General features: G+C 75.3%; 59 protein-coding genes (1 of these 59 running past the window's edge). 36 read left to right on the forward strand and 23 right to left on the reverse strand.

Annotated features, from left to right (window positions below):
* Positions 1 to 168 precede the first annotated feature (168 nt).
* Genes QSK00_RS19345 through QSK00_RS19355 form a run of 3 tightly spaced genes read right to left on the reverse strand, consistent with a single transcriptional unit; the run spans position 169 to position 2777 of the window.
* A complete protein-coding gene (locus tag QSK00_RS19345) occupies positions 169 to 936 on the reverse strand; it encodes an isocitrate lyase/PEP mutase family protein (RefSeq protein WP_285593056.1) in 768 nt (255 codons plus the stop codon).
* A 48-nt stretch (positions 937 to 984) separates the two neighbouring features.
* Positions 985 to 1881 (reverse strand): serine hydrolase, encoded by an 897-nt coding sequence (locus QSK00_RS19350; RefSeq protein ID WP_285593058.1) that lies wholly within the window; start codon positions 1879 to 1881, stop codon positions 985 to 987.
* A complete protein-coding gene (locus QSK00_RS19355; RefSeq protein WP_285593060.1) occupies positions 1878 to 2777 on the reverse strand; it encodes a LysR family transcriptional regulator in 900 nt (299 codons plus the stop codon). The genes QSK00_RS19350 and QSK00_RS19355 overlap by 4 nt, the downstream gene beginning before the upstream one ends.
* Positions 2778 to 2832: 55 nt before the next feature.
* On the opposite strand from QSK00_RS19355, the gene bla reads away from it, so the two are divergent.
* The 3 genes from bla (at position 2833) to QSK00_RS19370 (ending at position 5353) form a co-directional block, all read left to right on the forward strand.
* Positions 2833 to 3759 carry a class A beta-lactamase gene (gene bla, locus QSK00_RS19360; protein WP_285593062.1) on the forward strand — a complete coding sequence of 309 codons (927 nt, stop codon included), beginning with the start codon at positions 2833 to 2835 and terminating at the stop codon, positions 3757 to 3759.
* A gap of 155 nt (positions 3760 to 3914) precedes the next feature.
* On the forward strand, positions 3915 to 4622 hold the full coding sequence (locus tag QSK00_RS19365) for a GPP34 family phosphoprotein (protein WP_285593064.1): 708 nt from the start codon (positions 3915 to 3917) through the stop codon (positions 4620 to 4622).
* 116 nt (positions 4623 to 4738) lie between these two features.
* Positions 4739 to 5353: a hypothetical protein gene (locus QSK00_RS19370; RefSeq protein WP_285593066.1), complete on the forward strand. Its 615-nt coding sequence runs from the start codon at positions 4739 to 4741 to the stop codon at positions 5351 to 5353.
* A 38-nt stretch (positions 5354 to 5391) separates the two neighbouring features.
* On the opposite strand, the gene QSK00_RS19375 is transcribed toward QSK00_RS19370, so the two are convergent.
* Positions 5392 to 6585: an MFS transporter gene (locus tag QSK00_RS19375; protein ID WP_285593515.1), complete on the reverse strand. Its 1194-nt coding sequence runs from the start codon at positions 6583 to 6585 to the stop codon at positions 5392 to 5394.
* 1 nt (position 6586) lies between these two features.
* Positions 6587 to 6880, reverse strand: coding sequence for a 4a-hydroxytetrahydrobiopterin dehydratase (locus tag QSK00_RS19380; RefSeq protein WP_285593068.1), 294 nt, complete (start codon positions 6878 to 6880; stop codon positions 6587 to 6589).
* Between the two features lie 44 nt (positions 6881 to 6924).
* Between QSK00_RS19380 and QSK00_RS19385 the strand changes: the two genes are divergently transcribed.
* On the forward strand, positions 6925 to 7323 hold the full coding sequence (locus tag QSK00_RS19385) for a (deoxy)nucleoside triphosphate pyrophosphohydrolase (protein WP_285593070.1): 399 nt from the start codon (positions 6925 to 6927) through the stop codon (positions 7321 to 7323).
* A gap of 3 nt (positions 7324 to 7326) precedes the next feature.
* On the opposite strand, the gene QSK00_RS19390 is transcribed toward QSK00_RS19385, so the two are convergent.
* The gene (locus QSK00_RS19390) at positions 7327 to 7602 is read right to left on the reverse strand and encodes a hypothetical protein (RefSeq protein WP_285593072.1); all 276 of its coding nucleotides are present in this window, start codon (positions 7600 to 7602) and stop codon (positions 7327 to 7329) included.
* A gap of 155 nt (positions 7603 to 7757) precedes the next feature.
* Between QSK00_RS19390 and QSK00_RS19395 the strand changes: the two genes are divergently transcribed.
* From QSK00_RS19395 to QSK00_RS19420, 6 genes are all read left to right on the forward strand, one after another.
* Positions 7758 to 9836, forward strand: a complete 2079-nt coding sequence (locus tag QSK00_RS19395; protein WP_285593073.1) for an ABC transporter substrate-binding protein — start codon at positions 7758 to 7760, stop codon at positions 9834 to 9836.
* Positions 9837 to 9989: 153 nt separating this feature from the next.
* Entirely contained in the window at positions 9990 to 11771 is a 1782-nt protein-coding gene (locus QSK00_RS19400) for an ABC transporter family substrate-binding protein (RefSeq protein WP_285593075.1), read from the forward strand.
* 80 nt (positions 11772 to 11851) lie between these two features.
* Positions 11852 to 12850, forward strand: a complete 999-nt coding sequence (locus tag QSK00_RS19405) for an ABC transporter permease (RefSeq protein ID WP_285593077.1) — start codon at positions 11852 to 11854, stop codon at positions 12848 to 12850.
* Positions 12843 to 13784: an ABC transporter permease gene (locus QSK00_RS19410; protein WP_285593079.1), complete on the forward strand. Its 942-nt coding sequence runs from the start codon at positions 12843 to 12845 to the stop codon at positions 13782 to 13784. The genes QSK00_RS19405 and QSK00_RS19410 overlap by 8 nt, the downstream gene beginning before the upstream one ends.
* Positions 13785 to 13789: 5 nt before the next feature.
* Positions 13790 to 14851, forward strand: coding sequence for an ABC transporter ATP-binding protein (locus QSK00_RS19415; protein WP_285593081.1), 1062 nt, complete (start codon positions 13790 to 13792; stop codon positions 14849 to 14851).
* Positions 14848 to 15912: an ABC transporter ATP-binding protein gene (locus QSK00_RS19420; protein WP_285593083.1), complete on the forward strand. Its 1065-nt coding sequence runs from the start codon at positions 14848 to 14850 to the stop codon at positions 15910 to 15912. Before QSK00_RS19415 ends, QSK00_RS19420 begins: the two co-directional genes overlap by 4 nt.
* Positions 15913 to 15977: 65 nt before the next feature.
* Here QSK00_RS19420 and QSK00_RS19425 read toward each other — a convergent pair whose 3' ends face one another.
* Positions 15978 to 16835 carry an aminoglycoside phosphotransferase family protein gene (locus QSK00_RS19425; RefSeq protein WP_285593085.1) on the reverse strand — a complete coding sequence of 286 codons (858 nt, stop codon included), beginning with the start codon at positions 16833 to 16835 and terminating at the stop codon, positions 15978 to 15980.
* Positions 16836 to 16852: 17 nt separating this feature from the next.
* On the opposite strand from QSK00_RS19425, the gene QSK00_RS19430 reads away from it, so the two are divergent.
* The 4 genes from QSK00_RS19430 to QSK00_RS19445 are packed head-to-tail and all read left to right on the forward strand — an operon-like array spanning position 16853 to position 19976.
* Positions 16853 to 18058 (forward strand): MFS transporter, encoded by a 1206-nt coding sequence (locus QSK00_RS19430; RefSeq protein ID WP_285593087.1) that lies wholly within the window; start codon positions 16853 to 16855, stop codon positions 18056 to 18058.
* 6 nt (positions 18059 to 18064) lie between these two features.
* The gene (locus QSK00_RS19435; protein WP_285593088.1) at positions 18065 to 18742 is read left to right on the forward strand and encodes a maleylpyruvate isomerase family mycothiol-dependent enzyme; all 678 of its coding nucleotides are present in this window, start codon (positions 18065 to 18067) and stop codon (positions 18740 to 18742) included.
* A gap of 5 nt (positions 18743 to 18747) precedes the next feature.
* On the forward strand, positions 18748 to 19614 hold the full coding sequence (mshB, locus tag QSK00_RS19440) for an N-acetyl-1-D-myo-inositol-2-amino-2-deoxy-alpha-D-glucopyranoside deacetylase (RefSeq protein ID WP_285593517.1): 867 nt from the start codon (positions 18748 to 18750) through the stop codon (positions 19612 to 19614).
* Positions 19611 to 19976, forward strand: a complete 366-nt coding sequence (locus QSK00_RS19445) for a hypothetical protein (protein WP_285593092.1) — start codon at positions 19611 to 19613, stop codon at positions 19974 to 19976. The genes mshB and QSK00_RS19445 overlap by 4 nt, the downstream gene beginning before the upstream one ends.
* 376 nt (positions 19977 to 20352) lie before the next feature.
* Here QSK00_RS19445 and QSK00_RS19450 read toward each other — a convergent pair whose 3' ends face one another.
* Complete coding sequence (locus QSK00_RS19450; protein ID WP_285593093.1) at positions 20353 to 20964, reverse strand: hypothetical protein; 612 nt, start codon at positions 20962 to 20964, stop codon at positions 20353 to 20355.
* A 10-nt stretch (positions 20965 to 20974) separates the two neighbouring features.
* On the opposite strand from QSK00_RS19450, the gene QSK00_RS19455 reads away from it, so the two are divergent.
* The 3 genes from QSK00_RS19455 (at position 20975) to dapC (ending at position 23410) form a co-directional block, all read left to right on the forward strand.
* Positions 20975 to 21820 carry a hypothetical protein gene (locus QSK00_RS19455; RefSeq protein WP_285593094.1) on the forward strand — a complete coding sequence of 282 codons (846 nt, stop codon included), beginning with the start codon at positions 20975 to 20977 and terminating at the stop codon, positions 21818 to 21820.
* Positions 21821 to 21998: 178 nt separating this feature from the next.
* Positions 21999 to 22319 carry a ferredoxin gene (gene fdxA / locus QSK00_RS19460; protein ID WP_179796706.1) on the forward strand — a complete coding sequence of 107 codons (321 nt, stop codon included), beginning with the start codon at positions 21999 to 22001 and terminating at the stop codon, positions 22317 to 22319.
* Entirely contained in the window at positions 22316 to 23410 is a 1095-nt protein-coding gene (gene dapC, locus QSK00_RS19465) for a succinyldiaminopimelate transaminase (protein WP_285593095.1), read from the forward strand. Before fdxA ends, dapC begins: the two co-directional genes overlap by 4 nt.
* 4 nt (positions 23411 to 23414) lie before the next feature.
* Here dapC and QSK00_RS19470 read toward each other — a convergent pair whose 3' ends face one another.
* From QSK00_RS19470 to QSK00_RS19480, 3 genes are read right to left on the reverse strand one after another with little or no spacing between them, the layout of a single operon-like run.
* A complete protein-coding gene (locus QSK00_RS19470; RefSeq protein ID WP_285593097.1) occupies positions 23415 to 24110 on the reverse strand; it encodes an SDR family NAD(P)-dependent oxidoreductase in 696 nt (231 codons plus the stop codon).
* Positions 24107 to 25033 (reverse strand): DMT family transporter, encoded by a 927-nt coding sequence (locus QSK00_RS19475; protein ID WP_285593100.1) that lies wholly within the window; start codon positions 25031 to 25033, stop codon positions 24107 to 24109. The genes QSK00_RS19470 and QSK00_RS19475 overlap by 4 nt, the downstream gene beginning before the upstream one ends.
* Positions 25030 to 27288: a WS/DGAT domain-containing protein gene (locus QSK00_RS19480; protein WP_285593104.1), complete on the reverse strand. Its 2259-nt coding sequence runs from the start codon at positions 27286 to 27288 to the stop codon at positions 25030 to 25032. The genes QSK00_RS19475 and QSK00_RS19480 overlap by 4 nt, the downstream gene beginning before the upstream one ends.
* Positions 27289 to 27314: 26 nt before the next feature.
* On the opposite strand from QSK00_RS19480, the gene QSK00_RS19485 reads away from it, so the two are divergent.
* Entirely contained in the window at positions 27315 to 28469 is a 1155-nt protein-coding gene (locus QSK00_RS19485; protein ID WP_285593106.1) for an MGDG synthase family glycosyltransferase, read from the forward strand.
* On the opposite strand, the gene QSK00_RS19490 is transcribed toward QSK00_RS19485, so the two are convergent.
* The 8 genes from QSK00_RS19490 to QSK00_RS19525 all read right to left on the reverse strand — a co-directional run bounded on the left by QSK00_RS19490 (position 28466) and on the right by QSK00_RS19525 (position 37831).
* Positions 28466 to 29125, reverse strand: coding sequence for a VC0807 family protein (locus QSK00_RS19490; protein ID WP_285593108.1), 660 nt, complete (start codon positions 29123 to 29125; stop codon positions 28466 to 28468). The genes QSK00_RS19485 and QSK00_RS19490 overlap by 4 nt on opposite strands.
* Positions 29126 to 29230: 105 nt before the next feature.
* Positions 29231 to 30244 (reverse strand): adenosyl-hopene transferase HpnH, encoded by a 1014-nt coding sequence (gene hpnH, locus QSK00_RS19495; protein WP_285593111.1) that lies wholly within the window; start codon positions 30242 to 30244, stop codon positions 29231 to 29233.
* A 3-nt stretch (positions 30245 to 30247) separates the two neighbouring features.
* Complete coding sequence (gene ispH / locus QSK00_RS19500) at positions 30248 to 31807, reverse strand: 4-hydroxy-3-methylbut-2-enyl diphosphate reductase (RefSeq protein WP_285593113.1); 1560 nt, start codon at positions 31805 to 31807, stop codon at positions 30248 to 30250.
* Positions 31804 to 33693 (reverse strand): squalene--hopene cyclase, encoded by a 1890-nt coding sequence (gene shc, locus QSK00_RS19505; protein ID WP_285593115.1) that lies wholly within the window; start codon positions 33691 to 33693, stop codon positions 31804 to 31806. Before shc ends, ispH begins: the two co-directional genes overlap by 4 nt.
* A 1-nt stretch (position 33694) precedes the next feature.
* Entirely contained in the window at positions 33695 to 34726 is a 1032-nt protein-coding gene (locus QSK00_RS19510) for a polyprenyl synthetase family protein (RefSeq protein ID WP_285593117.1), read from the reverse strand.
* Positions 34723 to 36060: a hydroxysqualene dehydroxylase HpnE gene (gene hpnE, locus QSK00_RS19515; RefSeq protein ID WP_285593119.1), complete on the reverse strand. Its 1338-nt coding sequence runs from the start codon at positions 36058 to 36060 to the stop codon at positions 34723 to 34725. Before hpnE ends, QSK00_RS19510 begins: the two co-directional genes overlap by 4 nt.
* The gene (locus QSK00_RS19520; protein ID WP_285593121.1) at positions 36057 to 36962 is read right to left on the reverse strand and encodes a squalene/phytoene synthase family protein; all 906 of its coding nucleotides are present in this window, start codon (positions 36960 to 36962) and stop codon (positions 36057 to 36059) included. The genes hpnE and QSK00_RS19520 overlap by 4 nt, the downstream gene beginning before the upstream one ends.
* A complete protein-coding gene (locus QSK00_RS19525; protein ID WP_285593123.1) occupies positions 36959 to 37831 on the reverse strand; it encodes a squalene/phytoene synthase family protein in 873 nt (290 codons plus the stop codon). The genes QSK00_RS19520 and QSK00_RS19525 overlap by 4 nt, the downstream gene beginning before the upstream one ends.
* A 160-nt stretch (positions 37832 to 37991) precedes the next feature.
* On the opposite strand from QSK00_RS19525, the gene QSK00_RS19530 reads away from it, so the two are divergent.
* Positions 37992 to 39137 (forward strand): PucR family transcriptional regulator, encoded by a 1146-nt coding sequence (locus QSK00_RS19530; protein ID WP_285593126.1) that lies wholly within the window; start codon positions 37992 to 37994, stop codon positions 39135 to 39137.
* Between the two features lie 6 nt (positions 39138 to 39143).
* On the opposite strand, the gene dapD is transcribed toward QSK00_RS19530, so the two are convergent.
* Positions 39144 to 40124 carry a 2,3,4,5-tetrahydropyridine-2,6-dicarboxylate N-succinyltransferase gene (gene dapD, locus QSK00_RS19535; RefSeq protein ID WP_285593128.1) on the reverse strand — a complete coding sequence of 327 codons (981 nt, stop codon included), beginning with the start codon at positions 40122 to 40124 and terminating at the stop codon, positions 39144 to 39146.
* A gap of 40 nt (positions 40125 to 40164) precedes the next feature.
* Between dapD and dapE the strand changes: the two genes are divergently transcribed.
* Positions 40165 to 41220 carry a succinyl-diaminopimelate desuccinylase gene (gene dapE, locus QSK00_RS19540; protein ID WP_285593131.1) on the forward strand — a complete coding sequence of 352 codons (1056 nt, stop codon included), beginning with the start codon at positions 40165 to 40167 and terminating at the stop codon, positions 41218 to 41220.
* Between the two features lie 74 nt (positions 41221 to 41294).
* On the opposite strand, the gene wrbA is transcribed toward dapE, so the two are convergent.
* Complete coding sequence (wrbA, locus tag QSK00_RS19545) at positions 41295 to 41921, reverse strand: NAD(P)H:quinone oxidoreductase (RefSeq protein WP_285593133.1); 627 nt, start codon at positions 41919 to 41921, stop codon at positions 41295 to 41297.
* 189 nt (positions 41922 to 42110) lie between these two features.
* Between wrbA and QSK00_RS19550 the strand changes: the two genes are divergently transcribed.
* From QSK00_RS19550 to QSK00_RS19585, 8 genes are all read left to right on the forward strand, one after another.
* The gene (locus QSK00_RS19550) at positions 42111 to 42836 is read left to right on the forward strand and encodes an LOG family protein (protein ID WP_285593518.1); all 726 of its coding nucleotides are present in this window, start codon (positions 42111 to 42113) and stop codon (positions 42834 to 42836) included.
* Positions 42833 to 43429: an LOG family protein gene (locus QSK00_RS19555; protein ID WP_285593135.1), complete on the forward strand. Its 597-nt coding sequence runs from the start codon at positions 42833 to 42835 to the stop codon at positions 43427 to 43429. The genes QSK00_RS19550 and QSK00_RS19555 overlap by 4 nt, the downstream gene beginning before the upstream one ends.
* The gene (locus QSK00_RS19560; protein ID WP_285593137.1) at positions 43422 to 44339 is read left to right on the forward strand and encodes a glucosyl-3-phosphoglycerate synthase; all 918 of its coding nucleotides are present in this window, start codon (positions 43422 to 43424) and stop codon (positions 44337 to 44339) included. Before QSK00_RS19555 ends, QSK00_RS19560 begins: the two co-directional genes overlap by 8 nt.
* Before the next feature lie 36 nt (positions 44340 to 44375).
* Positions 44376 to 44807: a DivIVA domain-containing protein gene (locus QSK00_RS30425; RefSeq protein ID WP_352231155.1), complete on the forward strand. Its 432-nt coding sequence runs from the start codon at positions 44376 to 44378 to the stop codon at positions 44805 to 44807.
* The gene (locus tag QSK00_RS19570) at positions 44794 to 45243 is read left to right on the forward strand and encodes an SRPBCC family protein (RefSeq protein WP_285593139.1); all 450 of its coding nucleotides are present in this window, start codon (positions 44794 to 44796) and stop codon (positions 45241 to 45243) included. The genes QSK00_RS30425 and QSK00_RS19570 overlap by 14 nt, the downstream gene beginning before the upstream one ends.
* Positions 45240 to 45842, forward strand: a complete 603-nt coding sequence (locus tag QSK00_RS19575) for a DNA-3-methyladenine glycosylase I (RefSeq protein ID WP_285593141.1) — start codon at positions 45240 to 45242, stop codon at positions 45840 to 45842. The genes QSK00_RS19570 and QSK00_RS19575 overlap by 4 nt, the downstream gene beginning before the upstream one ends.
* A gap of 130 nt (positions 45843 to 45972) precedes the next feature.
* A complete protein-coding gene (locus QSK00_RS19580) occupies positions 45973 to 46140 on the forward strand; it encodes a DUF3117 domain-containing protein (RefSeq protein WP_018335229.1) in 168 nt (55 codons plus the stop codon).
* Positions 46141 to 46142: 2 nt separating this feature from the next.
* A complete protein-coding gene (locus QSK00_RS19585) occupies positions 46143 to 47630 on the forward strand; it encodes a leucyl aminopeptidase family protein (RefSeq protein WP_285593145.1) in 1488 nt (495 codons plus the stop codon).
* Between the two features lie 66 nt (positions 47631 to 47696).
* On the opposite strand, the gene QSK00_RS19590 is transcribed toward QSK00_RS19585, so the two are convergent.
* Entirely contained in the window at positions 47697 to 48530 is an 834-nt protein-coding gene (locus QSK00_RS19590) for an O-methyltransferase (protein WP_352231156.1), read from the reverse strand.
* 375 nt (positions 48531 to 48905) lie between these two features.
* On the opposite strand from QSK00_RS19590, the gene sigE reads away from it, so the two are divergent.
* The 5 genes from sigE to QSK00_RS19615 all read left to right on the forward strand — a co-directional run bounded on the left by sigE (position 48906) and on the right by QSK00_RS19615 (position 53120).
* Complete coding sequence (gene sigE, locus QSK00_RS19595) at positions 48906 to 49508, forward strand: RNA polymerase sigma factor SigE (protein WP_285593147.1); 603 nt, start codon at positions 48906 to 48908, stop codon at positions 49506 to 49508.
* Positions 49505 to 50167: a hypothetical protein gene (locus QSK00_RS19600; protein WP_285593148.1), complete on the forward strand. Its 663-nt coding sequence runs from the start codon at positions 49505 to 49507 to the stop codon at positions 50165 to 50167. Before sigE ends, QSK00_RS19600 begins: the two co-directional genes overlap by 4 nt.
* Positions 50168 to 50324: 157 nt before the next feature.
* Positions 50325 to 51905, forward strand: coding sequence for a S1C family serine protease (locus tag QSK00_RS19605; RefSeq protein ID WP_285593150.1), 1581 nt, complete (start codon positions 50325 to 50327; stop codon positions 51903 to 51905).
* A gap of 16 nt (positions 51906 to 51921) precedes the next feature.
* A complete protein-coding gene (gene tatB, locus QSK00_RS19610; RefSeq protein WP_285593152.1) occupies positions 51922 to 52383 on the forward strand; it encodes a Sec-independent protein translocase protein TatB in 462 nt (153 codons plus the stop codon).
* Positions 52384 to 52466: 83 nt separating this feature from the next.
* Complete coding sequence (locus QSK00_RS19615; RefSeq protein ID WP_285593153.1) at positions 52467 to 53120, forward strand: SAM-dependent methyltransferase; 654 nt, start codon at positions 52467 to 52469, stop codon at positions 53118 to 53120.
* Between the two features lie 51 nt (positions 53121 to 53171).
* Here QSK00_RS19615 and QSK00_RS19620 read toward each other — a convergent pair whose 3' ends face one another.
* The gene (locus QSK00_RS19620; RefSeq protein WP_285593155.1) at positions 53172 to 53816 is read right to left on the reverse strand and encodes a GntR family transcriptional regulator; all 645 of its coding nucleotides are present in this window, start codon (positions 53814 to 53816) and stop codon (positions 53172 to 53174) included.
* Between the two features lie 230 nt (positions 53817 to 54046).
* Here QSK00_RS19620 and QSK00_RS19625 point away from each other — a divergent pair, with 230 nt between their 5' ends.
* The 3 genes in view from QSK00_RS19625 to QSK00_RS19635 are tightly spaced (at most 1 nt apart) and all read left to right on the forward strand, a layout consistent with a single transcriptional unit that may run on beyond the window.
* A complete protein-coding gene (locus QSK00_RS19625; RefSeq protein ID WP_285593157.1) occupies positions 54047 to 54484 on the forward strand; it encodes a VOC family protein in 438 nt (145 codons plus the stop codon).
* A gap of 1 nt (position 54485) precedes the next feature.
* Positions 54486 to 55904 carry a gamma-glutamyltransferase gene (locus tag QSK00_RS19630; RefSeq protein WP_285593159.1) on the forward strand — a complete coding sequence of 473 codons (1419 nt, stop codon included), beginning with the start codon at positions 54486 to 54488 and terminating at the stop codon, positions 55902 to 55904.
* A protein-coding gene (locus QSK00_RS19635; RefSeq protein ID WP_285593161.1) for an aspartate dehydrogenase domain-containing protein crosses the window boundary here: on the forward strand, positions 55901 to 55919 show its beginning. It continues 746 nt past the right edge of the window; only the first 19 of its 765 coding nucleotides appear in the window; the start codon lies at positions 55901 to 55903; its stop codon lies beyond the right edge, outside the window. The genes QSK00_RS19630 and QSK00_RS19635 overlap by 4 nt, the downstream gene beginning before the upstream one ends.

Genomic DNA, 55919 nt, shown 5'->3' on the forward strand with positions numbered 1-55919 from the left:
AACCCTGTCCTGCCCACAGCCGAGCAGGCTGGTCACCACCGTGACCAACCCACCCAGCGGGCCTGCTCAGTGTCCGCGATGTGCTGAGACATCAACTGTCCTCGATGTCCTGAGCACAGACACCGTGCCAGGGCACGGATGAGTACTCACGGGCGCGGAGCGCACCTCTCAGTTCAGCTTGCGCACGTTCTCGGCGAGCCCGCCGCCGTCGTAGGCGCGCTCGGCCAGCTCCGCGAGGGCGGTCAGGGCGGTGTTCTGCGACCAGGGGCCGAACGAGACGCGGGCGAGCCCGATGCGCTGGGCCGCCTCCTGCGAGATCGCGCCGGGGATGCCGATCATGTTGACCTTGCGCTCACCGAGCGCCGAGACCAGCTCGGTCCACTGGGACTCGTCGAGCTTGCCGGGCACGAAGAAGTTCGAGGCGCCGGCGTCGAGGTAGGCCCGGCCGCGCTCGATGGCCTCCTTGAGCGCCTCGGCCGGGTCGCTCACCTTGAGGAACGCGTCGGTCCGCGCGTTGAGGACGAAGTCCACGCCCTCCTTCTGCGCCGCGACGACGGCGGCCTCGACGGCCTTCACGGCGTCGGCGAGCGGTTTCATCTGGTCCTCGAGGTTCGCCCCGACGATCCCGACGCCGATCGCGCGGGCGATCGTGCCGCCCGGGTCGCCGTAGCCGGCCTCGAGGTCGGCGGAGACCGGCAGCGAGGTCTGGCGGGCGATCAGGCCGACCTCGGCGATCATCTCGTCGCGCGGGATGTTCTCGCCGTCCTCGTAGCCGCGCGAGGCCGCGATGCCGTGGCTGGCGGTCGCGAGTGCCTTCGTGCCTGGGACGTCGGAGACGACCTTCGCGGTGATGGCATCCCACACGTTCACGACCCGCAGCAGTTCGGGGGCGGCGTGCAGGGCCTGGAGGTCCTTCGCCTTGTCAGCAGTGCTCATGTCGGCAGAGAACCCCAATTGCGGCACAACCGATTCCCGGCGGTGCGGTCAGTCACCCAGTCGCAGGGCGGTGACCGCCAGCCGGGCCACCTCGCCGATCGCCGCGTCCACCCGGGGGAGCACCCGCTCGGGACGGGCGGCGAGCGTGAAGACCGCGACCGCCACGGGCGCCTCGCCCGGGAACTCGACCACGCCGACCTCGTTGCGCAGGGCGCCGAGCGTCCCGGTCTTCCCGCTGACCCGCACCTCGTCGAACGGGAATCCCGAGGCGAGGCGGGCGCGGGAGATCTGCAGACCCAGGAGCCGCCGGGCGAACGCGCACGACGACGGCGACGCGGCCTCGTCGCGCCACAGCGCCGACAGCAGCGCGGTCATGTCGCGCGGCGTCGTCGCGCTGCCGAGGACGGGGTCGTAGGCCGACGGCGGAGCCGGGTCGTCCGGGTCGGCGAGGCGGGCGGCGGTCGCGGCGGCGTCGCGCACCCCGAGCTCCGCCGCGAGGGCGGCGAACGTCGCGTCGGCGCGTTCGACGCGGGTGCGGGTGATCCCGAGGTCGGCGAGTGCGGCGTGGACCCGCGGCAGACCGAGCACGTCGAGCAGGACGTCCGCGGCGGCGTTGTCCGACACCGTGGTCATCGACGTCGCGAGGTCGCGCAGCGACATGGTCACCGGGTCGGCGAGCAGCGACAGCCCGGTCGGCCCGTCGGTCCGCGACGACGGGTCGACCGTCACCGTCGCGCGCGGGTCCAGCTCGCCCGCGTCGAAGGCCCGCACCAGCGCCACCAGCACCGGGAGCTTGAACACCGACGCCATCGTCACCGGCTCGTCCGCCCGGAGCACGACCTCCGGGCCCTCGCGCCCGACCACCCGCGCGTGCACCGCGCCCCGGACCCCGGCGTCGTCGAGGACCGCCCGGATCCCGGCCGCCGCCTCCGCCGCGAGACTCACCGCCGGTCCTCCGTGCGCAGCACGTCCACGACCGCCTCGCGGACGGCCTCGTCGGGCGGCGCCCCCGGGCGCCACACGGGCCGGATCCGGATCGGGATCGGGTCCGCGGGGTCGAGCGAGGCGACTCCGGTGGCCCCCGGCGCGGGGTCCGACCCGATGCTGAACGCCCGGTCGGCGGCCACCGCGGCGAGCAGGGCCCGGTCGTCCTCGACGGCGATCACGCGTGGGTGCACTCCACGACGGGCCACGGCGTCCACGAGCTGGTCGTGCGCCGCCGGGTGATGACCGCGGGGCGGCAACGCGAGGGGCAGGTCGCGCAGGGCCGCCCAACGCAACCGCCCGCCCGGCGCCCGGCCGTCGGGTACGAGCAGGCGGGTCGGGAGCCGGACCACCGGCCCGGCCGCCAGGTCGGAGAGCACCCCGGGATGGCGGACGACGGCGAGGTCGCAGCGGCCCGCGGCGAGCCGTTCGGCCAGGTCGACGGTCGAGGACACCACCGTCTCGACCCCGCACCCCGACGCGCCCCGCACGGCCGCGGCGAGGGTGGCGACGACGTCGGGTCGCAGCGCGCCGACCACCCCGAGTCGCATCGTCGACCCCGCCTCCCCGTGCTCGAGGGCGCTCCGCTGCAGGGCGCCGGCCGCGGCGACGAAGGCCTCCGCGGGACCGAGCAGCGCCCGCCCCGCCGGGGTGAGCGTGACCTCGCGGGCGTTGCGCTCGAACAACCGTGCCCCGAGGTGCGACTCGAGGCGGCGCAGTCCCTGCGACAGCGGCGGCTGGGTCATCCCCAGGCGGTCCGCGGCGCGCCCGAAGTGCCGTTCCTCGGCGATCGTCACGAAGAACGTCACGTGCCGGAGCAGGTCCACGAGCAGCCACGATAGTCGCGGCAGCATCATCGATCGCACCATACGGACTTCGACAGATCCGATTCGTCCTGCTTCGCTGCCGCTCATGACGACCTCCCGACGACGGGTCCTCGCGCTCGCAGCGGCCGCTCTCGCCGGCGGCTGTGCCGCTCCTGCGCCGGGCCCGACCGCACCGCCGACCGCACCGCCGACCACACCGCCGGTCACGCCCGCCGTCGGCGACCCGTTCCCGGCGATCGAGGCCGGGTTCGGCGGGCGGCTCGGCGTGTTCGCCCTCGACACCGCGACCGGGCGGACGGCGGGCCACCGGGCCGACGAACGGTTCCTGCTGTGCTCGACGTCGAAGATGCCGACGGCGGCCGCGATCCTGGCGGCGCGGGTGCCGCTCGACGAGGTGGTCCGGTACACGCCGGCCGACCTGGTGCGGAACTCGCCGACCACCTCCCGGTCGACGGCGCTGACCGTCGGGGACCTCTGCGCCGCCGCGATCACCGTCTCGGACAACACCGCGGAGAACCTGCTCCTGCGCCGGCTCGGCGGGCCGAAGGCGGTCGAGGCCTACCTGCGCTCGATCGGCGACGGGATCACCAGCCTCGACCGCGAGGAGCCGGAGCTCAACGCCCGACGGGGCACGCTGGACACCTCCACCCCGCGGCAGATGGCGGCCACGCTCCGGGCGTGCACGCTCGGCGCCGGGCTCGACGAGGCCGGGCGGCGGCAGCTCACCGCGTGGCTCGTCGCGAACACCACCGGCGGGCAGCGCATCCGGGCGGGCCTGCCGCCCGGGTGGCGCACCGGCGACAAGACCGGCAGCGGTGACGCCGGCGAGGTCAACGACGTGGCGATCACCTGGCCGCCGGAGGGAGACGGGGCGCAGCGGAGCCCGACCACGTCGGACCGTCCACCGGTGCTCGTCGCCGTGTACACCGAGCCGGCCGACCCGACCTCGGAGCGCGCCGTCCCCGCCGTCCCGGCGGCGGCCGCGGCGGCCGTGCGGGCTCTCGGACTCTGACGTCGGCGTGTCGCCAGCGCGGCGCGGACGGGTGGTCACTCCGGTGCGACGACCGGTAGATCGGGTCGGAGATCGACGATCGGTGAGGTCGAGCGGTCGATTCCGGCGCCCGACCGGGTGAGAGCCGCCCGGGTCGTGTGCCTACGCTGTCGGCCGTGCGCTCCGAACGATGGTCGGCCCCCACCCGGGAACTGACCCTGCCCGAGCGCATCGCGTGGGTGCTCGGCGACGAGGACGGACGCCCGGTCTCGAGCCTCACGGAGCCGGCGGGTCTGCTCGTCGCGGCCGCGATGGTCGAGCTGCTGCTGGACGCCTCCCTGCTCGACGGCGGGTCGTCCTACCGCCGCGGGCCGGTCGAGCCGACCGACCCGCTGCTGTGCTGGGTCGCCGACGGCCTGCTCCGCCCGGGCGGCCACAAGAGCGACCTCGGGCACGCCGTCACGGGCCCGCGGGGTGCCCAGATGATCCGCCGGACCATGGACCGGCTCGTCGAGCGCGGGCTCGCCCACCGCGAACCGCGCCGGGTCTTCGGCTACCTCGCGATGCCGGTCTTCGGGTCGGCCCTGCGCGTCCACGAGACCGGGGCGCTGCACCACGACCGCAGCGTGGTGCGCCAGGTCCTCGACGGTGCCGAGCCCGACGAGGACACCGCGATGGTGGTCGTGCTGCTCCACCACGGCCGCCGGGTCCGCGCCCTGCACCCGCTCGACGCCCACGCGGCCGCCGGACGGGCCCGCGCGATCGCGGGCGGGCGCCACGTCCGGCCCGGGATCGACCAGGACATCGTCCGGTTGGTGAGCCCGACCGTGCAGACCGTGCTCGCCGCGCTGACGGCCACCGAGGTCCTCAGCTCCGGGGGCTGAACCTCCCCGGATACCACGCCCTCCTCCGGACGGATCGTCGAGGGGTCCCGAACGGGGCCGCGGCGGTCTAGTCTCGTGCTCTGTTCCATGCGCAGCGATCCTCGGAGGGTCAGCCCATGCCGACCACGCAGCTGTCGTCCGCCACGCCCGAGGGGCTCCCCGTACTGGAGGCCGGCGCCCATCGCGACGCCCGCTCCGGGAGCTGCGTCATGGAGTACGTCTCCGTGCTGGCCGGCGAACGCTTCACCGACCGTCCGCAGTGCACGCACCCGGCCGTGGCGGCCCTCGCCTGGCAGGTCAACGACGCGGTGTCCCACGAGGTACGTCAGCGGCTCGGGCTGCGGGCGGTCGACCTCGTCGGGGCCGGGCGCGGCGTCGACGGCCCGGTGCGCCCGCTGGTCCTCGCCGCGGTGGCCAGGGCCGGGCTCGCGCTCGACCCGGAGAACCGCTTCTTCACCCGCCTGGTCCGTCGGGTGGACGCCGCGCAGGCGCGCGCCGCCGCCCGTCGCGCGGCCGGGCAGGACGCCGGGGACGGCTCCGGCGGCCGGGTCGCGACGCTGCTGCACGTGGGCCCGGTGAACCACGCCTGCGCCCACCTGCTGGTGGCGGCACGCGCCGCCGGTCTCGACGGCGCCGGGCGCGACGCGATGATGCTGGCGCTGCTCGACGACTGCCTGGCCTCGCTGCGCGGCGCCCGCACCCCGGAGGCCACGCCGGCCACGACCGGCTGAGGTCCGCCCGAACCGAACGAGCGGCACTTCCGCAGCCTCTATGTGCGCGAGAGTGCCGTTCGTTCGTCCGGGGGTGGCGGCGGACGGCGCCGCCACGTGGCGCCGAGGGTGACCACGCACGCGAGCGCCGCCACGGCGAACGACGACGGGGCGCCCAGCCCGCCGAGCACGGCGGCGAGCGCCGTCGCCCCGATGCCCGTACCCGCGTCGTAGGCCGTGTTCCACACGCTGCTCGCGGTGCCCGAGCGGCCCGGACCGGCGCGGTCGAACAACGTCACCAGGGTGTCGTTCTGCACCGCGCCGAAGCCCAGACCCACGAGCCCCGCCCCGATCACGACGACGGGCGCGCCCGCCACCAGCAGTCCCCACGCGGCCGTGGCCGCCCCGAGCGCGGTGAGCGCGAGCGCGGGCCGGGTGATCCGGCCGGCGAGCCGCAGCCGGTCGCCGAGCTCCCCGGAGACGATGCGGCCGACGAGCTGGGCGAGCGTCAGGGCGAACAGCGACAGCGCCGCCGTCGCGGTGCCACCCGCCCCGACCAGCGGGAGCACCGTGATCACGCCGCCGGCACTGGCCGCGCACACGAGCATCACGGCCCAGGGCCCGGCGACGGTGCGGACGCGCAGCGCCCGCCCGGCCGGGACCGGCCCCGACCCCCTGTCGGCGTGCTCGGTTGCTCCGTCGGGAAGCACCCGGCGGGGGAGCAGCGCCATCGCGGGCAGGGCGAGCAGCGGCAGCGCCGCGCCGAGCAGCAGGACCGGGGTCGGACCGAGCCGGGACCATGCCCAGACCCCGCCGGTGAGCAGCACCAGCTGCGGCAGGCCGATCGCGAGCCCGTAGACGGCCGTGGCCCGGCCGCGGATCGCCGGGGGGACCAGGTCGGAGACGAGGGCCGCGCCGGTGACCGTGAGGACGCCGAACCCGATGCCACGGACGACGGCGACCGGCACGAGCAGCGCCGGCGACGGGCTCAGCGGCAGGAGCGCGGCCGGTGCCCCGAGGGTGAGGGCGCCGAGCGCCAGCGACGCGCGGTGCCCGACCGCGCGCAGCAGCGCGGGCACCCCGAGCTGGGAGACCACGGTCGCTGCCATGAACACCCCGGTGACCGAGCCGGCGAGGCCCGGCCCCGCCCCGCCCGCCGTCGCCCAGAGCGGGAGGACCGGCAGCAGCAGGGCGTACCCGCCGAACGCCGCGACGGTCGCGACGAGGACGGCGACGAAAGAGGCGCTGCGCAGGTCAGGAGCGCGCGTCGATCGCGGCCGAGATCTCCGCCGCGAGGTCGGTGTCCTTGGCCGTGAGCCCGCCCTCGGAGTGCGTCGAGAGCCGGAAGGTCAGGGTCGAGTACCGGATGTCGATGTCCGGGTGGTGGTCCGCGGCCTCGGCCTCCTGCGCCACCGCGTCGACCACCGCGATCGCGTCGAGGAAGCCCGGGAGCGCGACGGTGCGCACGAGGGAGTCGCCGTCGCGCTCCCAGCCCGGGAGGTCGGCGAGGGCGGAGGAGACGGCGTCGTCCGGGAGCAGGTCGGCCATACCGGTCATGATGCACGTCGTCGGGGCGGGCGAGGGGACGGACAGTGAAGATCGTGGTGGGCGCGGCGGTGGTGCACGGCGGGCGGCTGCTCGTCGCGCAACGGGCGGAGCCGCCGGACATGCGCGGCCGGTGGGAGCTGCCGGGCGGGTCGGTCGAGGAGGGCGAGTCCGAGGCCGACGCGGTGGTGCGCGAGCTGCACGAGGAGCTCGACTACGCCGTCGTCGTCGAGGGCCGGCTCGGGCCGGACGTCCCGGTGACCGGCCGTTCGGGGGAGTCGCTGCTGCTCCGCTTCTACCGGTGCCGGCCGGCGAACGGCGCGGAACCGGTCGCGCTGGAGCACCTGGCGCTGCGCTGGGTGGGTGCCGACGAGCTCGACGGCATCGCGTGGCTCCCGGCCGACGAGGTGCTCCTGCCCGCCCTGCGGGCCGCGCTGGGGGCCTGAGGGTCAGGCGGCGCGGGCGCGCTTGACGGCCCGGGCGAGGTCCTTCCCGGTCAACCCCGACTCGGCGGCCCTCGCGGCGCGCATGAGCACCACCGGGCAGCCCTTGCAGCGCGGGGTGGAGCGGCAGCACTTCTTCTTCGCCCGCTTCGCGCCCGTGAGCGCGCAGGCCTGGACCGGGTCGACCACCACCCGGGCCGGCGCGGGAGCGGCGACGACGCGCTCGCGGGGCCGCAGACGCGCGAGGGCGTCCACCCACGTCGATGCAGCAGCCTTGCCCATGAGGTGAGGCTAACCTGAGCGACCCGCGCCACGAAAGGGCCGAACGCGGTGCTGACGGGGTCGCGTGTCACGATGTCTCGCCCCTCGGGACCCGCGGTCCCCGAGGCCCGTCGCCGCGCCTGCCGAGTTCGAGAGGGTCCGCTCACCGTCCCGTCATGAGAGCTCTCCTGGTCGCCGTGCTCGCCGGTCTGCTGGTGCTGGCCGGGTGCTCGACCTCGCCGCCGCCGGTGGTGGGTCAGGCCCCGACCACGGCGGTCCGCCCCCAGCCGCAGCTCGAGCCCGACCCGACCCAGCTGCGCATCGGCGTCGACGACCTCGGCATCGGCTTCAACCCGCACCGGATCGCCGACCTCACGCCGACCAGCCGGACGACGGCCTCGCTCGTGCTGCCCAGTGCCTTCCGTCTCGGGCCCGACGGGGTGCGGCGACCGGACACCACGGTGGTCACCTCGGCCCGGGTGTCGGCCACCCGCCCGTACACCGTCTCCTACGAGATCGCCCCCGCCGCCGCGTGGTCCGACAACGCCCCGATCGCCGCCGAGGACTTCGTCTACCTGTGGCAGCAGATGCGCTCACAGCCCGGCGTGGTCGACGCGGCGGGCTACCGGGCCATCGCCGACGTGCGGTCGCGGGCCGGGGGGAAGGCGGTCGACGTGGTGTTCGACCGGCCCTACCCGGCCTGGCCGACGCTCTTCGACCACCTGCTGCCCGCGCACCTGCTCAAGGACGCCCCCGGGTCGTGGGGCGGGGCGCTGCAGGACAGCATCCCGGTCTCCGGCGGGCCGTACGCGATCCGGCTCGTCGACCGCATCCGGGGCCAGGTCACCCTGGTCCGCAACAGCGTCTACTGGAGCACCCCCGCGGTGCCCGACCAGATCGTGCTGCAGGCCGCGGACCACGCCTCCCTGATCGACCGGGTCCGCACCGGGGACGTGCAGGCCACGCAATTCCGGGCCGACGGGGACGATCTGGCGGCCCTGAACGCCCTCGCGTCGGCCGCGCCCGGCCCCGCCGGCCCGCTCGCCGTGCGCACCGTGCCCGAGGCGCAGCTGGTGGAGCTCGCCCTGCGCTCGGACGACGGCCCGCTCGCCGACCCGCGGGTGCGCCGGGCCGTGGTCTCGCTGCTCGACCGCGACGCGCTGGTCACCGCGGGCGCCGACGGCGGGCCGGGTGCCGCGCTGCGCGCCGACGCCTTCGCGACCGCGCCGAGCCAGCCCGGCTACCGCCCCACGATCACCGCCGACGCGCCGGCCCGCGCGCCCGACCGCGCCGCCGCGACGCGGCTGCTCGCCCAGGCGGGCTACCTGCTCGGGGCCGACGGCCGGTGGACCCGGGACGGGACGCCGCTGCGGCTCCGGCTCGCCGCACCCCCGCAGGTCTCGCCGTACGGACGGCTCCTCGGCTCGCTCGCCGACCAGCTCAACGCGGCGGGCATCGGCACCACGGTGGTCGCCGACTCGGGCGCCAACCCCTTCCCGCCCGGGCGCGGGCCGATCCCGTCGGACACGCCGTCGGTGGTGGCCACCCCCTCGTCCCCCGGGCCGCTGACGTCGTCGGCGGTCCCCGGCACGACGACGACCTCCCCGGCCCCCACGTCGACCGCGCCCACGACGACCACGACCCCGCCGACGGAGACCACCACCTCGGTGCCGCCGATCCCGAAGTCGCCGTCGGACATGGCCGTCGCCGACGTCACCGTCCTGGCGCTGCCGGTGGGGCAGGACCCGATCGCGGGGCTGGACTCGATCGTCGGCTGCCCGGGCCGCCAGGCGCCCACGACGTCGGGCGTCTCGCCCGCGGTCCCTCGCACGACGACGGCGACCGCGCCGCCCACCACGTCGGTGGCGTCCCCGCCGAGCACCACCCGGGCCGCCCCGACCTCGACGACCCCCGCGCCCACCACGACGACCGCCGCCCCGCTCGCGGCGCAGGGCACGCCGGAGGCGTCCGAGGCGCTGTCGGTCACCGGGTTCTGCGACCCGACGCTGCAGTCGGTCCTCGACGGCGCCTCCTCCGGGTCGATCGACCCGGACACCGCCCTCGCGCTCGCCGAGCCGCTGCTCTGGCGGGCCACCCCGGTGGTCCCGCTCTTCCAGGCGACGGCCACGCTCGTCGCCCCGGCGAGCCGGACGGACGTCGTGGTGCCACCCTTCGGGGTCAGCCCGTTCGCCTCGGCGGACCGGTGGGCGCCACCCGCCCGGCAGGGCCAGGCCAACGGCGACGCGAACAACTAGCAGGATCGCGTCCCCCGATCGGGTGTGCCCGATCGGACATCGCGCGACGACTTCGTGACGCGGTGGCAACACGCCGGGGTGGCGGAAGAGGTCTGGACCACTTAGGTTGCCTCCGGCGGCGATCCCGCTTGTCAAACGTCTTCTGGAGGTGTGGTGACCAGGTTCACCAGGCGCGGTCGTTCGCGCTGGATTGCCGTCGGAGCGCTGGCCGCGGCCGGCGCACTCGTGCTGGCCGGGTGTGGCGGGGGAGGCGGGGACAACAACTTCGGCTCCACCACCGCGCCCCAGGCGAAGGGGCGGCAGGGCAACGTCTACGTGTCGCCCCAGGTGCCCTCGGGTCCCGGCGTCACCGTCGCGGCCGACACCGCGTACACGGCGTACAACAACGACACCGCGGCGAACAACACGGTCTACAACCTGTACGCCTCGCTGCCGGTCCTCGCGTCGGCGACCGTGCTCGACAACGACGGCACACCGCTGATCAACGGCGACATGATGGCCGGGATCGACGAGGTGTCGACGAACCCGCAGGTCATCCGCTGGCGGATGAAGCCGGGCGTCACGTGGTCGGACGGCGCGCCGTGGAACTGCAAGGACTTCTACCTCGCCTACCTCGCCGGCAGCGGCAAGATCCCCGGCTTCACGGCGGCGAGCTCGAACGGCTACGGCAACATCGGCCAGGCGCAGTGCCTGGACGACACCACCTTCCAGGCGACGTTCGCCCAGCCCTTCGCCGACTACATCGGTCTGTTCAGCCAGAACAACGGTGACCTGCTCCCGGCGCACATCCTCGAGCAGAAGACCGGCATCCCGGACATCCGCCAGATCACGCCCGCCTCGCCGCCGGCGCAGCTCCAGGCGATGACGCAGTTCTGGAACACCGGGTGGAACGGCTTCGACAAGTCGGTCATGCCGGCGTCGGCCCAGTACCAGCTCGACAGCTGGGTGCAGGACCAGTCGGTGACGATGACCCGCAACCCGGCGTGGAAGGGCAACCCGGGCGGGCCCGAGCGGCTCACCTACCGCAACATCGCCGACGCCACCGCCGCCGCGCAGGCGCTGCAGAACAACGAGATCCAGGTGACGGCGAACCAGCCGGACGTCAACGCCTCGAACCTCCTGCGCAGCCTCTCCGCGCAGGGCGTGAAGTTCCAGGCCACCTCGGGTGCCTCCTACGAGCACCTGGACATGAACTTCAAGAACCCGCTGTTCGCCGACAAGGCCGTCCGCACCGCGTTCGCGCAGTGCGTGCCGCGCCAGGACATCACCGACAAGCTCGTCAAGGGTGTCCAGCCGGACGCGGCACCGCTGCAGAGCCTGATGTTCCTGCCGTCCCAGCGGGGCTACGAGGACGCCTACTCGCAGTTGATCGGCACCGGCAACCCCCAGCAGGCGTCCCAGACGCTCACCCAGGACGGCTGGGTCAAGGGGCCGGACGGCGTCTTCGCGAAGAACGGCCAGCCGCTGCAGTTCCGGATCAGCCACACCAACGTGCCGCGCCGCGTGCAGACGGTGCAGCTGATCCAGGCGGCCTGCCAGCAGGCGGGCATCAAGATCGTCGACGACAACGACCCGAACTTCCTCGACACCCGTCTCGGGGCCGGGGACTACGACGTCGCGCTCTACGCCTGGCAGAACGACCCGTTCACCTCGTCGCACGAGTCGATCTACAAGACCGGTGGCTCGCAGAACTACCAGGGCTACTCGAACCCGCAGCTCGACGCGCTCATGGCGCAGGCGTCCGGCAACCTGGACCCGGCCGGCTACCTCGCCCAGTGGCAGCAGGCCGACAAGCTGATGGCCCAGGACCTCCCGTCGATCCCGCTCTACGTCCAGCCCAACACCGTCGGGTACACGGACAAGATCGACAACGTCTGGTACCAGCCCAACCTCGGTGCGATGCTGCACGCGAACGAGTGGGCCGTCACGCAGTAGCTCGGCCAACAGGTCAGCGACGCCCGACGGGGCCGGCGACCCCGGCCCCGTCGGGTCCGCTCGACGGAAAGAGGTGACACGTGGCCGCGTACATCCTGCGGCGCGTCCTGATCTCGATCGGCGTGCTCCTCGTGGCGTCGTTCCTGCTCTACGTGATGGTCGCCAGCTCCGGTGACCCGCTCGCGGGCCTGCGGGCCCGCCCCGGCATCACCCCCGAGGCCATCGACGCCACGGCCCGCCAGCTGGGGCTCGACCAGCCGATCCTGGTGCGCTACTGGGAGTGGTTCACCGGGGTCCTCTCCGGGAACTGGGGCACCAGCGTCGCCCTCGGGCAGGCCCAGGCCGAGGTCCTCCCGGCCGTCGGCAGCGCCCTCTGGGTGACCATCCGACTCGTGGTGATCGCCGAGGTCATCGCGCTGCTGATCGGCGGCGCGGTCGGCGCGATCGCGGCCCTGCGGCAGTACTCGATCACCGACTACACCGCGACGACGCTCGCCTTCGTGCTCTTCGCGATGCCGGTGTTCTGCATCGGCATCATCCTCAAGGTCTACGGCATCGAGTTCAACGTGCTGCTGATCAACCTCGGGCTCGACCGGTGGCTCACGACGGCGGGTCCGCCGGCCGGAGGGTTCACCGGCTCACCCGGCGAGGTGTTCTTCAAGTTCACCGGGGCCTACATCCTCCCGACGATCGCCCTCGCCGCGATCAGCTTCGCCGCCTACAGCCGCTTCCAGCGGGCCTCGATGCTCGAGACGATGCGTTCGGACTACGTGCGCACCGCGCGGGCGAAGGGCCTCACCGAGCGGCAGGTGGTGCTCCGGCACGCCCTGCGCAACGCGCTGCTGCCGGTCACGACCTACTTCGCCTACAACTTCGGTGCCGTGTTCGGCGGGGCGATCGTCACCGAGCAGGTGTTCGGCTGGAACGGCATGGGGTCGTTGCTCGTCCGCTCCATCCAGCAGTACGACCCCAACATGCTGATGGGCTGGCTGATCGTCACCGCGACCATCGTCGTGCTGTTCAACCTGCTCGCGGACATCGCCTACAGCTACCTCGACCCGAGGATCCGTCTTGGCTGAGACCACGGAGACCACCCCGGCTCCCACCCACCCGGGAAAGGTGCCCGGCCCGCCGTCGGGCAGCGGCGACGGCGGCGACGTCGGCGGGGTGTTCCTCACCCAGGGGCAGCTCGTGCGGCGCCGCTTCCTGCGCCACCGCGCGGCGATGACCGCGCTGACGATCCTGGTGCTGTTCATCCTGTTCGTCTACATCGCCCCGTTCTTCCTCGGCTACTCGCTGACGAACCTGTCGGCGGGGTCCTACGAGGACCCGAGCCCGGCCCACGTCTTCGGCACCGACCAGGTCGGCGCCGACGTCTTCTCGCTGGTGATGAAGGGCTCGCAGTTCTCGCTGCAGATCGGGTTCATCGCAGCGGTCATCTCGACCGTGGTCGGCGTGCTCCTCGGCACCGTCGCCGGGTACCTGCGCCGCGGGACCGACACCGCCGTCTCCCGCGTCACCGACCTGTTCCTGGTCGTCCCGCTCCAGGCGGTCGCCGCGATCCTCATCGCGGGCCTCGGCGGCTCGTGGTGGCTCGTCGGGCTCATCCTCGGCTTCTTCCTCTGGATGCCGATCGCCCGCGTGACGCGGGCCGAGGCGCTGGCGCTCTCGCAGCGCGAGTTCGTCGAGGCGGCCCGGGCCTCAGGGGCGACGACGTGGCGGATCGTCACGAAGCACCTGGTGCCCAACATGATCGGCACCATCGTCGTGAACGCGACGCTGACCCTCGCGCTCGCCGTCCTCACCGAGGCGGCGCTGTCGTTCATCGGGCTCGGCGTGCAGATCCCCGACACCTCGCTGGGGCTGGTGCTCAACCAGAACTACACCCAGCTGGGGACGCGGCCCTGGCTGTTCTGGGCGCCCTTCGTGGCGATCGTGCTGATCTCGCTGACCATCAACTTCATCGGCGACGGGTTGCGCGACGCGTTCGACCCGCGCCAGACCAGGCGGTGACAGCCATGACTGGAACGAGCGGGGCACTGCTCGAGGTGGACGGCCTGTCGGTCACGTTCCCCTCCGAGGACGGCGAGGTCCACGCCGTCCGTGACGTCAGCTTCGCGGTCGAGCCGGGCGAGGTGCTCGGTGTCGTCGGCGAGTCCGGGTCCGGCAAGTCGGTGTCGCTCATGGCGGTCCCGCGGCTGCTGCCGGGGTCGGCCCGGGTCACCGGGTCGATCCGGTTCGACGGGACCGAGCTGGTGGGCGCGAAGCCGGAGACGCTGCGCGGCCTGCGCGGGTCGGAGATGGCGATGATCTTCCAGGACCCGATGAGCTCCATGAACCCCGTCCACACCGTGGGTCGGCAGATCGCCGAGGCCCGGCGGGCCCACGCGTCGGTGTCGAAGGACGAGGCGTGGCGCGACGCGGTCGCCGCGCTCGCCCTGGTCGACATCCCGCAGCCGGAGACGCGCGCGAAGCAGTACCCGCACGAGTTCTCCGGCGGCATGCGCCAGCGCGCGATGATCGCCATGGCGATGGTGAACAAGCCGCGGCTGATCATCGCCGACGAGCCGACGACCGCGCTGGACGTCACGGTGCAGGCCCAGGTGCTCGAGGTCCTCGACCAGGCCCGCGTGGAGTCCGGGGCCTCGCTGGTCCTGGTCAGCCACGACCTCGGCGTGGTCGCCGGCACGGCCGACCGTGTGCAGGTCATGTACGGCGGGACGATCGTCGAGACCGGCCCCACCGAGGAGGTCTTCGAGCGGCCGCGCATGCCGTACACCGTCGGGCTGCTGTCCTCCCTGCCCGCCGTCGACCAGATCGGCGGCCGGCTGCACCCGATCCCCGGGGCGCCGCCGTCGCTGGTGTCCCTCCCACCGGGGTGCTCGTTCGCGCCCCGCTGCCCGATCGTCGAGGACGCCTGCCGCGAGGCGGAGCCGGAGCTGGTGGAGGTGGGCACCGGAGACGCAGCGCAGCGCAGCTCGACCATCGGCACCGACCACCTCTCGCGGTGCCGCCGCTGGGACGTGCTCGCCGAGGGCTCGACCGAGAACCTCTTCTCCCGCACGGAGGTGCCCGCATGAGCGCACCCAGCACCGAGGCCGGGGCCGCACCCGGGGCCGGTGGCGAGCGCGACGGCGCGCTGCTGCAGGTCCGTGACCTCACCACCACGTTCCCCGTCCGCGGCCAGGGCGTCCTGCGCCGCGTCGTCGGCCGGGTCCAGGCCGTCACCGAGGTCTCGCTCGACGTCGACGCCGGGGAGACCCTCGGCGTGGTCGGGGAGTCCGGCTGCGGCAAGTCGACGACGGGCCGCTCGATCCTGCAGCTCATCCGGCCCGACTCCGGGTCGGTGCGCTACGACGGGCGCGAGCTCGTCGGGCTCTCCGCGAAGGAGATGCGCCCGCTGCGGCGCGAGCTGTCGATGGTGTTCCAGGACCCGTTCGGCTCGCTCGACCCGCGCCTGCCGGTCAGCGAGCTGATCGCCGAGCCGCTGCGCATCCACCAGGTGTACTCGTCGGAGTCCGACCTGCGTGACCGTGTCGACGAGCTCCTCGGGCTGGTCGGGCTCAAGTCCGAGCACCGCAACCGGTACTCCCACGAGTTCTCCGGCGGGCAGCGCCAGCGCATCGGCATCGCCCGGGCCCTGGCCGCGAACCCGCGGGTGGTCGTGCTCGACGAGCCGGTGTCGGCGCTCGACGTCTCGGTCCAGGCGGGGGTGGTCAACCTCCTCGAGGACCTGCAGGAGCGGCTCGGCCTCTCCTACCTGTTCATCGCCCACGACCTGTCGGTGGTCCGCCACATCTCCGACCGCGTCGCCGTGATGTACCTGGGCAAGGTCGTCGAGCTGGGCGACGCGGTGTCGGTCTACGAGAACCCGCGCCACCCCTACACCCAGGCGCTGCTCTCGGCGGTGCCGCTGCCCGACCCGGCCGCCGAGCGTCGACGCCGCAAGTCCCGCGTCGTGCTCACCGGTGACATCCCCAGCCCGGCGAACCCGCCGTCGGGATGTCGCTTCCGCACGCGGTGCCCGAAGGCCCAGCAGCGCTGCGCCGACGAGGTGCCGGTGCTGCGGGCGAGCGACGTGGCGGGCACGCACACGTTCGCCTGCCACTTCCCGATGGGCGACGCCGACTCGGCCGCCTGACCCCCGACCCCGTGCTGAGCGAACGGCACTCTCGCAGCATCTCCGTGCGCGAGGGTGCCGTTCGTTCATCCGGAGCGCTGCGCCAGTCGGACCAGCGCCGCCGTGTGAGGGGCATCAGGGGCGGTCCGGAGCGCCGCCACGGCGTTCGCCGGGGCCAGGGCGTGGCACCAGGCGTGCAGCCGGTCCGGGTCCACGCCGTCGAGCTCCCGGGCGAGGCCCTCGACGGTCCCGTCGAGGGCGTCGGGGTCGAGCAGGACGAGGTCGACGAGGTCGAAGGTGCGGTCGCCGAGGTGCGGACGCGGGTCGATGACGACGGCGCCGTCCGGTCCCGCGAGCAGGTTCGCCGGGTGCAGGTCGCCGTGGACCACGCCGTGGTGACCGCGCTCCGCCCCGAGCGCGGCCGCCCGGTGCGCGGCGTCGTCGAGGCGTCCGAGCGGGATGCGGTCGTCGAGGGCCTCGTCGACGACCTGCTCCCGCACCCGGCCCAGCCAGAACGCGATCCGCGCCCCGAGCGGGGGCAGGTCCGGGAGCGGGCCCTCCGCCGTCATCAGGTCGCGCAGCGCCGGCACGACGTCGAGGGCGCCGGTCTCGGACGGCAGGGCGGTGCCCGGCCGCACGCGGCCGAGCAGCAGCGCCCCGTCGTCGTGGTCGAGCAGGTTCACGACGTGCCGGCAGGGCGCCCAGTACTGCAGCGCCGCCGCCTCGGTGGCCGCGATCATGACGTCGGGTGTCAGCTTCAGGACGCCCCGGTCGGCCGGGACCACGAGGCCGGAGTTGCCGGAGAGCACCGCGCCGTCGGGCGTCACCCGCCAGCGCCGGGCCAGCCGCGCGACCAGCGCCGGGACGCCGTCGAGCCACGCTTCGACGTCGTCGCCGTGCCGGCGGGCCATCCGGCGCCGGGCCTCGGCGGGAACCTCGATCATCGGCCGAGGGTGCCGCGGTGAGCGTGTGGGGGCGACCGGGTTTCACCCCGCTGGTCACCTCGGCGACCGTCAGCGAGGTCGGCAGCCAGGTCAGCGTGCTCGTGCTGCCGGTGCTCGCCGCGACCGTGCTGGCGGCGACCCCGTGGGAGATGGGCGTGCTCGCCGCCGCGGGCACGGTCCCGTTCCTGGTGGTGGGGCTGCCCGCGGGGGCGTTGGTCGACCGCTGGCGACCGCGGCGGGTGATGGTCGTCTGCGACCTCCTCCGAGCGGGCCTGCTGGTCACGTTGCCGCTCGTCGCCTGGTTCGGCGGGCTCGGTCTCGCCCAGGCCGTCGCGGTCGCCTTCGCCGTGGGCGTCGCCACGGTGTTCGCCGACGTCGCGGCGCAGAGCATCCTGCCCGCCCTCGTCGACCGTGACGACCTGGTCCGCGCCAACTCCGTGCTCATGACGGGCGCGTCCGCCGCGGAGGTCGCCGGGCCGGGTCTCGGCGGTCTGCTCCTCCGGGTGGTGTCGGCGCCGGCGGCGCTGCTCGCCGACGTGGCGAGCTTCCTGCTCTCGGCGGTGTTCCTCCGGCGCGTGCCGGCGCCGGCCCGCCCACCCGGTAGCGGGCGACGGGCGCTGCTGCGCGAGATCGCGGAGGGCCTCCGCTACGTCGTCGGACACCCGGTGATCCGACGGATCACCCTGTGCACCGCGGGGATCAACCTCGCCTCCGGGCTGCGGGAGGCCGTCGTCGTGCTGTTCGCGCTGCGCACCCTCGGACTGTCGCCGTCGACGCTCGGGATCGTGCTGTCGGTCGGGGCGGTCGGCGGGGTGCTCGGCGCCCTCACCGCGGGTCGGCTCGCCGACCTCGTCGGGCAGGGCCGGGTCGTGCCGCTGGCCGCGCTGCTCGAGGTGCCGTCCGTCGCCCTGACCCCCGTGGCGCACGGGGCCGTCCTGCTCGCCGTGTCGGCGGCCGGGGCGGCGTTCGCGGCCGTCGCCTACAACGTCGCCCAGGTGAGCATGCGACAGCGCACCTGCCCGCCCGAACTGCTCGGCCGGATGAACGCCTCCATCCGCACGCTCGTGTTCGGGACGCCGCCGGTCGGCGCCCTGCTCGGCGGAGCCCTCGCGGGTGCTCTCGGGCTGGTCCCCGTGCTGTGGGTGGCCGTGGCGGTGACGGTCGTGGCGGCCGTCCCCGTCGTGTTCTCCCCGCTGCTGCGCGACGAGCTCCCGGAGGAGTGAGGCACGATGACCGGTGTGGACCCGATCGAGGAGTGGAGCAAGGCCCAGGAGCGCGTCATCGCGCTGCTGGAGGACGCCACCGAGGAGCAGGTGGAGCGGCACGTGCCGGCCTGCCCGGACTGGACGGTGCGCGACCTGTTCAGCCACATGGTCGGGCTCGGCACCGACGTGGTCGCGGGCGACGAGCCCGACGACCACAACGAGACCTGGACCGCGAAGCAGGTCGAGGCCCGCCGTGGCCACTCGGTGACGCAGCTGATCGAGGAGTGGCGCGCGACCGCCGAGCCGCTGCGGGCGTGGATGCGGGAGCACGGCCCCCGTCCGCTCGGGGACGTGATCATCCACGAGCAGGACCTCCGCGGCGCCCTCGGCGTGCCCGGCGGCAAGGACTCCGGCGGGGTGGCGCTGATCCGCGACCGCTTCGCGCCCCGCGTCGGCGCCGGGCTGCCCGAGGGGACGACCCTGGGCCTCGTCGGGAAGCAGTGGTCCTGGGCGTCCGACGACGGCGACCCGCAGCAGGCCGACGTCGTGCTGCACGCCGACGAGTTCGAGCTGCACCGCGCCTCGCTCGCCCGGCGCTCCGCGGACCAGATCCGGTCGTGGACCACCAAGGGCGACGTCGAGCCGATCCTCGGAGCCTTCGCGACGCTGGGGGACCTCCCGGAGGAGGACCGGACCGAGTGAGCCGCATGGTGCTGGTCCACGCCCACCCGGACGACGAGACGATCACGTGCGGTGGGCTCATGGCCCGCGCGGTCGACGCCGGGTGGGACGTCACGCTCGTCACCTGCACGCTCGGCGAGCTCGGCGAGGTGATCCCGCCGGAGCTGAAGTACCTCGAGGGGTCCCCCGAGCTCGCGCAGTACCGGGCGAAGGAGCTCGCCGCCGCGTGCGCCGCGCTCGGCGTCACCGACCACCGGTTCCTCGGCGAGGAGGGACGCTGGCACGACTCGGGCATGGTCTCCACCGGCGAGGGCATCCGGGCGGCTGCCCCGGCCCACCTGTCCGAGGGTGCGTTCGCGACGCGGGCGGACGTCGACCTCCAGGTCCACCAGCTCGTGGAGATCCTGACCGAGACCGAGCCCGACGTCGTCATCAGCTACGACGCCTCGGGCGGCTACGGCCACCCCGACCACGTCCGCGCCCACGAGATCACCGGCGGCGCCGTGGAACGGATCGACCCGCTCGGGCAGCGGGTCGCGCTGTACGCGGCGGTCTCGCCCCGCGGCGACGTCGAGCGCGGTCTCGCGTCCCTGCGCCGGCGTCCCTGGCTCGGGCTGCCGGTGCCGGACGTCAGCGGCCTGCCGACGGTCCCCGACGACGTCGTCACCGTGCGGGTCGAGCTCGGTCCCGCGCGGGTGCGCAAGCTCGCTGCGCTCCGGGCGCACGCCACCCAGATCACCGTGCTCGACGACGGGTCCGAACCGCCGGCCTACGCGCTCTCCAACGAGCTGGCGCAGCCGGTCGTCGGGGTCGAGGGCTTCGTGCTGCTGCGGGGTCCCGACCGAGATCGAGGGGAGCACGCCGATAGGGGGTTGGCGGCGCTCTCGGCGTGAGGGTGCTGGTCCTCGCGGTCGTCCTGCTCGACGTCGCCCTGCTCGCGTTCACCGAGGTGGCGTGGCTGACCCTGACGGTGGGGTCGGTCCTGCTGCCGGTGTCGATCCTGGTGGCGGCGGTGACGACCCCGCTCGCGGTGCGCGTGGTCGACCGCTGCTTCCCCGGGTCGCGGCTGGTCTTCGCGCCGCTCGTGACCTGGTTCCTCGTGGTCGTCGTGTTCGGCTTCTGGGGCCCGGCCGGGAGCGGGACGTTCCCGCCCGACTGGCGGGCGCTCGTGTTCATCGCCGCCGGCCTGTTCCCGGGGGTCTGGATCGCGAGCCGTCCCGTACGCCCGTCGCCGTCGGGGGACGTCGCGGCCTGAGGTCGCCGTGGGCCGCCGCGCCTGCGTCCTGTCGTGGTCTGCGGCCGCCGCCCGCCGGCCTCGTCGGGGTCAATCAGAACGACCGGGCGACGGGTCGACGTTCGAAGGCCGCGACGAGAGCAGGCCCGCGGGGATACGCCGCCCAGCCGTGCGCCGCACGCACACACTCGGGGCGATCGGCGGACCGATGTCGGTGACCCCGACGCGGGACGCACACACCCCGCCACCGACGCCGGCGCGACCCGTCCGACCGACGCGTGCCGGCGCGACCTGTGTGCGTGGCGCGTCGGGGTCCTCCAGGTCGGGTGCCGGGCCGACCGAGGTGTGTGCGGGACGCGCAGGAGTCGGGCCGGGTGCGGGACGCACCGCTGCGGGATCAGCGGCGCCGGTGCTCCGCCCCGGACAGCCCGATCAGCGTCCACACCGCCGAGATGCCCAACATCGGCACGGCGACCGCCGCGATGTTCGGCGCCAGGTCGATGTCGATCCGGCACGCGGCGAGCAGGGCCACGGCGACGACCATGCCCAGCACCCCGTCGCCCACGCGGACCGACCGGGGCGGGGGAGGTGGCCGGTGGGCCGCGGCGGCTGCGGCGGCCGCGCGCGGACCGGGAGCCGCACCGTCCATGACGACCGGCCCCGACCCGACGTCGGGAAGGTGCTCCCCGCGCCGCCGGGGGAGGTCGCGGCCGACGAGCTCGTCCACGGCCGCGGCGAGCCCGGCGTGGGAGGTGCGCACCGTGCGCGACCCGTGTCGCAGCACGCGCCGCCCGTCGGCGGAGTGCTCGGCGTACTCGACCTCCCACTCGTCGAGTCCCTCCAGCGGCCGGAAGAGCAGGCGGCGTTCGCGCCGTCCGGAGGCGGGGAACCACCACGAGACCGCACCGCCCCGGCAGGCGCCGTAGTGCGCGCCGAGCGCGGTGAGGTGCGGGCCGACCGCTGCCCGCACCGCGTTCGCCCGGATGTCCACCACCTCACTGTGACCCACGGCATGCGGTGTGGCCACCCCCGCATTCGGGCATGAGGCGGGCATGGCCGCCGTCTCCGACGAGTACATGATCAGCGTGCTGCGCCCGTTCGTGGCCGCCACCGGCCCGGTGCTCTCCGGGCTCCGGGACGCCGACCCGTTCCGGCTGGGCAAGCTCGCCCAGCGCCGTGCCCTGGAGCTGGAGGGGCCCGCGCCGGAGGAACCGCCGGCGAAGGGTCGGATCGGGAAGCTCGGCCGGACCGTCCGCCGGTTGCGCAGCCGCGTGCTCGACCGCCTCGCCACCTCACGCCTGCCCGGCACGCCGCGGTGGGCCGTGATGTCGCACGAGGAGCGGGACCAGTGGTGGGTCGGCCGGGTCGGCCGGTTCACCTCGGCGATCGCGGCGATCCCGGGCATCGGCGGGGCCCTGGCCCGGCGGCTGCCCGTGTCGGACATCCTCGGCCTGTCCGCCCAGGGGCTGGTCGTCTGTGCGATCGCGGGCGAGCACGGGGTGACCGACCGCGACGAGCAGGTCCGCCTCCTCGCCGCGGTGCTGTTCGAGCGCGACCTGGCCCCGGAGGGCGACGCCCACGGCGACCAGGTCGAGCGCGACGCGGCCGACCTCACCGGCGACCTGCACCGCGAGCACTCCGGCGACAGCCGGCTGCGGTCGCTCGCCCGCGCGGTGTGGCGGATGGGGCGCTCGCTGTTCGCGCTGCACGACGAACTCGGCCGCCGGCCGCAGGGACGCCGCTTCTGGCGGGCCGTCGCCAACCTGCCCGTGGTCGGCGCGTTCGGCGCCTACAAGGCCGAGCGGTCGGGCCTCAAGCGGGCCGCGAAGCACGCGGCCGCGTGGGTGGCCCGGGAGCACGGGTAGCCGCGCCGACCGGTTCGCGACGGATGTGGCGCCTGACACGTCGTGGGACGGGCGACCCGCCCGGGCACGGCGCGCCGTCGAACGGAATACTGCGGGGGCGTTTCATCGCCGTGTGCGGGCCGACCACCACCGGCCCGGTGGTGAGGACACTCGAGCTGAGTAGGGAGCAGGAGCCGACGTGACGTACGTGATCGCCGAACCGTGTGTGGACGTGCTCGACAAGGCGTGCATCGAGGAGTGCCCCGTCGACTGCATCTACGAGGGCGGGCGGATGATGTACATCCACCCCGACGAGTGCGTCGACTGCGGTGCCTGTGAGCCGGTGTGTCCGGTCGAGGCCATCTACTACGAGGACGACGTGCCGGACCAGTGGTCCGTCTACACCCAGGCCAACGTCGACTTCTTCGACGAGCTGGGGTCGCCGGGCGGTGCCTCGAAGGTCGGCAAGACCGACAAGGACGCCGGCCCGGTGCCGAGCCTCCCGCCGCAGGGCGAGTGAGCGTCCCACCCCTTCCGGACTTCCCCTGGGACAGTCTCGCCGCGGAGACGGCGACGGCGCGGTCGCACCCCGACGGCGTCGTCGACCTCTCCGTGGGCACCCCGGTCGACCCGGTGCCCGCCGTCGTCGCGACCGCCCTGCGGGAGGCCTGGAACTCGCCGGGCTACCCGCAGACGCACGGCACGCCGGCGTTGCGACTCGCCGTCGTCGAGGCGCTCGCGCGGCGCTTCGGCGTGACCGGGCTCGAGGCGGACGCGGTGCTGCCCACGATCGGGTCGAAGGAACTGGTCGCGTGGCTGCCGACGCTGCTCGGCCTGCGCGGGGCGACCGTCGCGATCCCGTCGCTGGCGTACCCGACCTACGAGGTCGGCGCCTTGCTGGCGGGCGCCGAGGCGGTCCGGGTTCCCGACGAGGGCTCGCTGCCGCCCGGCACGCGCCTGGTCTGGCTGAACTCGCCGTCGAATCCGACGGGGCGGGTGCTGTCGGCCGAGGCGTTGGCCGCCCGGGTCGCCGAGGCCCGCGCGATGGGCGCGGTCGTGGCGTCCGACGAGTGCTATCTCGGTCTGCCGGGCCCGGGCTCCGACCCGGTCTCGGTCCTCGACCCGCGGGTCCACGGCGGGTCGCTCCAGGGTCTGCTGGCCGTGCACTCGCTGTCGAAGACCTCGCAGCTCGCGGGCTACCGCGCGGCGTTCGTCGCGGGTGACCCGGCGCTGGTGTCGTCGCTCCTGGCGGTGCGCAAGCACGCCGGGATGATCGTGCCGCGCCCGGTGCAGGAGGCGATGACGGCGGCGCTGTCGGACGACCTGCACGTGGTCGAGACCCGGCAGCGCTACGACGCCCGCCGCGCCGTGCTGCGGCCGGCGCTGGAGAAGGCGGGCTTCACCGTCGAGCACTCCGAGGCCGGGCTCTACCTGTGGGCGACCCGCGGCGAGCCGTGCCGCGCGACCGTGGCGTGGCTGGCCGAGCGGGGCGTGCTCGTCGCGCCGGGGGAGTTCTACGGTCCCGACGGCGGGTCGCACGTGCGGATCGCCCTCACCGCCTCCGACGAGCGGATCGCCGCCGCGGCGGAGCGCGTCACCGGCCACCACTAGGCGCTCAGGAGCGCGGCGCGCACCGGCGGTAGAGCCCGGGCGCCGCGCCCTGCACGACCGACGCCACCCGGAGCCACCGCGGCACGAACACCTCCGCCCGACGCCGGGCGGCGCCGCGCAGGAGGGCATCGGCCACCACGTCGGGTGACACGGGACGCGGGATGCGGCGGTCGTAGCCGCGTCGGGCGAGGAACGGGGTGTCGACGGCCCCGGGCAGCACGGTGGTCACCCCGACGTCGTCCGATTCCAGGCGCAGCGCGTCGGCGAAGGCCCGGAGCCCGGCTTTCGCCGCCGAGTAGGTCGTCTCGCCCGCGACGCCGAGCGCGGCGATCGAGGCCACGAACACCACGTGGCCCCGCGCGGCGACCAGGCCCGGCCACAGGGCGCGGGTCAGCTCGATCGGCGCCTCGAGGTCGGCCGCGAGCAGCGGTCCGACCGGGGCCGCCGTCGGGAAGGGGGCGTAGGCGCCGACCCCGGCGGCGTGGACGGCGAGCTCGACGGGGCCGGCACAGGCCGCGGCGACCGCCTCGCGGCCTGCGGCGGTCGTCAGGTCCGCCCGGACCGCCGTGCCGCCGGTGGCCGTGGCCACCGCGTCGAGACGGTCCGCGTCGCGGCCCACGAGGACGAGCGGTCGCCCCGCGAGCCGCCGGGCGACGGCCGCACCGATCCCGGACGACGCCCCGGTGACGAGCGTCGTCACCGGTCGCGGCCCTCCCACACGGCCGCGTCCTCGGGGGCGGTGCCGCGCCGCAGCAGGACCGTGCTGCGCAGCGTCACCGACGCGATCCCGGCCAGCACGACCACCCCGGAGACGACCTGGCCGACCAGCAGCGGGCCGGAGGTGTCGATCGTCTCGCCGAGCCAGGCGATGCCGGCGAACACGGCGACGATCGGGTCGACGGTGGTGATGACGGCGACCGACGGCGAGACCAGGCGACCCTGCTGGAACGTGTTCTGGCTGAGCAGGAACCCCATCGGCCCGACCACGCAGGCGGCGTAGAGCGCGGGGGTGGTGAACAGCTCGCCCGCGCCGCCGCGGACCGCCGTCGTCACCGCCTTCATGAGCGCGGCCGTGACGCCGAACAGGATGCCGGTGCCGAGCGCGAGAGCGAGGACGCGGCTCGGGTGGGTCGAGACGCCGGCCCAGACCAGACAGCCCGCGAGCACCACGACGAGGGCGACGAGGAACGCCGGGCTGTCGGTGACGTCGAGGTGCTCGGCGTCGGGACCGGCGGCGACGGGTCGGGCCTGCAGGAGGAACCCGGCGAGCCCGGCGGCGGTGAGCAGGCCGCCGCCGACGACCCACCGGTCGGGGGCCCGGCGGTGGAGCAGCGCCGAGAACACCCCGGCGAACACGCAGCCGGTGACGAGCAGCGGTTGGACGATCGTCAGCGGCCCGAAGGCCAGGGCCACGAGCTGCATGGCCAGCGCGAGGATCGTCGTGACGAGCCCGAGCAACCACCACGGGTGGCGCGCCAGCTCGACGAGCAGCCGGGGGGAGAGGGTCGGCGCGATCGGGACCTCGTGGGTCGCGCGTTGCTGGGCGGCGCTCGACATGCCGAAGCCCGCCGCCCCCAGCACGGCCGCGGGCACGGCGACCAGCAACGACACCGTGTCCGTCACCGGACCGCCCCTCCCACCGTCACGTCCCCATGCTCCTCCCGCGGCCGGAGACCGGCCGGGCCGCACAGCCGGGACACGGCGGCGTCCACGCGTCCGGGGACGTCGAGGGCCGGGTCGACGACGTCGTCGCCGAGGGTGATGCCGACCCCGAGCGTGTCGGCCCACGCGATCACGCCGAACGCGAGCCCGACGCCGGGCGCGAGCGGCAGGATCGGTACGACCTGCCGGACCCGTCCGCCGCCGATGTGCAACGGCCGTCGCACGCCCGGCATCACCGATGCGAGCAGGTGGAAGAACGCCGACCGGTAGGTCAGCCGCGCGAAGGCCCGCTGCACGGCGGCCGGCATCCGGCCCAGCACGGCCAGCACCGCGACCGCCCCGTCGTCCTGCCCGGATCCCTGTGCGGCCGTGAGCGCCGCGGCCACCCGCACCAGCCGGTCGGTGGGTGGCATCGGGGCGATCGGGAGGTCGATCGCGACGGCGGCCGTGCGGTTCCCTGCCGCCCCGGTGGGGCCCGGGCCGCGGAGCCGGGCGGTCAGCGGGACCATCGTCCGGATGGTCGGCGCCCCCGTGCCCGCGAGGGCCTCGGCCAGCACCGTCAGCGCCAGCACCGTCGTCGACACCCCGTGCGCCCGGGCCGCCCGCCGGACCGCCGCGGCGTCCCAGGCGCGGCCGACGTGCCGGCCCCCGTTGCCGCGGCCGTTCCCGCGCGGCAGGGGACGGCGGCCCGCGAAGCCCCGCCCGGCCAGCGCTGCCACTCCGCGCAGGGTCGCGACGGCGGGCCGGTGCGGGTCGGGCTCGCCGCGGCGGGTCGTCGGGAGCGCGGCCGCCTCGTCGGTCAGCAGCCGCACCAGGGCGTCGGTCACGGCGAGCCCGTCGCCGAGGGTGTGGTGGACCGCCGCGGCGATCGTGACCTCCCGCGGCCCGGTCGCCGTGGACACGAGGCGCCAGCCCGTACCGCGGGGGTCGACGGGCGCGGCGAGGACCTCGGCGCCGAGCGCGTCGGGGTCGGTGGCCGTCGTGGAGGCGAGGTGGTCGGCGGGGTCGGGGACGACCGGCACCCACGTCCGTCCGACCAGTCGTCGGGCGAGCAGCTCCAGGCCGGCCGCCCGGTCCAGCACACGCTCGGCGAGGAGGGCCGGCCAGTCCACGTCGGGACCGGACTCCACGACGATCCGCGCTCCGAGGACCTGGGGGACGGACCCGGTCGCGGCGTCGAGGAACAGGGCGTCCTCCGCGCGGAGCGGGGCCCGGGCCGTCCCGAGGACGGAGGCGACGGCGCCCGCGAGGTCGGGTGCGGTCGAGGTGGGCGGGGCCGCGAGGTCGCCGCGCAGCGCCGCGGTGAGGTCGCGGTGGGTGCGGCAGTAGCGGGCGAGCCCGGCGCGGGCGAGGACGAGCGCGTTGTCCCGGCCGTGCCCGGGCACCGGGTCGACCACGAGCAGCGGGGTGCCGCACGCGAGGGCCTCGAAGCAGCTCGCCCCGCCGCCGGTGGTCACGACGGCGTCGGCGCAGCGCAGCTCGGCCGCGGGGTCGTCGATCCACGGGCGGACCTCGACGCCCGGGCCGACGAGCCGCGCCCGGACCGCCGGGTCGGCGTGGGCGGTGACGACGTCGGCCCCGGCCGCCCGCGCGGCAGCGACGATGCCCGGGAGATCGCCGAAGCCGAGCGAGCCCGTGGTGACGTAGACCCGTCGTCGGGAACGGGAGGTGCGCGGCCCCGTGCCGCGCCTGACGGCGGCGACGGGGTGGTCGACGAGCTCCACCCGCGCGCCCGGGGCGTACCGGGCGACCCGGCGGGCCGCCTCCGGCGTCGTGACCAGGTGCAGGTCGAGGTCGGCATCGCACCACAGCGGCTGCGGGGCCGGGTCGGCCGGCACGACGACGGCGGGCACGGGCAGCCGACCGCGGCGGCGCAGGTGGCCGAGCGCGGCGACGCCCTCGGGCACGGTGGTGACGACGAGGTCGGGCCGGTGGACGCGCATGGCGGCGTCGACGGCGCGGGCGTGGAGGCGACCGAGGACCGCGCGTGTGCCGGCCCGGAAGACGGCGACGTGCCCGAGCAGCCAGTAGTGCAGGGCGTAGAGCCACGGCAGTGTGCGCACACAGGTCGCGTAGACCCGCTCGGACGTCGCCGAGCCGCCGAGCACGTCGACGACCCGCACGGATGCCGCCGGCCACCGGGCGGCGACGCGTTCCGCGACGGCCGCGGCCGCCGCGTCGTGCCCGGCGCCGATGGACCCGGTGAGGACCAGCACCCGGCTCGGCTCGTTAGCGTGCGGACGTGCGGTCACCACGGCGCGTCCTGCCACGAGGGTCCGGCTCCGCTGCGCTGCGCGTCCTGCTCCTGTCGGCGCCCGTGGGCGAGGGCCACGTCGCGGCCGCCCGGGCGCTCGCGGCCCGGATGCGGACGCTGTGGCCGCATGCCGAGGTGAGCGAGGTCGAGACGGTCGCCGGCGGACCGCGGCGCACGGCGCTGCTGACCGGGGCCTACCAGGTCGTGATGCGGTGGGCGCCCGGGCTGTACGGCGTCGCCTACGACGTGCTCGGCCGCCTGCCCCGGGTCGCGGTGCTCTTCCAACGGCTCGGCGCCCCGGCGACCGCCCGATCGCTGCGACCCGTGCTGCGGGCGCACGCGCCGGACCTCGTCGTGTGCACCTACCCGGTGACCACCGGCGGGCTGGCGCTCCTGCGCCGCCGGGGCGAGCTGACGGCCCGCACGGTCGCGGTGGTGACCGACCCGGCCGTGCACCCGTTCTGGATCTGGCCCGACGTCGACGAGACCTGGACGATGCTCGACTCCGCGGCCGCCGACGCCCGTCGGCTCGGCGCCCGGGACGTCCGGGTCGTCCCGCCGGCGGTCGGTCCGCGGTTCGGCCCGTCCGGGGCCGGCAGGAAAGCGTCGTTGCTGCCACGTGGTGACAGCTTCGACGCTTTCCTGCCACGAGGGGGGATCACGGTGCTCGTCACCGGCGGCTCGCTCGGCTTCGGCTCCCTCGAGGCCGTCACCGATGCGGTCCTGACGGCGGGTGCGCGGGCGGTCGTCCTCGCCGGGCGCAACGACGATCTGCATCGCCGCCTGACCGCCCGTCACGACCTCCGGCTGCGCGTGCTCGGCTGGACCGACCGGGTCCCGGAGGAGATGGCCGCCGCCGACCTCGTGCTGACGACCGGCGGCGGCATGATCGCCGCCGAGGCGCTCGCGGTGGGTCGGCCGGTGCTGTTCGCGACGCCGGTCCCCGGGCACGGTCGGGCCGCCGCACGAGCGCTGGCGGACGCGGGGCTGGCGGTCGCCTGCCCGACGGCGGACGACGTCGCCCGCGCGGTGGCGGCCCTGGCCGCGGACCCCCGTCGTCGGGACGAGCTGGCCCGGGCGGCGCGGGCCTTCTCCGCCCGCGACCTGGACGCCGAGCTGACCGCGCTCGCCGCACGCTGCTAGGCGGCGGCCGGGCCCAGCCGCAGCCGCACGCCCTCGCCCGCGAGCGAGGACCGGAACCACCACAGCGAGATGGCGATGCCGACCGCGACCACCGACCAGGACCCCGCCGTGGACACCACGAGGTACTCCTCGACGGTGGAGAGCGCGAGCGTGGTGACGGTGGTGACGCCGTTGACGACGAACACCGCCGCCCACAGCAGCGACACCCGCCGGAAGAACTGCTGCACCTTCGGCCGGGACGTCAGCGCGTCCGGGAAGGCCACGAAGTCCTCCGCGAGCCGTGCGAGCAGCGGGCGCCCACCCCCGATCAGCGTCACGAGCAACGCACCCGCGAAGAGGAAGTTCTGCGCGGACGGCTGCAGGAAGTAGAGCAGCGCGCTGCCCGTCCAGAGCCCGACCACCGTGCGGACCACGAGGATCGCGGTCGACAGCAGCAGGATCGACGGGAGCGCCCGCCGGCGGACCAGCCGGGCCGTGATCGCGAGACCCGACCAGGACAGCGCCGCCCACAGCCCGGCGTCGAACCCGGCGGTGTGCAGCAGCACCGCGAAGAGCCCGAGCGGGATCACCGTCGACTCCAGCAACGGGACGAGCGCGTGCCGGGCCATCTCCCGCCAGTGCGGCAGGTGGATGGTGACGGGGGGAACATGCGCCATGGGGGTGCAGGACCTCTCGACCGGGTAGCGGACGAGGCCCACGGTAGACGGTGCGATGACGCGTAGTGACAGACCCCACCGTGTTTACCCGGTCTTCACGGACGATCAATTACCCACCGTGTCCAGACCGGCACGAATGGACTCCCGGAGCGAGCCCATCGTCGCGAACACCGCGGAGGGTTCGTACCCGCAGTGCGCCATGCAGTTCTCGCACTTCTCGTTGCGGCCCCGGCCGTAGGCGTTCCAGTCGGTCTCCTCGACGAGCTCGCGGTAGGTGGCGACGTACCCGTCGTCGAGCAGGTAGCAGGGCTTCTGCCACCCGAGCAGCGAGTACGACGGGATCGCCCAGGCCGTGCAGTCGAAGTCCCGCCTGCCCTCGAGGAAGTCGAGGAACAGCGGCGAGTGGTTGAGGCGCCACTTCCTGCGCCGCCCGTCGGCGAACGCCTTGCGGAAGAGCTCGCGGGTCTGGTCGACCCCGAGCCAGTGCTCCTGGTCCGGCGCACGCTCGTAGGCGTAGGCGGGGGAGATCTGCATGTTGTCGACGCCGAGGTCGTCGTTGAGGTAGTCGAGGACGTCGATGACGTCCTGCGGGGTGTCCGTGTCGAAGAACGTGGTGTTCGTGTAGACCTTGAACCCGGCCGCCTGGGCCTGCTTGATCGCGTCGACCGCGGCGTCGAACCCGCCGACCTTGCGCACCGAGGCGTCGTGCCGCTCGCGCAGCCCGTCGATGTGCACCATCCAGGCGAAGTTGCGGTGCGGCGAGAACCGGTGCAGGTGCTTCGGCAGCAGCAGCGCGTTGGTGCACAGGAAGACGATCTTGTTCCGGTCCAGCAGCTGCCGCACGATCTCGTCGATCTGCGGGTGCATGAGCGGCTCGCCGCCGGCGATCGAGACCATCGGTGCGCCCGCCTCCTCGATGGCGCCGACCGCCTGCTCCACCGGCATCCGCTGCTTGAGCAGCGACGCCGGCTGGGCGATCTTGCCGCAGCCCGCGCACTTGAGGTTGCAGGCGAACAGCGGCTCGAGCTCGACGAGGATCGGGAACTTCTCCCGGCGACGCAGCTTCTGGGCCATGAGGTAGGTACCGAGCCGGATGCTTTGGCGGAGGGGGAATCCCACTGCTCAGCTCACTTCCTTCGGGAGGGTGAAGCGGACGTCCTCGGTGGTGGTCCGTCGGGCGGTGACGGTCACGGGACCGAGACCGCGCAGGACGGCGACGACGCCGTCGACCAGGTGGTCCGGGGCCGAGGCCCCGGCCGTGACGGCGACGCGACGGGCACCGGCGAGCCAGGCGAGGTCGAGCTCGTCGGAGCGATCGACGCGGCGGGCGTCGGTCCCCGCCCGGGTGCCGACCTCGGCCAGGCGCACCGAGTTCGACGAGTTCGGCGATCCGACGACGACGAGGCGGTCGGCCTCCCCGGCCACCGCGCGCACGGCGGCCTGGCGGTTCGTGGTGGCGTAGCAGATGTCGGCCGAGCGGGGCTCGGCGAGCGAGGGGAATCGTCGGCGCAGCACGGCGGCGATGGCCTCGGCCTCGTCGACGGCGAGGGTGGTCTGCACCGCGGTGGCCACCCGGGCGGGATCGGGGGCGTCGACCGTCTCGGCCTCCGCGACGCTGCCCACCACGACGACGTGGCCGGGTGCCTCGGCCCCCTCACCCACGGTCCCCTCCACCTCCTCGTGCTCGGCGTGCCCGATGAGGAACACCGTCGCGCCGCGGTCGGCGTGGCGGCGGACCCCGGCGTGGACCTTCGTCACCAGCGGGCACGTCGCGTCCACCACCCGCAGGTGCCGCTCGGAGGCCGTGCGGCGCACCGTGGGGGCCACCCCGTGGGCGGCGAACACCAGCACCGCGCCGGGCGGGACCTCGTCGGCCTCCTGGACGAACACCGCCCCGCGGCGCTCGAGGTCGGCGACGACGTGGGTGTTGTGGACGATCTGGCGGCGCACGTAGACCGGCGCGCCGTACCGGTCGAGGGCCTCCTCCACGGTCGTGATCGCCCGCTCGACGCCCGCACAGAACGACCGCGGCTCGGCGAGCAGCACCTCGCGTGCCGCCGTGGCGTCGCACCAGGCCCGCAGCACCGGGGCGGCCCGGCGCAACGATCGGAGCGCGGCGATCCCCCGGCGGACGGTCCCGGGGTGCACCAGCGGATGGTGCGGGGTGTCCACGATCGCCCGCACCACCGCGGACGGGACGGTGTCCGACACCAGCCACGCCGACTCGGTGTCGACGGCGAGGGCGGGACCGCCCCGTGTCAGCGGTGTGCCACCGCTGACGTCGGATGTCAGCGGTGTGCCACCGCTGACATCGGGTGTCCGCCGTGCGCCACCGCTGACGTCCGGCGGTTCCGCGAGGCGGGCCCGCTCGGCCCCGGTCACCACGTGGTCGGCCGACACCACCGGCCCGACGTGGACGGTGAGCCCCGCCGCCCGCAACGCCGACGCGAGGACGCCCGCCGTCGGGACCGGCACCGACCCGCCGTCGGGGCCCCGCACCGCCGAGGCGACCACGAGGTCGCCCGGCGCGATCCCGTCCACGAGCGCCCCGGCGACCCCGGCGACCAGTCGCGGCCGGTCTCCCAGCGCGGCGGCCGCGCGGAGGGCCCGACGGGGACCGGCGCCACACCGGACGGCGCCGGGTACGGCCCACCGTTCGACGGTCAGGGGCGTGACGATCATGCGTGCACCCACCGGCCGAGCGCCGACACCGGGAAGACGACCCGGTAGAGGTGGTAGGCGATGTAGAAGTCCCCCGGGAAGCCAGTGCCGGTGAACTGGTCCTCGTCCCATCCGCCGTCGGGTCGCTGGTGGTCGACGAGCCACGCCACCCCGCGTTCGGCGACCGGCCCGCGGTCGCCGGCCGCGAGGAGCGCCAGCAGCGCCCAGGCGGTCTGCGACGGGGTCGACGCGCCACGCCCGATCCAGGCCGGGTCCCGGTAGGAGCGCAGGTCCTCGCCCCACCCGCCGTCGTCGTTCTGGTGCTCGTGCAGCCAGCGCACGGCTCGCCGGACCGGTCCCGACGACGGGTCCACCCCGGCGGCCACGAGCGCGGGCACCACCCCGCCGGTGCCGTAGAGGTGGTTCGCGCCCCAGCGGCCGAACCACGACCCGTCGGCCTCCTGGTGGTCGAGCAGCCACCGCACCCCGGCCGTGCAGTCGCGTCCCTCGGCCGCGAGGGCCTCGACGACGTGGGCGGTGACGTCGGCCGACGGCGGGTCGATCACCTCGCCGAAGTCGCAGAACGGCAGCTTCGTCACGAGGGTCTTGACGTTGTCCGCGTCGAACGCGCCCCACCCGCCGTCGGCGCTCGCCATCCCGGCCATCCACTCGACGCCCCGCTCGACCGCGGCGCGCAGTCGCGCCGGGTCCGGGTGCGCGGTGCGGCGCAGGGCGAGGACCACCTCGGCGGTGTCGTCGGTGTCGGGGTAGACGTCGTTGGCGAACTCGAAGGCCCAGCCGCCGGAGGGCAGCGTCGGGCGGCGCACCTGCCAGTCGCCGTCGGCGGTGACCTGCTCGTCGAGCAGCCACGTCGCGCCGGCGACGACCGCCGGGTCGTCCGGCGCCACGCCCGCGTCGAGCAGGGCGTTCACCGCGAGGCAGGTGTCCCACACCGGGGACTGGCAGGCCTCCAGCCGGATCACGGGGCCCTCGTCGGAGTCGGTGACCAGCGTGAACCCGTCGAGCCCGGCGAGCGCGGCGGCGACGGCGGGGTGGTCGCGCGGGTAGCCGAGCAGCACGAGCGCCATCACTGAGTACACCCACGGCGGCTGGATGCCGCCCCACCCGCCGTCGGCCTCCTGGCGGGCCAGGATCCACTCGGCGGCGCGGCGCATCGCCCCGCGGCGGACCGCGGCGAGCGGGCCGCGGCGCGCGGCCCGTCCGTAGGCGTGCAGGGCGACGTCGAGGCGTTCGAAGAAGCCCGACCAGGACAGCAGCGGCGCGCGGCGGGCGGGCGGCTGCGGGACACGGAGTTCGTCGATGCCGAACGCGACTGGTGTGGCCGGCCGCAGGGTCGCCACCACGGTCAACGGCACGACGGTCTGGCGCGCCCAGCACGCCCAGTCGGAGACGTTGAGCGGGAACCAGGTCGGCAGCCCGATCAGTTCGGGCGGCATGGCCGGCAGGTCGTCCCAGCTCCACAGCCCGACGAGCGCGAGCCAGATGCGGGTGAACACCCGTGTCCGCTCCACCCCGCCCTGTCCCCGGACGAAGGCAGCGGCGCGGCGCATCGCGGGGGCGTCGGCGGGGTCACCCGCCAGACGCAGCGCGACCCAGGCCTCGACGGTGGTGGACAGGTCGCCGGGCCCGCCGTGGAACGTCGCCCAGGTCCCGTCGGCCCGCTGCTGCGACCGGATCCAGCGGGCCGCCCCCGCCGTGCGGGCCGGATCGGAGAGACCCAGCACGTGGCGCAGCAGCAGGTCCTCGGCGTCCATCGTGACGTTGGTGTCGAGGTCCCCCTTCCACCAGCCGGCGGGGTCCTGGCGTCCGCGCAGGTGTGCGACGGCGGCGTCGAGCGCCTCCCGGGCGGTCCTCGTCCCGACGACGGGTGCGGTGGAGACGGTCACGTCAGGCCTCCCGGTGGGCGAGGTGGTGGGCGAGGGCGTGCAGCTCCGCGCGCGCGGGGGAGTCGGGCAGCTCGTCCAGCGCGGCCCCGGCCGCGGTGAGTCGACGGCGGGCCTCGGCCTCGGCCCAGGCGCGGCCCCCGCCGGCCTCGACGAGCGCGGCGGCGCGGCGCAGGGCGAGGTCGTCGGCGGCATGGTCGGCGGGGCTCGCGAGCCAGGCGGCCAGCTCCCGTCCGGCCCGTCCGCCGTGGGTCAGGGTCGCGGTGACCGGCAGCGACTTCTTGCGCTCCCGCAGGTCGGCGAGCACCGGCTTGCCGGTCACCGCCGGGTCGCCCCAGATACCCAGCAGGTCGTCGACGAGCTGGAAGGCGAGGCCGAGCTCGGCGCCGAACGTGCGCAGCGCGGCCCGGTACGCGGCGGGCGCGTCGGCGAGGACCGCGCCGATCTCCGCGGCGGCGCCGAGGAGCGTGCCGGTCTTGCCGTGCGCCATCGCCAGGCACTCGTCGACCCCGACGTCGTCCCGGTCGACGAACGCCACGTCGGCGACCTGGCCGCCGACGAGCTCCCGGACCGTCGTGGCGAGCAGGAGGGCCGCTGCCGAGCCACCCGCCTCGAGCAGGACCTCGGTGGCGAGCGCCAGCATCGCGTCGCCGGTCAGCACCGCCGACGCCGCGCCCCAGCGGGCCCACACCGTGGGCCGGTGCCGGCGCTCGGCGTCGCCGTCGATGAGGTCGTCGTGCACCAGCGAGAAGTTGTGCACCAGCTCCACCGCGACGGCCCCGGGCACGGCGGGCGCCGCGTCCCCGCCGCACGCCTGCGCGGCGAGCAGCGTGACCGCGGGCCGCAGGGCCTTGCCGCCGCCCCGCACGGGCGCGCCGTCGGCGTCGGTGAAGCCCAGGTGGTAGGCGCTGCGGGCGGCGCTGGTCGGGTCGAGCCGCGCGACCGCGCCGCGCAGCGCCGGGTCCACCAGCGCCCGGCACCGCCCGAGGACCGCGGGCACGTCGATCGCCGCCCCGACCTGCGGCGCGGCCGTCACGCGGCCACCCGGTCCGCCGGCCCGGGCGGGGCCACCACCGCGGCCGCCGTCTCCCCACTGCGCACGGCACCCTCCATCGTCGCGGGCCATCCGGTGTCGGTCCACGCCCCGGCCAGCGCGAGGCCGGGCACGGACGTGGTCGCGGCCGGTCGGTGGGCGGCGGTGCCCGGGACCGGCCGGAAGGTCGCCCGCGGTTCGCGGGTGACGAAGGCGTCCAGCAGCTGCGCGGGTCGGGCCCGCGGGAGGAGGGACGCGAGCTCGGCAGTGAACGTCGCGACGAGATCCGCGGTCGGACGGCGCAGGTACGCGTCGGCGGCGGAGAGCGACACGACGACGTACTGGCCGGCGTCACCGGGCCGGGTCCGGTCGAAGACCCACTGCACGGGCGACTCCAGGCCGGCGGCGAACGGGACGTCGAGGACCGGGCGGTCGTAGTGCAGGTGCACGTCGACGATCGGGCTCGCTCCGAGGGCCGCCGCGTCGAGGGCGAGCCGGGACGCCACGGGCTCGGGCAGCACCGTCGCGGCGGCCTCCGGCGGCAGCGCGCAGACGACCGCGTCGGCGGCGAGGGTCGCGCGGCGGCCGTCGCGACCCGTCGTCGTGACCCGGAGGTCCGGCGCGACGGCCGTGACGCGTGCCCCGGTCTCGACGACGACGCCCGCGGCCGCCAGCGCGCGGCGGGCCCCGTCGTGGTGCAGCTCGCCGAGGGGAACCCGGGCCCAGCCGATGTCGGCGGCGTCGGCGTCCCCGAGTAGGCCGAGGCGGAAGACCACCGCGGCGAGGGCGAGCGAGGCCTCGTCGGCCGGGAGGTTCAGGGTCGGGAGCCCGATGAGGTCCCACACCCCGCGCACCGCGGCGGGCGACTGGCCGTGCCGGCGCAGCCAGGCGCCGAAGGTCTCGCGGTCGCCGGCCGGGTCGGCGGGGTCGACGCCGCGCAGCGCCAGCGCGGCCCGTCCGAGGGCGAGGCGGGCCCGCAGGGGGACCGGGTCGTAGCGCAGCAGGCTCCCGGCGAGGTGGAGCGGGGCAGGGGCGCCGGTGCGGCGCAGTCGGGCGGGGGCGCGGCCGGGGCGCAGGACGGTGACGTCGAGGCGGTCCTGGAGCACGGTCTGCTCGGTGACCCCGAGCCGGTCGAGCAGGTTCCGGTAGGCCGTGCAGCAGCGCAGGAACACGTGCTGGCCGGCGTCGACGCCCCGACCGGCCCGCTCGAAGGAACCGGCCAGGCCGCCGAGGCGCGGGCGGCGCTCGAGCAGCGTCACGGCGTGGCCGGCGTCGGCGGCGCAGAGCGCGGCGCGGAGGCCCGCGAGGCCGCCGCCGAGCACCGCGACCCGGCTCACCGTCCGGCTCCCACGAGCGAGCGGACCGCGACGAGAGCCTTCTGCCGTCCGGAGAGGGAGAGCCTCCGGTCGTAGGTGCGGCGGGGGTCGTCGGCGATCTCGTCGAGGAGCCGGCGGTAGATCCCGGACATCGCCGTGGTGCAGGCGGCGGAGCGACGGTCGAGCATCGGGACGAGTCGGAGCCCCTCGGCGTACCAGCCGCGGGCGCGGGCGGCGGCGTCGCGGACGACATCCGCGAGCGCGCCGTCAGGGTCGGCCAGCCGCCCGTCCGGTCCGAGCCGAAGGGCGACCCCGGCCCGGTCGAGCTCCTCGGCCGGCAGGTAGATGCGGCCGTTGCCGAGGTCCTCACGGACGTCGCGGAGGATGTTCGTCTGCTGCAGGGCGAGCCCGAGGGCGTCGGCGAGGGGCGCGGCCTCCTCGACCGGCACCCCGGCCCGCGTCCCGAACACCCCGAGGCAGAGCCGCCCCACCGAGCCGGCCACGCAGCGGCAGTAGCTGAGCAGGTCGTCGAAGGTCCGGTACGGGCGGGCCGGCGTTCCCGTCGTCGCGTAGGCGTCGTCGGCGGCGACGTCGGCCGCCACCCCGTCGACGAGCTCGTCGAAGGCGCCGAGGGGCACGGGGAAGCGCCGCACGGCGTCCGCCACCGCGACGAGCACCGGGTCGTCGCCGGCGTCGTCGGGCAGGCGTCGGATCCGCGCCCGCACGTCGTCGAGGGCGGACTGCTTGGCGGCGGTCGCGCCGGGCTCGTCGCCGATGTCGTCGATGCGGCGGGCGAGGGCGTAGACCGCGGAGAGCGCGGCCCGCCGGGGCGGGGGCAGCAGCCGGATGCCGTAGTGGAAGTTGCGCGCCTCGGTGCGGGTGATCTCCTCGCACATCGCGTACGCGGCGGTGGGAGTGGTCATCGGGTCTCCTGGGAGCGGGGGAGGAGGAGCAGCCGGACCACGTGCCGGGCGACGTCCCGACGACGGGTCCGGGCTGGTCGGCCCAGGACGTCCCCGCCCGTGCGGCGGAGCGCGTCGGCCGCGGCGAACCCGCCCGCGGCGTAGCCCGCGACGGCGAGCCGGGCGGGTCCGCGCAGGCGCGCCACGAGCGCCGCGCCCGACGTCAGGAGCTCCCGCGCCGTGGCGGTCTCGGCGAGGACGAGGCGACGCAGCGTGGTCCCGGCGACGGGCGCGTCGAGGTCGGCGGGGGTGACGCCCGCGGCGGTGCGGGCGTCGGCGGGCAGGTAGATGCGGCCGCGCCGCCGGTCCTCGCCGACGTCGGCGAGGTGTTCGAGGAGCTGCAGCGCGACGCAGACGGCGTCGGAGGCCGCCAGCACCGCCGGCGTGGTGGGGACCGCGAAGACCGCGAGGACGAGCCGGCCGATCGGGACGGCGGAGAGTCGGCAGTAGGCGAGGAGGTCCTCGCGGGTGGCGTACCCGGTGACCTGCTGGTCCTGTCGGTTGGCGGCGACGAGGTCGTGGAAGGGCTGCTCGGGCAGCCGGTCGGTGTGCGGAGCGAGGTCCGCGACGACGGGATGCCGTGGCGCCGCGCCCGCGAAGACCCGCCGGACGTCGTCGTCGAGCGTGTCGAGGGCGGCGAGCCGGACCGCAGGGGTGGCGTCGCCCTCGTCGCCGACGTCGTCGACCGTCCGCACCACCCGGTAGACCGCCAGCAGCTCCGCGCGGCGCGCAGCCGGCAGCACGCGCAGCGCCACCGGGAAGTTCTCCGCACGCTCGGCCTGCGCGAGCCGGGCCGGCGTCGTGGGGGACGCCGGTGAGCCTGTTGGCATGCGTCCGATCGTGCTTGTGGCGCACACGACAGGTCTTGACCCCGACGATCAACGCGAGCGCCCTTTTTTGTCGGTGCGGCACAAGCGGCGCAGGATTACCGTGGAATCCGACGTCGTTGTCATGACTAACGAGTTGTGTCCGTGACGAGGAGGTGGAGACGTGACCGTGCTCCCCGACACCTCACGCGCCGCCCTCGTGGACGCGGTGGTCGCCCGGATGCCCCGGCTCGTCGCCGAGGTCCGCGACGAGCTGACCGAGCGGGTGCCCGACTACGCCCGCTTCCTGACCGAGCATCTCGAGTCGGTCACTCGGTCCGCCGGGGCGGTCGCCGGTCGGATCGTGGCCCTGATGGGCGAGCCGGCCCCCGGCGACGAGGTCGAGCTCGACTTCTTCGAGGACCTCGGGCGCTCGCAGTGGCGCGACGGCCGCGCCCTGCCCGACCTGCTCGCGGCCTACCAGATCGGCGGGCGGGCCCTCTGGCGCCACGTCTCCGCGGCGGCTCTGGTCATCGGGCTGCGGTCCGAGGACCTGGCGGGTCTCGCCGAGGCGGTGTTCTTCTTCGTCGACCAGCTCTCGTCCGCCTCCGCGCACGGGTACGTGCTCGAGCAGGAGGAGGCCGGGGTGCTGCGCGACCGGCACCGGGAAGCCCTGGTCGAGCTGCTCCTCGCCGAGCCGGCCGACCCCATCGCGGTGCGCGCGGCCGCGCGGCGGGCGGAGTGGCCGGTGCCCGAGCGGTTGTCGGTGGTGCTCGTGGAGCCCGATCACGCCCGCGCGCTGTCCCGGCTGGACGCGCAGGCCCTCCCGGTCCGGCGTCCGTCGCTGGTCGGCGCCCTCGTGCCGCACCGGTCGCCGGGGGGTGGCGAGCGGGCCGTGCTGCGTCGGCTGCTGCACGGCGCCCACGCCACGATCGGTGCGCCCGTGCCACTGGAGAAGGTCGCCCGCAGCCTCGCCCTGACCGAGATCGCCGCTCGGCTGACCGAGGAGCACCTGCTCTCCGACGACCCGCTGTTCGTCGCGGACCATCTCGACGCGATCATCGTGCACCGCGACCAGCAGTTGCTCGACGCCCTCGGCGACCAGGTCCTCGCGCCCCTGGAGGCCTGTCCGCCGGGTGCCCGCGACCGCCTGCGTGAGACGTTGCGCTCGTGGCTACGGCACATGGGCGACCGGCGGGCCGTCGCCGAGGAACTGCACGTCCACCCGCAGACCGTCCGGTACCGGATGAACCAGCTGCACCAGATCTACGGCGACGCCCTCGAGGACCCGGCCCAACGCGCGCGGATGCAGCTCGCGCTGGGCTGGTAGCCCCCGTCAGTTCTGGTGCAGCGCCTCGTTGAGCTCCACCTTCGCGCCCTCGGTGCGCGGCAGCGCCTCCACGGCGCCGGAGGTGGAGTTGCGGCGCAGCAGCAGGCCCGAACGGCCGGAGAGCTCGACGGCCTTGACCACCGCGCCGTCGTCCAGGGTGACCCGCGTGCCCGCGGTGACGTAGAGGCCCGCCTCGACCACGCAGTCGTCGCCGAGGGAGATCCCGATGCCGGCGTTGGCGCCGAGCAGGCAGCGCTCGCCGATCGAGATGACCTCCTTGCCGCCGCCGGAGAGCGTCCCCATGATCGAGGCGCCGCCGCCGACGTCCGAGCCGTCGCCCACGACGACGCCGCCGGAGATGCGCCCCTCGACCATCGAGGCGCCCAGGGTGCCGGCGTTGAAGTTGACGAAGCCCTCGTGCATCACCGTCGTGCCCTCGGCGAGGTGCGCGCCGAGGCGGACGCGGTCGGCGTCGCCGATGCGCACCCCGGTCGGGATCACGTAGTCGACCATCCGCGGGAACTTGTCGACCGAGTACACGGTGACCGGCCCGCGGGCGCGCAGCCGGGCGCGGACCCGCTCGAACTCCGGCACCGGGCAGGGCCCGTGGTTGGTCCAGACGACGTTGGCGAGCAGCCCGAACATGCCGGACAGGTCGACGCCGTGCGGGCGCACGAGGCGGTGGGAGAGCAGGTGCAGGCGCAGGTAGACGTCGTAGGCCGACGCGGGCGGGCCCGTCAGGTCGGAGACGGTGCGCACCGCCACGACCTCGACGCCGCGGACCTCGTCGGTGCCCAGCGTCTCCACCAGGGAGGGCTCGAGCTCCCCGGCGGGGACGACGACGGTGCCGGCCTCGGCGGCCATGTCGTCGCTCTCGGAGGACAGCTCCGGCAGCGGGTACCAGGTGTCGAGGACGGTGCCGTCGAGGGCGACGGTCGCGAGGCCGAGTCCGACGGCCCTGCCCGGGGTGCTGCTCGCGGTGCTCATCGCCGACCAGCCTATCGGTGCCCCTCTACGCTGGACCGCCGTGCGCATCGATCTGTCCGCCGACCCCGTCGACCTCACCGCGGCCCTCGTCGACGTGCCCTCCGTGTCCGGCGAGGAGGAGGTGCTGGCGGACGCGATGGAGAGCGCGCTGCGTGAGCACGACCACCTCGAGGTGATCCGGTCCGGGGACGCGGTGCTGGCCCGGACGCTGCTCGGGCGCGACCGGCGGGTGCTGCTCGCCGGGCACCTCGACACCGTGCCGATCGCCGACAACGTGCCGTCGCGACGTGAGGGCGACCTGCTCTACGGCTGCGGGACCTCCGACATGAAGGCCGGGGTCGCGGTCATGGCGCACCTGGCCGCGACGCTGGCCGAGCCCGCCCACGACGTCACCCTCGTGCTCTACGACTGCGAGGAGATCGAGGCGACGCGCAACGGGCTGGGGCGCATCGAGCGGACGCTGCCCGACTGGCTCGACGCCGATCTCGCGATCCTGGGGGAGCCGACGTCGGGCGCGGTCGAGGGCGGCTGCCAGGGCACGATGCGCGCGGTGCTGCGGCTCGAGGGCCGCCGGGCGCACAGCGCGCGGTCCTGGCTGGGGGAGAACGCGATCCACGCCGCGGCGCCCGTCCTCGACCGGCTGGCCGCCTACGAGCCGCGCACGGTCGACATCGACGGCTGCGTCTACCGCGAGGGACTGCAGGCCGTGCGGATCGGCGGGGGCGTGGCGGGCAACGTCGTGCCCGACCTGTGCGAGGTGACGGTCAACTTCCGCTTCGCGCCCGACCGCTCCCTGCCGCAGGCCGAGCAGCACGTGCGCGAGGTGTTCGACGGCGTGCCGCTGGAGATCACCGACCGGTCCCCGGGGGCGCTGCCGGGGCTGTCCGCGCCGGCCGCCGCCGAGTTCGTCGCGGCGTCGGGGGAGACGCCGGTCGCCAAGTACGGCTGGACCGACGTCTCCCGGTTCTCCGCCCTCGGCATCCCGGCGGTCAACTTCGGTCCGGGCGACCCGAACCTCGCGCACACCCGCGACGAGCACGTCGACGTCCGGCGCATCACGGCGGGCACGGAGACGCTGCGCCGCTATCTGGCGTAGCCCCGGAACGTACGAACGGCACTTCCGCAGCCTCTCTGTGCGCGAAAGTGCCGCTCGCTCGGAACGTGGGGGCGTCAGCTGGCCGCCAGCGCCGCGTCGCGGCCCGCCGTCAGCTGCGCGGCGATCCCCGCGACCCGCCCGCCGGCGAACTGCGCGGCCTGCCGGGTCTCGTCGGAGATCGGGATCGTGCCCTGCCCGTCGACGTGCGAGACGCCGTACGGGTTGCCGGTGGCGAACATGATCCCGTCCGTGTAGCCGGGGGAGACGATGATACCGCCGAAGTGGTGGATGGTGTTGTAGAGCGCGAGCAGCGTCGACTCCTGGCCGCCGTGCAGCGTCGAGCTCGAGGTGAAGCCCGAGTAGACCTTGTCGGCGAGCTGGCCCTGCGCCCACTGCGGGCCGAGCGTGTCGATGAACTGCTTGAGCTGCGCGGAGACGTTCCCGTACCGGGTCGGCGTCCCGAAGACGACGGCGTCGGCCCAGAGGACGTCGTCGGCCGTGGCCTCGGGGGTGTCCGCGGTCTCCTCGCGGTGCGCCTTCCACTTCTCGTTCGAGTCGATGGCGGCCTGCGGGGCGAGCTCGTGCACCGTGCGCAGCCGCACCTCCGCGCCGGCCTTCTCTGCACCCGCGGCGTACTCCTGCGCCAGCTGGTGGATCGTGCCGGTCTGGCTGTAGTAGATGACGGCGACCTTCGTGGCCAAGGGGGATCGTCCTCTCGCGGTTCGGAAATGGTTGCTTCTTCAACTGCATACCCGCGGGCACGGCGCGCACACGCTGAATTCCGGGTGACCGGCTCGCGTCCGCCGCGAACCCCCCGACCGGTCGTCCCTACGCTGGCGCCCGTGACGGAAGCCCGATTCGACGACCTGACGACGCCGCGGCCGACGACCATCGACAAGCGGCGCGCCGAACACAAGGACCCCGCGCGGCTGTCGTCCACCACCGACCAGCGGCTGCTGGACTCGCGCGGCCCGGGGGACTGGGTGCACTCCGACGCGTGGCGGGTGCAGCGCATCCAGGCCGAGTTCGTCGAGGGCTTCTCGGTGCTCGCCGAGATCCCGCGCGCGGTCACGGTGTTCGGCTCCGCCCGCACCCGACCTGACCACCCCGACTACGCGACCGGCATGGCCCTCGGCGCCGCCCTGGCGCAGGCCGGGTACGCGGTCATCACCGGCGGCGGTCCCGGGATCATGGAGGCCGCCAACCGGGGCTGCTCCGAGGCGGGCGGGCTGTCGGTGGGCCTCGGGATCGAGCTGCCCTTCGAGCAGGGACTGAACCCCTGGGTCGACCTCGGCGTCGGGTTCCGCTACTTCTTCGCCCGCAAGACCATGTTCGTGAAGTACGCGCAGGCGTTCGTCTGCCTGCCCGGCGGGTTCGGCACGCTCGACGAGCTGTTCGAGGCGCTCGTGCTGGTCCAGACCGGCAAGGTGACCCGGTTCCCCGTCGTCCTGCTCGGGTCGTCGTACTGGGGCGGGCTGGTCGAGTGGCTGCGCAGCACCGCGCTGGAGCACGGCGTGATCTCCCCGAAGGACGTCGACCTCATCCACGTCGTCGACGACGTCGAGGAGGTCGTGGCGATCGTCGAGCGGGGCTTCCAGGACCTGGTGGAGAAGTGAGGACCACGGAGCAGGAAGGGGAGCACGCCGATAGGGGAGCTCGACCTGAGAAGGGGAGCTCGACGAAGGCGGTCTGCGTCTTCTGCGCCTCCGGCCCGGTCGCCGAGGAGTACCTGGCGCTGGCCCGCGACCTCGGCACCGGCATCGCCGAGCGGGGCTGGACGCTGGTCTCCGGCGGGGGGCGGGTCGGGATGATGGGCGAGGTGACCCGCGCCGCCCGGGCCGCCGGGGGGCACACGCTCGGGGTGATCCCGCAGGGTCTGGTGCACCGCGAGGTCGCCGACGAGGACTCGACCGAGCTCGTCGTCGTGGCGGGCATGCGCGAGCGCAAGGCGGAGATGGACGCGCGCTCGGACGCGTGGATCGCGCTGCCCGGCGGCCTCGGCACGCTCGAGGAGCTCTTCGAGGCGTGGACCTCGCGCTACCTGCGGATGCACGACAAGCCGGTGGTCGTCTGCGACCCGGGCGGCTTCTTCGACGGTCTGCTCGCATGGGTCGAGGGGCTGCGGGGCACCGGGTTCGTCGGCGACGAGTCGCTGGCGGCGCTCGTCCGGACGACGACGGTGGACGCGGCGTTGGACGCCTGTGGCTGACTGGTTCGACCGGCGCACCTGGGCCGAGCCCGCGTGGACGGTCGAGGAGCTCGTGGTCGCGAAGGCGGGCCGCACGGTCTCGGTGGTCCTGCCCGCGCTCGACGAGGAGGCGACGGTCGGCGGCGTCGTCGCCGTGGTGCGGCCGCTCCTGGGATCGTTGGTCGACGAGCTCGTCGTCGTGGACTCCGGCTCGACCGACGCCACCGCGGCGGTCGCCCGGGCCGCCGGCGCCCGCGTGATGAGCCGGGAGGAGGCCCTGCCGGGGGTCGCGGTGCGCCCGGGCAAGGGCGAGGTGCTGTGGCGGGCGCTCGCCGCGACCAGCGGCGACCTCGTCGTCTACCTCGACGCCGACCTCGTCGACCTCGACCCGGCGTTCGTCCCCTCGCTGCTCGGGCCGCTGCTGACCGCGCCCGGCGTCGAGCTGGTCAAGGGCTTCTACCACCGCCCGCTGCGGATCGGCGACGGCGACGCGGTCCGCGACGGCGGCGGGCGCGTCACCGAGCTCGTCGCACGTCCGGCACTCGCGGCTCTGCGCCCGCAGCTCGCCGGGATCGTCCAGCCGCTCGGGGGCGAGTACGCGGCGACCCGCGAGCTGCTGGAGTCGCTGCCCTTCGCGGGGGGCTACGGCGTCGAGATCGGCCTGCTGCTCGACACCCAGGAACGCCGCGGGCTCGACGCCATCGCCCAGGTCGACCTCGGGGTGCGCAAGCACCGGCACCGCTCGCTGCGCGCGCTGGGGGTCACCGCCGCGGAGGTGCTCTCCGCGGTGCTGCGCCGGTCCGGCCTTCCCGACGCCGGGTCGGCCGGGCTCACGCAGTTCGTCCCGGTCGGGGGGCACTGGCTGCCCGAGGACCACCCCGTCGCCGCGCACGACCGACCGCCGATCCGGGAGCTCTCGGCCCGCCGCTGACGGTCACCGTCGGGGGGTCGTGCCACGATCGATCCCATGGGCAGTGCTCTGGTCTACGTCCTCGTCGTCGGGGCCGTCGCGGCGGTGATCTACCTCGCGACGTCGCTGCTGGCCGGGCGGGGGGAGGAGCTGGCGCCGATGCCGCCCGGCGCCACCCCCACGCGACTGCCGGCGCGGGACCTCCTGGGGTCCGACGTCCGGGGGCTGCGGTTCCAGCAGGCGTTCCGCGGATACCGGATGAGCGAGGTGGACTGGGCGCTCGACCGTCTGGCCGCCGAGGTCGACACGCTGCGCTCCCGCCTGGCGGTCTACGAGGGGCCCCCTCGTGCCGACGGCGGGGACGCCGACGCGCCGACCTCGGTGACCGACGTCGACCCCACCCCCACCGATCCCACCGACGTGAGCGGAGCGACGGGCATGACCACTTCAGCCGGTGCCACCCGAGGAGGCGCGCATGGCCACCCGTGACATCACGGTCGGCGTCGACATCGACGCCCCCGCCGACGTCGTCTGGAAGGCCGTCACCGACTGGGAGGGCCAGAGCGAGTGGATGCTCGGCACCGGGGTCCGCGTGACGAAGGGCGACGGGGTGGGCGTGGGCTCCGAGCTCGCCGCCACCACCGGCGTCGGCCCGCTGGGGGTCACCGACACGATGCGCATCGTCGGCTGGGACCCGCCGCACCGGGCGACCGTCGTGCACACCGGCTCGGTGGTGCGCGGCTCGGGCACGTTCACCGTCATCGAGCTGGGGCCGGGGCGGTCGCGCTTCGAGTGGGGTGAGCGGCTCGACCTCCCGCTCGGCGTGCTCGGCGCGGTCGGCTGGCCGGTGGTGTCGCCGGTGTTCGCCCTCGGGCTGAAGTACTCGCTGCGCAAGCTCGCGGCACGCTGCGAGGCCGAGCGGTGAGCACGGCGCCCGCCGACGCGGGTGACGCGGTCCTCGGGGAGGACGGCGTCGCCCGGTGTCCGTGGGGCGCGCAGGAGCCCCTGCTGCGCGAGTACCACGACACGGAGTGGGGTCACGTCCTGCACGGCCGGGACGCCCTCTACGAACGGCTGTGCCTCGAGGCGTTCCAGTCCGGGCTGTCGTGGCTGGTGATCCTGCGCAAGCGTCCGGCCTTCCGGGAGGCGTTCGCGCGGTTCGACGTGGAGGCCGTGGCGGGGTTCGACGAGGCCGACGTGGAGCGGCTCCTGGCCGACGCCGGGATCGTCCGGAACCGGCAGAAGATCGAGGCGGCCGTCTCCAACGCGGCCGCCGTGCTGCGCGTCGAGGACGAGGGTCCGGGTCTGGACGCCCTGCTGTGGTCGTTCGCGCCCGACCCACCGCCGCCGTCGCCGCGCACGCTCGGCGAGGTCGCCGCGACCACGCCGGCGTCCACCGCGATGGCGCGGGAGCTCCGCCGTCGGGGCTTCCGGTTCGTCGGCCCGACCACCGCGCACGCGTTGATGCAGGCCACCGGCATGGTCGACGAACACCTCGCCGGGTGCTTCCGCGCGACGCGCTGAGCGACACACCGGCGCCGATGATCGCTCCGGTGTCGTGCCCCGCGACGGAATGGGGAAGAATCGTCGCGCGGTGTGCAGCGCGCCCGGACCGGGTTCACTGCCACGACGACCATGCGGAGGGAGCACGACTATGGCGGCCATGAAGCCCCGGACCGGAGACGGTCCCCTCGAGGTCACCAAGGAGGGGCGCGGCATCGTGATGCGCGTGCCGCTCGAAGGTGGGGGCCGGCTCGTCGTCGAGATGACCGCCGACGAGGCGGGCGATCTGCGGGAGGCCCTCTCCTCGATCTCGTCGTAGCGGTGACCGCCCCGACCCCGCCCGCACCCTTCGCCGCGCCGACGCTGCCGACCCCGCTCGCGGAGATCCGCCTCGTCGACCCCGGTACGGGACCGTCCGGCGCCGCGCTCGTGCGTCTGTGCCGCGCCGGTGACGACGCCGGCGCACCCTCGGACGCTCCGAGCGGCTGGGTGCCCTCTCCCGGTGCCGTCGCCGCGCTCGCCCCCGACCAGGGGGCGGGCCGGTGGCTGGTCGGTGCCGGCGCCGCGTCGTCGAAGGACTGGCGCGGGGCCGGCGCGGCCGCCGTCCGCGTGGCCTCCGGTCGCTCCGACCCGGGCGAGCTCTTCGGCGCCGGGGACGAGGGCGTCGCGCGCCTGCACGTCGTCCCCGACGACGGGGTGTCCCCCGACTGGGATGCGCTCGCCACCGGCCTGCTGCTGGGCTCGCACCGGTTCTCCGTGCGCTCGTCCGCGCCCGCCCCGCCGCCGCGGGTGACGGTCGAGGTGCCGGCGGACCAGCGGCCCGCCGTCGAGCGCGCGCTGGTCCTCGCCGGGGCCACCGCGACCGCGCGCGACCTCGCCGACAGCCCGTCCGGCGCCAAGTCGCCGGAGTGGTTCGCCGAGCAGGCCCTGGCCGCCCTCGCCGCGGCCGACGGTGTCGGCGCCGTGGTCCGCGACGAGCACTGGCTCGCCGAGCAGGGCTTCGGCGGCGTCCTCGCCGTCGGCGGCGGCTCGTCCCGCCCGCCGCGCTTCCTGGAACTGACCTGGGAGCCGCCCGGGGCGGGCACGCACGTCGTGCTCGTCGGGAAGGGCATCACATTCGACACCGGCGGGATCTCGATCAAGCCGAACGCCGGCATGGCCGACATGCGCACGGACTGCTCCGGCGGGGCCGCCGTCGTCGGGGCCCTCGCCGCCGTCGCCGCGCTCGGGCTGCCGGTCCGCGTCACCGGCCTGGTGCCGCTCGCGGAGAACCACGTCTCCGGCTCGGCCTACCGGCCCGGCGACGTGGTCCGTCACTACGACGGGCGCACCACCGAGGTGACCAACACCGACGCCGAGGGCCGCATGGTGCTCGCCGACGCGCTCGGCTACGCGGTCGCCACGCTCGCGCCGGACGTGGTCGTGGACGTCGCGACGCTCACCGGCGCGATGAAGGTCGCGCTCGGCGTGCGCACCGGCGGCCTGTTCGCCACCACCGACGACCTCGCGGCCGACCTGACCGGCGCGGGGGAGTCGACCGGCGAGGCCTGGTGGCGGGTCCCGCTCGCGGCCGGGCACGACGAGGACGTCGACTCCCGGCTCGCAGACGTCCGGCAAGCCCCGCCCGGCCCGGGCGGCATCGTGGCGGCGCTGTTCCTGCGCCGGTTCGTCGGCGACGTCCCGTGGGCGCACCTCGACATCGCCGGGCCCGCCCGGTGCGACGCGCCGCACGAGGAGGTCGCCAAGGGCGCGACCGGGTTCGCGGCCCGCACGCTCGTGGAGTTCTGCGCCGCCCGCGCCTCCTGGTGAACGAACGGCACTCTCGCAGCATCTCTGTGCGCGAGAGTGCCGTTCGCTCGGAACGGGCGTAGGACCTCAGCCCACCAGCGACGCGCAGAGCAGCCCGTCCGAGACCGGCAGCAGCAGCGGCGCGAGCCGCTCGTCGGTGCGCACCGCCCGCACCGTCTCGCGCAACGCCGCCGAGATCGCGTCGCGGCGGGCCGGGTCGGTGACGCGCCCGGACCAGCACACGTTGTCGAGCACCACCACGCCGCCCGGGCGCAGCAGACGGATCGCCTCGTCGAGGTAGCGCGGGTACTCCACGGTGGCGGCGTCGACGAGCACGAGGTCGTAGGCGCCGTCGGAGAGCCGGGGCAGCACCTCCAGCGCCCGCCCGGTGATCATGCGCACCCGACCCGAGCCGAAACCGGCCTCGGCGCACGTGATGCGGGTCAGACGCTGGTGCGAGACCTCGGTGTCGATGCTCGTCAGCAGACCCTCGCGCGGCATCCCGCGGAGCAGGCTGACCGTGCCGACGCCCGCGCCGCTGCCGATCTCGACGACGGCCCGCGCCCGACCGGCCGAGGCGAGGAAGGTGAGGGCGGCCGCGGCACCGACCCCGATCGGGACGATCCCGTGCTCGACGGCCCGCTCGCGCGCCGCGGCCAGGACCTCGTCCTCGGGGGTGAAGCGCTCGGCGCGGGCCCGGAGGCGCTCGCGCTCGCCGGAGCCCTCGTCGGGCTCCTCGGCGTCCGCGGGCCCGGCGGGGCCCGCGGGCCCGGTCGGGTCGACCGGCACCGCCTCGCCGTCGGGAAGCCCGGTCGGGACGAGGCGCGGCAGGGTCTGCGGGGTGGTGGTCGCGTCGTCGTCGGCGGGACGCGGGCGCCCGGCGAACGACGTGCTCGGCAGACGGAGTGGACCGGTCGGCACGCGCGGGTAGACCGGGATGCGTGCGGTTCCCCGCCCCGGACGGTGATGGCCGCGGCGGGCCGCGTCATCGGAGGGCCGGACCGGAGTCCTCCCGACGGGCGGGGTGGCGGTGGGCGGGGCGACGGGAGGCGGCGTGACGGGATCCGGACCGACGACCCGCAGTGCACGCACGCGTCGTGTCCCCTCGAGTCCCCCGTCCTCGCTCACGTCGCCCAGGCTAGATCGGGAGCGGGCCGGGTCCACCGCGCCGCGCCGCGCGCGTCCGGATGGCACCGCCCGGGGGAGTGACGACGGTCGCGTCGGCCGGACGCCTTCCTCAGCCCTCTCTCAGACCACCCTCACCCGCATGTCATGACCGACGGACAGAGTGATGCCATGACCGAGACGCTCGCCGCGCGCCCCGACCACCTCGAGGGGCACGTCCCGGGCTTCACCGCGGACGAGGCCTGGACCCCGCCGTCCTGGGACGACGTCGTCCGCGAGCACGCCGACCGCGTGTACCGCCTCGCCTACCGGCTGACCGGCGACGCGCACGACGCCGAGGACCTCACCCAGGAGACGTTCATCCGGGTGTTCCGCTCCCTCGCGGCGTACAAGCCGGGCACCTTCGAGGGCTGGCTGCACCGCATCACCACGAACCTCTTCCTCGACATGGTCCGCCGCCGCGGCCGTCTGCGGATGGAGGGGCTCCCGGAGGACACCGACCGGCTCCCCGGCGGCGGTCCCGATCCCGAGCAGATCTTCTCCGAGGCCCACCTCGACCCCGATCTGCAGGGCGCCCTGGACGAGCTCGCGCCGGAGTTCCGCGCGGCCGTCGTGCTCTGTGACGTGGAAGGTCTCTCCTACGAGGAGATCGCCGCCACGTTGGGTGTCAAACTGGGGACCGTGCGCAGCCGAATCCACCGGGGCCGTCAGGCCCTCCGCAGTGCGCTGGAGCGTCGTCGGACGGACGCGGAGCGGACGGGAGCCCGGTCGTGATCGGCCGCTCGCCGGGCACGCCCTGGTCGCGCTGGTCCGACTCCGGCCACCTCACGCTCGACGCGGTCGTCGCCTACGTCGACGGTGAGCTCGGGACGGCCGCCGCCGGCCGCGCCGCTTCGCACGTCGACCACTGCCTCACGTGTGCCGCCGAGGTCGGCGCCCAGCGCCAGGCGCGACGCCGGCTGCGGGCCGCCGACACCCCCGGCGTCCCCTCCTCGCTGCTGACCTCGCTGCGCAACATCCCCGACAGCGCCGAGCTGCCCGAGGTCCCCGCCGGTCTCGGCCTCGACGCGCACGGCCGCTTCGTGGTGCCCGCGGAGACGCCGCCCGCGCGGCGTCCCCGCCGCGGCGCCGGTGGTCCCCGGTCCCGACGACGGGTCCTGCCGGCGGTCGTCGCCTCCGGCCTCGTCGCCGGAGCGGCGGCCGTGGTCGGCCCGGTGCTCGCCGCGGGCGCGGCACCCGTCGCTCCCGTACCGGGGCGCGCACCGGCCGCGGGCGCCGCGCTGACGGCCGCGGTGCCGGCGGTGGGCGAGCGCGGCAACGCCGTGACCGGGGCCGTCGTCCAGGACGCGGTGGCCCGGGCGTCCGCCGCGCCCACCCCCACCACGCCGCCGGTGGCGCCCGGCGACGCCACCCGGGCGCGCCCGTCGCCCTGACCGGTCCTTCACGGACCGACCCGGACGATCGGGTGGTGTCGCCCCGGGAGTCGTCCGCGCTCTACCGTGGCACGACGATGACCATCCACTGCGCGCGCCCGGTCTCGCCCGGCCCCCGGCCGGTGCCGGCGTCGTCGCTGTTGCTGAGAGCGCACCCATGAGCAGCCCCTGGTCGCGGAACGCGACGACGGAACGCCCCGAGGCGCCCCCCGAGCCCGACACCGGGGCCGACACCGGGGTCGCGGACGGCCACCGCAACGGCCACGCGCGCAACGGGAACGGCCGCACGAACGGCCACGCGAACGGCCACGCCGACCTCGCGGCCGACTTCGCGCGGCCCACGGGCGCGCAGGGATCCTTCGCCGACCGTCCCGCTGCGACCGACGGCCCGACCGCCACGGGCGCGCAGGAGCCCTCGGTGGCGCTCGCGGGGGCCTTCGGCCGGCCCGCCGACGCCGCGGAGTCGCTGCAGCGCCCGCGGGAGGACCCCACCGCCCGCAGCGACGCCCCCGACGACTTCTGGGCCGGCAGCACCGCCGAGCGCGACCCGTGGCGCGACCCCTCCGCGGGCGCCGAGCTCGGCGCCCCCGCCGTGCGCGAGAGCGACCCGGAACCCGACCGGCGGGCCACCGGTCCGCGGCTGTCGGCCCGCGAGCTGCTCTTCGGCCGCCGGGTCGCACCGAGCGCCCTGGTGCTGCTGACCGTGCTGGCGCTCGCCGTCGGGGCGATCGGCGGCGTCGTCGGGCACCTCACCGCCGAGGGCGCGGACACCGTCGTCGACCCGGGGGCCACCCTCGCGCAGGTCGACGCCGGCAAGGAGCGTCCGGCGGGCTCGGTCGCGGACGTGGCCGGCCGGGTCGTCCCCGCCGTGGTCTCCATCGAGGTGCGGTCGGGGACCACCGGGGGCACCGGCTCCGGGGTCGTCGTCGACCCGCGGGGCGACATCGTCACCAACAACCACGTCGTCTCCCTCGCGGCCACCGACCCGCGCGCCACGCTGGAGGCGGTGTTCGCCTCCGGGGTCCGCGCGCCGGCGCAGATCGTCGGACGCGACCCGCAGACCGACATCGCGGTGATCAAGGTGAACGTCGCCGACCCGGTCGTCGCGCAGCTCGGGCGGTCGTCGGACCTGCGGGTCGGCGACGGCGTCATCGCGATCGGTTCGCCGCTGGGCCTCGCCGGCACGGTGACCACCGGCATCGTCAGCTCGCTGCGCCGCCCCGTGCGGCTCGACGCCGAGACCGCGAACGTGAACCCGGTGATCGACGCGATCCAGACCGACGCCGCGATCAACCCCGGCAACTCCGGCGGGGCGCTGGTCGACTCCACCGGCGCCGTCGTCGGGATCAACACCGCCATCCGCACGCTCGGGGGCTCCGACTCCTCGGGCCAGGGCGGGTCGATCGGCCTCGGGTTCGCGATCCCCATCGACGACGTCAAGGTCATCGCCGAGTCGCTCATCCGCACCGGTTCCTTCGCGCACACCGACCTCGGCGTGAACGCGAAGTCGGTCACCGACGGGACCTCGGACGGGGCGCAGGTGCTGAACGTGGTCCAGGGCGGTCCGGCCTCCCGGGCCGGGGTGCTCGAGGGTGACGTCATCACCCGCGTGGACCAGCGCCCGATAGCCTCGGCGGACGAGCTGGTCGTCGCGATCCGGGAGCACCGCCCCGGGGACACGGTGACGCTCGGGGTCGTCCGCGGTGGTCGGCCCCTGTCGCTGCAGGCGCAGCTGTAGGCCAGGAGGACCTCCGGTGTTCGAGAGCGTCGGGTGGGGCGAGATCCTCGTCCTCGCGCTGATCGGGCTGTTCGTGCTCGGGCCGGAACGGCTGCCCGGCGCCATCCGCTGGGTGGCCGACACCATGCGCACCGTGCGGGAGTACGCGGCGGGCGCCCGCGACCAGCTGCGCAACGAGATCGGGCCGGAGTTCGACGAGTTCCGCAAGCCGCTCGAGGACCTGCGCCAGATCCGGAACATGGACCCGCGGGCGGCCGTGCGGCGCTCCCTGCTCGACCCGGTGCAGGACGGCACGTGGACCGGCGCCGCCACGCCGGCCGACACCCCGCCGCCGACCGTCAACGGCACGACCGGCACCACCGGCGTGGCGCACGGCCTCCCCGCCGCCGGGGCGAGCGGCGTGATCAAGGGACAGTCCGACCGGGCGACCCCGCTCCGGCCGGGCGAGGCGGCCCCGTTCGACCCGGACGCCACCTGACCCGTCGCTCCCGCGGCTCCTCCGACGAGCCGTGACCGACGTCCCGTGTCCCCCGCGGCGCGGACCGGGAAGAGTGGGACGACATGAGCGTCGCTCCCCCGATCGACTGGTACCGCTGGCACGACGACTACGACGAGCTGGAGTCGTCCTCCTCGCACCGGCTCGCAGCCGTCCAGGAGCGGATCGCGGCGGAGCTGGACCGCGGGGCGCGCACCGTCGTCAGTGTGGCGGCCGGTCAGTCCCGTGACCTGCTCCCGCTCCTCATCCGCCACCCCCGGGGCCGGTCGGTGCGGGCCCTGGTGGTCGAGTCCGACGAGCGCAACGCCGAGTTCGCCGAGGGAGCGGCCGAGGGGGCCGGCCTGACCGGTCTCGAGGTCGTCACCGGCGACGCCGGGGTCTCGGACGTCTACCTCGGCCACGCCCCCGCGGACCTCGTCCTGGTGTGCGGGCTGTTCGAGCACGTCGGGCCCGCGGACCGGAGGCGGACCACCGACGCGCTCGCCCGCCTGGTCGCCCCCGGCGGGAGCGTCGTGTGGGCGGTGCAGGCCACCGCCCTCGAGGGCGCGGACGTGCTCGACGCCACGAGCGCGGGCATCCGCGCCGACCTCGCCGCGGCGGGCTTCGCCGCGGACGGACCACTGACGGTCGGCCCGGCCGAGTTCGTGGTGGGGACCGAGCGTCGGACGGGTGCGGCCCTCCCGCTCGAGGCCGGGACCCGGCTCTTCACCTGGCGCTGACCCGCTGACCCGCTGACCCGGACCGGGGGCCGACCGGCCGGACGGCGCCGGTCAGCCCCCGGACCCGGAACGGCCCGCGTGCCGGGCGACGAGGTGGCGTCGCATCAGCATGGACGCCATCTCCCCGTCCTGGTCGAGCACGGCGCGCACGATCGCGGCGTGCTCCTCCCAGGACAGCTCCGCCGCGGCGGTCCGCCCGCCGACGAGGTGCTGCGCCTGCGTCCGGATCGAGCTCAGTACCGTCGCCAGCACCCGCGATCCCGTGCCCGCGGCGAGCATGTCGTGGAACCGCTCGTTGAGGGCCGAGAGCTCGTCGTCGCGGCCGTCGGCGCTGGCCCGGTCCCCGGCGTCGAGCGCCGCCGCGAGCTCGGCGAAGACCCCGGGATCGGCGCGCTGGGCCGTCCGCTCGACCGCGAGCAGCTCCAGCGCCATCCGGATGTCGTGCACCATCGCGATCTCGGTGTCGTCGGGGACGACCACCCGGACCCCGCGTCGCGGCAGCGACTCCAGCAGGCCCTCGGCCTCCAGCAGTCGGAAGGCCTCCCGTACCGGGAGACGCGACACGCCGAGCCGTTCCGCCACGCCCTGCTCCGTGAGGTGGGTGCCGGGCTCGACGTCGCCGGAGAGGACGGCCGATCGCAGCTCGTCGGCGACCTCTTCGCGCAACGAGCGGTGACGTGGCCCGATCTGCTTCACGCCTGTCCCTCCCGGTTCCCCTGTGCGGGATACAGAGTTCGATCCGAGGCCGCGCACGGGCCGAGCCCACCCTCGGGCGGGGGGCGTGGTGTCGTGATCCTGCCATATCGACCGGCGCGATCGGCAGGCCATCGGCCGTTCGGAGGCCCGTCGGAACGGACAGGGGACTTGATACGTCGCCGTAACGTGCGACGGGTCGGTGGCAACAATCTCAGGATACAAAATCCGCCATGACCACACCAGCCATCGACGATGCGGCCGCGCCGCCGGCCCCGCTGGCCGTCCGACAGTTGGACCACATCGTCCTGCGGGTCGCGGATCCGGAGGTGTCCGTCGCCTGGTACGTCGAGCACTTCGGGCTGCGGGTCCACCGTCTCGACGAGTTCCGCGCCGGACGCGTGCCGTTCCCGTCGGTCGAGATCCGGCCCGGCACGATCATCGACCTCGACGGCCGGACCCCGCGGACCGGCACGAACCTCTCCCACTTCTGCCTCGTCGTCGACGAGATCGACCTCGTCGCCCTCGCCGGCTCCGGCCGTTTCCCGGGCATCGACGGCCCGCACCGCCGGTGGGGCGCTCTCGGCCCGGCCGACCTCGTCTACGTGCAGGACCCCGACGGACACACGATCGAGCTGCGCCACTACGGCCCCAGCCAGGTGCAGGCCTGAGGTGGGCGCCGCCTCCCCGGTCGACCGGTCCCGGTCGGTCCCGCTGCGTCGGCTCGCCGAGCGCTCCGGGGCCTCGGGCGCGACCGGGGCCGTCGCCGCCGGGTCGGGCACGGCCGCCGCGATCGGCTTCGCCCAGCTGCTGCGCGGAGGCTCGGCCGTGGACGCCGTGCTCGCGGCGGCCCTCGCCGAGACGGTGCTGCTGCCGTCGAAGGCGGGCCTCGCGGGTGACCTCGTCGCCCTCGTCCACCGCGCCGGTGGGGCGCCCGAGGCCCTGACCGCCATCGGCCCGGCACCGGCGGGCCTGGCCGACCTCGCGGTCGCCCGCGGCTGGCGGATGCCGCTCACCGGCGGTCCCGCGGTCGGCGTCCCGGGGGCCCCGGCCGGCTACGCGGCCCTGGCGGAACGCGCCCGGCTCGGACTCGGCGAGCTGGCGGCACCCGCGATCGACGTGGCCCGCGCCGGGGTGGCGTGGTCGCGGACGAACGTCCGGCTGGTCGCCGCGTCCGCGGGGGTGCTGCGGGAGCACCAACCGGAGGGCTGCGTCTTCCTGCCCGCCTCGGGTCCCCGTCCCGCGGGCGCGCGGGTCCGGCTCCCCGGCCTGGCCCGGGTCCTGGAGGAGTTCGTCGCGCGCCGGGAAGGGCTGTTCGGCGCCGAGCTCGGAGCCGCGGTCGTCGAGCGGGTGCGGCGGGCGGGTGGCGTGCTCGACGCCCACGACCTGGCGGCCGTCGCGCCGCGGGCGGCCGAGTGGTCGCCCGCGCCGGTGGTCGACCTCGCCTCCGGTCCCCGGCTGTGGACCACCCCGGCGCCCAGCTACGGCACCGCGCTCGCCGAGGCCGTCGCGGGCGGGGGACCGGTGCCGGACGCGGTCCGGGCGGCGCTGTCCCGGATGCGCCGGGACCGGACGCCCGCGCGCAGCGACGGGACCTCGGCGGTCGCCGCGGTCGACGCCGAGGGCACCAGCGCGGTCGTCGTCCACTCGAACTCGTTCCCGCAGTTCGGCAGCGGACTCGTGGTGGACGGCTACGACCTCGTCCTCGCCAACCGCGCCGGCCGGGGCTTCACCTTCGTGGAGGGCCACCCGAACGCCCCGGCCCCGGGGCGGCGACCGCGCACCACGCTGCACGCCTGGGCGCTGGGTGACCCCGGCGCCCCGCTGCTGCTCGGCGCCACCCCCGGCGGCGAGCAGCAGGTGCCCTGGAACGCGCAGCTGCTCGCGGACCTGCTCGCCGGAGTGAGCCCGGACGAGGCGCTCGTGCGGCCCCGCTGGGAGCTCGACGCGGCCGGCGACCTGCGGGCCGAGGGCACCGACCTGCCGGAGCTGGGTGCGTCCAGCTCGCACGTCCTGGTCGGGACGGGGCCCGAGGGGCTGGTCTCGGCCTGGGCCGACCCGAGGCTCGAGGGCCTGGCGGTGGCGGGATGAGGGTCGGCATCCTCG

This window comes from Actinomycetospora sp. NBRC 106378 (genome assembly GCF_030269685.1).
Lineage (GTDB): Bacteria > Actinomycetota > Actinomycetes > Mycobacteriales > Pseudonocardiaceae > Actinomycetospora.

Excerpts from the sequence above, each read along its gene's own strand:
- QSK00_RS19415 (WP_285593081.1), top strand. The coding sequence starts at position 13,790 with ATGACTGGAACGAGCGGGGCACTGCTCGAGGTGGACGGCCTGTCGGTC.
- QSK00_RS19615 (WP_285593153.1), top strand. The coding sequence starts at position 52,467 with ATGAGCGTCGCTCCCCCGATCGACTGGTACCGCTGGCACGACGACTAC.
- ispH (WP_285593113.1), bottom strand. The coding sequence starts at position 31,807 with ATGATCGTCACGCCCCTGACCGTCGAACGGTGGGCCGTACCCGGCGCC.
- QSK00_RS19395 (WP_285593073.1), top strand. The coding sequence starts at position 7,758 with ATGAGAGCTCTCCTGGTCGCCGTGCTCGCCGGTCTGCTGGTGCTGGCC.
- QSK00_RS19390 (WP_285593072.1), bottom strand. The coding sequence starts at position 7,602 with ATGGGCAAGGCTGCTGCATCGACGTGGGTGGACGCCCTCGCGCGTCTG.
- dapD (WP_285593128.1), bottom strand. The coding sequence starts at position 40,124 with ATGAGCACCGCGAGCAGCACCCCGGGCAGGGCCGTCGGACTCGGCCTC.
- QSK00_RS19525 (WP_285593123.1), bottom strand. The coding sequence starts at position 37,831 with ATGCCAACAGGCTCACCGGCGTCCCCCACGACGCCGGCCCGGCTCGCG.
- QSK00_RS19420 (WP_285593083.1), top strand. The coding sequence starts at position 14,848 with ATGAGCGCACCCAGCACCGAGGCCGGGGCCGCACCCGGGGCCGGTGGC.
- QSK00_RS19520 (WP_285593121.1), bottom strand. The coding sequence starts at position 36,962 with ATGACCACTCCCACCGCCGCGTACGCGATGTGCGAGGAGATCACCCGC.
- QSK00_RS19570 (WP_285593139.1), top strand. The coding sequence starts at position 44,794 with ATGGCCACCCGTGACATCACGGTCGGCGTCGACATCGACGCCCCCGCC.
- QSK00_RS19355 (WP_285593060.1), bottom strand. The coding sequence starts at position 2,777 with ATGATGCTGCCGCGACTATCGTGGCTGCTCGTGGACCTGCTCCGGCAC.
- mshB (WP_285593517.1), top strand. The coding sequence starts at position 18,748 with ATGGTGCTGGTCCACGCCCACCCGGACGACGAGACGATCACGTGCGGT.
- QSK00_RS19490 (WP_285593108.1), bottom strand. The coding sequence starts at position 29,125 with ATGGCGCATGTTCCCCCCGTCACCATCCACCTGCCGCACTGGCGGGAG.
- QSK00_RS19580 (WP_018335229.1), top strand. The coding sequence starts at position 45,973 with ATGGCGGCCATGAAGCCCCGGACCGGAGACGGTCCCCTCGAGGTCACC.
- QSK00_RS19345 (WP_285593056.1), bottom strand. The coding sequence starts at position 936 with ATGAGCACTGCTGACAAGGCGAAGGACCTCCAGGCCCTGCACGCCGCC.
- QSK00_RS19380 (WP_285593068.1), bottom strand. The coding sequence starts at position 6,880 with ATGGCCGACCTGCTCCCGGACGACGCCGTCTCCTCCGCCCTCGCCGAC.
- QSK00_RS19435 (WP_285593088.1), top strand. The coding sequence starts at position 18,065 with ATGACCGGTGTGGACCCGATCGAGGAGTGGAGCAAGGCCCAGGAGCGC.
- QSK00_RS19425 (WP_285593085.1), bottom strand. The coding sequence starts at position 16,835 with ATGATCGAGGTTCCCGCCGAGGCCCGGCGCCGGATGGCCCGCCGGCAC.
- QSK00_RS19625 (WP_285593157.1), top strand. The coding sequence starts at position 54,047 with ATGACCACACCAGCCATCGACGATGCGGCCGCGCCGCCGGCCCCGCTG.
- QSK00_RS30425 (WP_352231155.1), top strand. The coding sequence starts at position 44,376 with ATGGGCAGTGCTCTGGTCTACGTCCTCGTCGTCGGGGCCGTCGCGGCG.
- QSK00_RS19370 (WP_285593066.1), top strand. The coding sequence starts at position 4,739 with ATGCCGACCACGCAGCTGTCGTCCGCCACGCCCGAGGGGCTCCCCGTA.
- QSK00_RS19605 (WP_285593150.1), top strand. The coding sequence starts at position 50,325 with ATGAGCAGCCCCTGGTCGCGGAACGCGACGACGGAACGCCCCGAGGCG.
- bla (WP_285593062.1), top strand. The coding sequence starts at position 2,833 with ATGACGACCTCCCGACGACGGGTCCTCGCGCTCGCAGCGGCCGCTCTC.
- sigE (WP_285593147.1), top strand. The coding sequence starts at position 48,906 with ATGACCGAGACGCTCGCCGCGCGCCCCGACCACCTCGAGGGGCACGTC.